Source organism: Streptomyces sp. NPDC004667 (genome assembly GCF_040609475.1).
Classification (GTDB): domain Bacteria; phylum Actinomycetota; class Actinomycetes; order Streptomycetales; family Streptomycetaceae; genus Streptomyces.
The window spans coordinates 1-56,845 of record NZ_JBEXKC010000051.1 but is presented as its reverse complement, the minus strand read 5'-3'; the positions used below and the strand labels follow the sequence as shown (position 1 = coordinate 56,845).

Here is a 56,845-nt window from a genome sequence, read left to right as displayed (position 1 = left end):
TGAGGATCGCCAGCCGCAGCATCGACCCCCAGGCGAAGAACCCGCAGCTGAGGAGCGGCAGCGCCGTGAACTGCACGCGCAGCGTCATCTCGCCCGGCGATGGTGCCGGTGCCGGTGCCGGTGCCGGTGCCGGTGCCGGTGCCGACGCCGGTGTCCGTGCCCGTATCGGTACCCGTACCGGCACCCGTATCGGTACCGGTACGCGTGACCGTGCCGGTGTCGGCGGCGGTGACGGTACCCGTGTTGGCGGCGACGGGTGCGCCGGAGGAGCCCGCCGGGTGTCCGGGAGCCGTGGCGTTCGCCGAGGGGACGAACCAGAGGGCGGCGAGGAGGGTGGTCGCTCCGAGAGCGGTGAGCAGCGGTCGAGGTGCGGACACGGTGCGATCCCCCTTGCGGAAGCAGCGAATTGGCCGTGTGGGCAGATGCTAGTGAAAGGGGCGGGTCGTGGGAAAGTCGAGGCTGTCACGGGCTTACTCTCCGTCGTATGAACCCTTCTGAGACATCACGATACGTACGGCTTCGGGTGGATTTGGTCCTCGAAGTGTCCGACTCGGACGCCCTGATCGGCGCCGCCCTCACCCACATCAAGGCCGACGAGTTCATGCCGGACGAGGAGCGGGGCCACGCCGAGTCGGCCGTGCGCGAGGACGAATGCGAGGCGCTGGCCTACCTGGTGGACCCCACCGACCTGGTCGCGGAACTGGCAGGAGTCGAGCTGGCGCAGGCATCTTGGAGCAGCGAACCGGTCGAATACGACCCCGAGTCGCTGGAGTGGGACCTGGACGAGGAAGATGGTGACTTCGAGGAAGAGGCCGACAACGTCTGACCGTGGGGTTGCACACATCCGAACGGAATGTGGAACCGTTCCACGTCGTAACGCGTTGTCAGGACGAGCAGGGGGTTGATCCCCCCTGCCCGGCCCGATCCCGGGAATGCAGCCTCGGGGTTTCCGGCAACGATGGAGTGACGTGTGAGGACGTACAGCAAGCGGCGGCGAAGGTCCCTGGTGGCCGTGTCCGCCGTGCTCGGTGGCGTACTGATGCTTTCGGCCTGCAACGACGGGGGCAGCGAGAAGGCAACGGACGGCTCGGGAACGGGCAAGTCGCAGGCGGACGTGGACGCCGCGGCGGCCAAGGACACCTCCAAGGCCCGAATAGCCATCACGCCCAAGGACGGCGCGACCAACGTCGGACTGAACGACGCCACGAACGTCACCGTCAGCGACGGGAAGCTCACCAAGGTCGAGCTCAAGTCCACGGAGGGCGGCGCGGTCGCGGGCAAGATCTCCGCCGACGGCAAGAGCTGGAAGCCGGACGGCGCGCTGAAGCGCTCGACGAAGTACAGCCTCGCGGCGACCGCGAAGGACGAGGCCGGGCGCGAGGCGCACGAGAACACCTCCTTCACGACGGTCTCCCCGGAGAACAGCTTCGTCGGCTCGTTCATCCCGGACGAGGGCGAGACGGTCGGCGTGGGCATGCCGGTGTCGATCACCTTCAACAAGCCGATCAAGGACATGAAGGCCGTGCAGGCGGCCATCACGGTCTCCTCCACCAGCGGCCAGGAAGTCGTCGGCCACTGGTTCGGCAACCAGCGTCTGGACTTCCGCCCGGAGCAGTACTGGCAGGCCAACTCCACCGTCACGCTGAAGCTGGCGCTGGAAGGCGTCCAGGGTGCTCCCGGCATCCAGGGCGTGCAGAACAAGACCGTCACCTTCAAGATCGGCCGGAGCCAGGTCTCCACGGTCGACACGAAGACCAAGAAGATGACGGTCACCCGGGACGGGCAGGTCCTCAAGACCATCCCGATCTCGGCGGGCTCCCCGGACAACCCGACCTACAACGGTCAGATGGTGATCTCCGAGAAGTTCAAGGAGACCCGGATGGACGGCTCCACTGTCGGCTTCAAGAACAGTGAGGGCAAGGGCGAGTACGACATCAAGGACGTCCCGCACGCGATGCGGCTGTCCACGTCGGGCACCTTCATCCACGGCAACTACTGGGGATCGGACTCGATCTTCGGCAGCGTGAACACCAGCCACGGCTGTGTCGGTCTGAACGACACCAAGGGTGCCAACGACCCCGACACCGCCGGTTCCTGGTTCTTCGAGAACTCGCTCATCGGCGACGTGGTCACCGTGACCAACTCCCCGGACAAGACCATCAAGCCCGACAACGGCCTCAACGGCTGGAACATGAGCTGGGCGGAGTGGAAGGCCGGTCCCTCGGCCTGAGCCGAACCGACCTGACCGACGGCGTGAGACGGACGGCGGGGAGCCCCACACGGGCTCCCCGCCGTCCGTCTTTTCTTCTCATGGGACTCTTACCCGGGACTTATCCGGCCATCAGAGCACCCACCTACTTTCGGCCGCATGTTCTTCACCTACCTCCGGCGCGAGTTGCGCCGCCGCCGGAAGGCCGCGCTCGTCGTCGCCTCCGGGCTCGCCCTCGGCATCGCCCTCGTCATCGTGGTCACCTCCGTCTCGGCCGGCATGAACGCCGCCCAGGACAAGGTCCTCCAGTCGCTCTACGGCCTCGGCACGGACATGACCGTCACCAAGGCCCAGACCCCGCCGGGCGAGAACGGACAACCCTCCAGGCCCCGCTTCCAGTTCGACGCCAAGGGCGAGGGCGACGCGAACGCGGACGCCGAGCAGAGCCACGACATCGTGATGCCGCAGGGCTTCCAGACCCTCGACGCGGCCACCGTCGGCAAGGTGTCCGGCCAGGACGGGGTCGCGCAGGCCGTGGGCGGCCTCAGCCTCCAGGTGATGAAGGTCAACGGCCAGTTCAAGCGCGGCGAGTTCCGGGGCGCCCAGGGCGGCAAGGGCACCGGCGGCGGCCGGGGCGGCGCCGGCGGCCAGGGCGGCGCGGGTGGCGGCCAGGGCGGGACGGTCGAGGGCGGCGGCGCCAACTTCGACGTCAACTCCTTCTCCGTCTACGGCGCGGACGTGGCGCACCCCGCGCTCGGCCCGCTCACCACCTCCAAGATCACCTCGGGTCGCACCTTCCAGGCCGGTGAGACCGACACCGCCGTCGCCGTCGTGGACAGCGCCTACGCCTCCCAGAACAAGCTCGCCGTGGACTCCACGCTGACCATCAAGAACACCCCGTTCAAGGTCATCGGCATCGCCACCGCCGACAGCGGCGACGCCACCGCCAACGTCTACGTCCCGCTCAAGCAGGCCCAGACCCTCGCCGGAGCCGCCGACAAGATCACCACGGTCTACGTCCAGGCCAAGGACTCCCAGGCCATCGGCTCCGTCAAGCAGGCCATCCAGAAGAACGTCCCCGACACCACCGTCACCACCTCCGCCGACCTCGCGGACACCGTCTCCGGCTCCCTCTCCACGGCCTCCTCGCTGGCCTCCACCGTCGGCAAGTGGCTCTCGTACACCGTCCTCGCCGCGGCCTTCCTCGTCGCCGGCCTGCTCACCTCCTCCGCCGTCTCCCGCCGCGTCAGGGAGTTCGGCACCCTCAAGGCACTCGGCTGGAAGAGCAGCCGCGTCACCCGCCAGGTCGCCGGAGAAGCCCTGGTCAACGGCCTGATCGGCGGAGTGCTCGGGATCGGCGTCGGACTCGCCGCCGCCTACGCCATCACCGCGATCAGCCCCAGCCTCACCGCACAGCTCGCGGGCGGAGGCGGCGGCCGCGGGGCGGGCGGCTTCGGCGGCGGGGGCCGGATGTTCGGCGCCGCCCGCCACACGGCCGGCAAGGCCGTGGACGTGGCGCTCACCGCTCCCGTCTCGCTCGCCACCATCGGCCTGGCCGTCGCCCTCGCGGTGGCCGGAGGCCTCGTCGCGGGCGGCTTCGGCGGCTGGCGCGCCTCCCGGCTGCGGCCCGCGGACGCCCTGCGCCGCGTCGAGTAGCCCGCACGGCGGCCCGCGCCGGCGACCGGAGCCGGCGCGCCCGCTCCCGTCCGCGCCCGCCCGCGCCCTGCCGGGTCCGCGCCCTGCCGGGTCCGCGCCCTGCCGGGTCCGCGCCCGTCCGTACGGGCCACGCACGTGGCCGCGTACCTCCACAGCAACCGAGGGAACCAGATGTACCAGCTCACCGGAGTCACCAAGCGCTACCGGCGCGGCAAGGAAACCATCGACGCGCTCGCCGGCGTCGACCTGACCATCGAGGACGGCGGCCGGCTCGTCATCCAGGGCCCCACCGGCGGCGGCAAGTCCACCCTGCTCCAGATGCTCGGCGCGCTCGACCGGCCCACGGCGGGACAGGTCGTCCTCGACGGACTCGACCTGGCCGCCGTCTCCGAGGCCCGCCTGACCCGGGTCCGCGCCGAGAACATCGGCTTCGTCTTCCAGTCCTTCAACCTCATCCCGACCCTCACCGCCCAGGAGAACGTCGAGACGGCCCTCGTCCCCCTCGGCCTCAAGGCCGGCGAGCGGCGCGCACGGGCCGCCGAGGCCCTGGAGTCGGTGGGGCTGGGCGAACGCATGGGCCACCTGCCCAGCGAGATGTCCGGCGGCCAGCAGCAGCGCGTCGCCATCGCACGGGCCCTCGTCAAGAAGCCCAAGGTGCTCCTCGCCGACGAGCCCACCGGCAACCTCGACGAATCCATGCGCGACGAGATCATGGACCTGCTCGAAGGGCTCTGGAAGGAGCACGGCCTGACCTTCGTGATGGTCACCCACGACAGCGCGCTCGCCCGCCGGGCGCCCCGCCTGGCGACCATCCGGCACGGCCGGGTGACCATCACCGAAAACCCCTGAACCGGCCGGTGGGGCACGGCTTAGGGTCCGGGTATGACGAAGATCCACACGCTGTCCGTGCCCCCGACCGACGCCGAGGTGGACGCCTGGTGGGCGGTCCAGGTCGCCGCCCACGCCGCCGACGCCACGGCCCTGCCCGGTCTGCCCCCGCCCGCCCGGGTGGAGGCCGCCGGGCGGTTGCGCGTACCGCCCGTCCGCGGCCGGCTGTGCCACTGGGTCACCGAGGACGGCGACGGGCACGCGTCCCTGCTGCTCTTCACCGAACCGGGCAACACGCACACCGCGTTCCTGGAGGAGCTGACCGTACGGCCCGACGCGCGCCGGCGGGGGGTGGGCACGGCCCTGTGGCAGCGGATCCGCGAGGAACTGCGGGAGCAGGGCCGCACCTCGATCGCCACCGTCGCCGACACCGGCGGCCCCGGCCGGGCCTTCGCCGAGTCCCTCGGCTTCGAGAACGTGCTGCCGATCGGCTGGTACGTCCAGGAGCTCCCGCAGACCGCCCCCGAAGTCCCGGCCACCCCCGGCTACGAACTCCTGACCTGGTCCGGCGTGGTCCCCGACGCCTGGGCCCCGGCCACCGCCGTCGCCCACGCGGCGATGGAGGACGCCCCGAGCGGGGACAGCGACGAGCAGTTCCAGAGCTGGACGCCCGAGCGGGTGCGGGCCGCGCAGCAGCTGGTCCTGGACCGGGGCGGGGACATCACCGTCGTCGCGGCCGTCACCCCGGCCGGGGAGGTCGCCGCGTACACCGTGCTCGTCCTGCCGGACCCGCACGGCCCGCGCGCCCTCCAGTACGACACCGTCGTCGTCCCGGCGCACCGGGGACACGGCCTGGGACGGGCGGTCAAGCTGCGGATGCTCGCCGAGGCCGCCGCCCGCCACCCGGGGCTGCGCCGCATCGGCACCACCGTGGCCGACGGGAACGCCCCGATGCTCGCCGTGAACGCTGCCCTCGGCTACCGGCACGAGCGGGACGTGGGGCTCTTCCAGCTCAAGCTCTGACGCTCGGGGCGGGTCCGGTCGGCCCGGCCCCGCCCCTCGGCCCCCTCAGCCCCGCCCCTCGGGCCCCTCAGCCCTGCTGCTCGGCCGCCGCCGACGTGGCCGCCGACGTGGCCGCCGACGCGGCGGCGCTCCGCGACGGCGCCGTCCACGACGACAGCATCCGCAACGCGTCCGCCGAGGGCGAGCCCGGCTCGGCGTGGTACGTCACCAGGAACTGCGCCGGGTCGTCGGGCAGCGTCAGCGTCTCGAACGACAGCGACAGCTCACCCACCAGCGGGTGCCGCAGCCGCTTCACCCCGTGCGTCTTGTTGTCCGCCACCGTGTGCGCCGCCCACAGCCGCCGGAACTCCTCGTTCTTCACCGACAGCTCACCCACCAGCGCGGAGAGCTGCTCGTCGTCCGGGAACTGGCCGGCGTACATGCGCAGGTTGCTGACCACCTCGCACGCCCTGCACTCCCACTCCGAGTACAGCTCGGCCGTGGCCGGATCCAGGAACACCAGCCGCACCAGGTTCCGCTCGGCCGGCGGCAGCGCCCCGAAGTCCCCGAAGACGGCCGCGGCGAGCGGGTTCCAGCCGATGACGTCCTGCCGCCGCCCCACCAGGTACGCCGGCACCCCCTCCATCGCCTCCAGCAGCGAACGCAGCCCCGGCCGGACCTGCTGCGGGCGCCGGGCCCGGCTGCGCCGGTTGCGGGTGCGCGGACTCGCCAGGTGGCTCAGGTGCGCCGACTCCGCGCCGTCCAGGCGCAGCGCCCGCCCGATGGCGTCCAGCACCTCGGCGGACACGTTCTGGCCGTGCCCCTGCTCCAGGCGCGTGTAGTACGCCACCGACACCCCGGCCAGCTGGGCCAGCTCCTCACGGCGCAGCCCCGGCACCCGGCGGTGACGCCCGTAGTCGGGCAGACCCACGTCCTCGGGGCGCAGGCGGGCACGGCGGGTCCGCAGGAACTCTCCCAGTTCGGCACGCTGATCAAGGTGGTCCATACCGAAAGTATCCCCGCCGGGGGGTCCGGACGCGGGGCCGAGCCTGACCCCGCCAGGGGTAGGTTCAGCAGTCCTAGGTTCGGCAGGGGGCTGGGTCGCCCGCCCCCGGTGCGGCATCGTGGCGTCCATCGCAGCACGGACGCCACGGCCCGCCCCGATCGGGCCGGCCGGGCGTCCTCGTCCCAGGAAAGAGCCCCCTCATGTCCGTCACCCAGGTCGCCGCCTACGCCGCCCCCGCCCCCAAGGCCCCGCTGGAGCGCACCACCGTGCCGCGCCGCCCGGTGGGCGAGCACGACGTCCTCATCGACATCAAGTACGCCGGCATCTGCCACTCCGACATCCACCAGGCCCGCGACGGCTGGGGCGAGGGCATCTTCCCGATGGTCCCGGGCCACGAGATAGCCGGCGTCGTCGCCGAGGTCGGCCCGGGCGTCACCCGGTTCGCGGTCGGGGACCGGGTGGGCGTCGGCTGCATCGTCGACAGCTGCCGCGCGTGCGAGCAGTGCCTGGCCGGCCAGGAGCAGTACTGCGCCGAGGGCATCACCGGCACGTACAACGCCATCGGCCGGGACGGCGAGCCCACGTACGGCGGTTACTCCACCCACGTCGTCGTCGACGAGAACTACACCGTCCGCATCCCCGACGGCCTCGCCCTCGACATCGCCGCCCCGCTGCTGTGCGCCGGCATCACCCTCTACTCCCCGCTGCGCCACTGGCAGGCGGGCCCCGGCAAGAAGGTCGCCGTCGTCGGCCTCGGCGGCCTCGGCCACATGGGCGTGAAGATCGCGAACGCGCTCGGCGCGGAGGTCACCGTCCTGTCGCAGAGCCTGCGCAAGCAGGAGGACGGCCTGCGGCTGGGCGCCTCCCACTACTACGCGACGAGCGACGAGACCACCTTCGAGAAGCTCGCCGGCAGCTTCGACCTGATCCTCTCCACCGTCTCGGCGCCGCTCCCGCTGGACGCGTACCTGCGCCTGCTGAAGGTCGACGGCGCGTTCGTGAACGTCGGCGCCCCGGAGGAGCCGGTCTCGCTGAACCTGTTCTCCGTCATCGGCGGCCGCAAGACCCTCGCCGGATCGATGATCGGCGGCATCGCCGAGACCCAGGAGATGCTGGACTTCTGCGCCGAGCACGGGCTGGGCGCGGAGATCGAGGTGATCGCCGCCGAGCAGGTCAACGAGGCGTACGAGCGGGTGCTGGCCAGCGACGTCCGCTACCGCTTCGTCATCGACACCGCGACGATCTGACACGCGGTCCGTAAGGTGACACCGGCCCCCGCCACGCGGCGGGGGCCGGTGTCACATGTTCTTCATGCCCCGTGCATGGCCCTCACGGCTCCCGGCTGCCGATGATCTGGTCACCGACCGTCCGAAGACCGGGAGTTCGAGATGCCCAGCCGCCGTCACTTCCTCGCCGGGTCCGCGGCCACCGTCGGCCTCGCCACCCTGCCCCGGCTCCCGGCAGCGGCAGCGGCACCGGCTGCCGCCGCGGCCACCGCGCAGCCGCTCCCGAACCTCGTGGTGGTCCTGGCCGACGACCTCGGCTACGGCGACCTCGGCGCGTACGGCCAGAAGCTGATCACCACCCCGCGCATCGACCGCCTCGCCGCCGAAGGCCTGCGCTTCACCGACGCCTACGCCGCGGCCGCCGTCTGCGCCCCCTCCCGCGCCGCACTCCTGACCGGCCTGCACACCGGCCACGCACCCGTGCGGGCCAATCCCGACAGCGGCGGCCAGGGCGCCCTGCGCGACGGGGACACCACCGTCGCGGAAGTGCTGCGCGCCCGCGGCTACCGCACGGGCCTGTTCGGCAAGTGGGGCTTCGGCCCCGAGGCCGCCGACCAGCCCAGCCACCCGGGCGCACGCGGCTTCGAGGAGTTCTACGGGTACATCGACCACGGGCACGCCCACGAGTACCGCCCCGCCTACCTCTGGCACAACGCCGCCAAGGAACCGCTGGCGGCGGGCACCTACGCCCCCGAGGCCATCGCCGCCCGCGCCCTGGACTTCATCGACGCGCACGCCGCGGGCCCCGACCCTTTCCTCCTCTTCCTCACCCCGAACCTCCCGCACGCGCCCAGCGACATCCCCGACGTCGGCCCGTACGCCTCCCGGAGCTGGTCGCAGTCCAACAAGGCGCACGCGGCGCAGATCAGCCTCCTCGACGCGCAGGTCGGCGCGGTCGTGGACCGGCTGCGGGCGCACGGCATCGCGGAACGCACGGTGGTGCTGGTCGCCTCCGACAACGGCCCGCACGAGGAGGGCGGGGTGGACCCCGACCTGTTCGACGCAAACGGCCCGCTGCGCGGCTACAAGCGCAACCTCTACGAGGGCGGCGTACGGGTCCCGCTGATCGCCTGGGGTCCCGGGCGGATCGCGGCGGGCACCACCAGCTCCCGCCCCACCCCCCTGTACGACCTCCTGCCCACCCTCGCCGACCTGGCGGGCGCCCCCGCCCCCTCGGACACCGACGGCCTCTCCGCGGCCCCCGTCCTCGCCGGCACGCCCGCGCTCGCCCCGCTCCACGGGCACCTGTACTGGTACCGGGACGAGCAGGGCGTCACCGCCCGCGCCAACGCGCAGGACGCGGGCCGGGCGAAACGGGTGGCGGAGGCGGTCCGCCAGGGCCGCTGGAAGGGCGTACGGTTCGCCCCCGCGCGGGACCGCTCCGCCCCCGACGCACAGTGGCAGTTCGAGCTCTACGACCTCGCGGCGGACCCCGGGGAGCAGCGCGACGTGGCGGCGGCGAACCCGTCGGTGGTGGCCTCCCTGACCACCCTGCTGCGCTCCTCCTGGGCCGATTCCCACCCGCGCCGCGCATGGGGCCTGACGCTCACCTCGGACGGGGTCAACCTCACCACCCGGCTGGCCAACGGCACCGCCCGCGCCTGGACGGACGTACGGGTGGAACCGGCGCTCCCGGCGGGCTGGACGGCGGTCCCCGCCGGCCCGGCCACGGCGGCCTCCCTGGCCCCGGGGGCCACGCTGACCACGCTCTGGACGGTCACCGCCCCCGGGACGGCGTCCGGCCCGGTGACGGCGACCGCGACCACCTCGGAGTTCCGCTTCACGGCCTCGACCCGCTTCACCCCCCTCCCGGCCCCGCCCACGGCCGACGCCTACCTCAGCGACCTGCCCTGGGTCTCGGCCGCCAACGGCTGGGGCCCGGTCGAACGGGACCGCTCCAACGGCCGCAAGGAGGCGGGCGACGGCACCCCGATCGCCTTCGGCGGCGTCACGCACGCCAAGGGCCTGGGCGTGCACGCCCCCTCGGAGGTCGTCTACCACCTCGGCGGCCGCGCGGACCGCTTCACGGCGCTGGTCGGCATCGACGACTTCTCGAAGAACCAGTCGGCGGCCGGAGCCACCCGCGCACTCGTCCGCGCCGACGGCCGCACCCTCCACACGACCGGCACGCTGACCGCGGCCACGGGCCCGGTGGCCCTGGACGTGGACGTCCGCGACGTCCGCCTCCTCCACCTGGTGGTCGAGGACGCCAACGGCAACTCCGCCTTCGACCACACCTCCTGGGCCCGCGCCCACATCACGGTCCGCTGACGGGCGGGGTCACTCGGCGGAGGCCACGCCGATCGGGCAGGAGACGCCCGTGCCGCCGATGCCGCAGTAGCCCGCCAGATTCTTGTCGAGGTACTGCTAGTGGTGTCACTTCTCTTTGCGTAGAATTAGTGACTCTTCGTAAAGGGGTGGGAAGTGAACGAAGCAGCACCGGTGATCCCGGTTGTCTCGTACGCGCGTATCTCCGCCGACACGGCCAGGGACGGCCATGGCGTCGAGGACCAGCACAAGGTGAACGGGGAGACGGCGGCCCGTCTCGGCTGGACGATCGTGCACCGCTACACCGACAACGACCTGTCGGCGGCGAAGGCGGGTGTGGTGCGCCCGGATTTCGAGGCCATGGTGAAGGCGCTCAAGTCAGGGCACATGCCGGACGGGCAGCCCGTACGCGGCGTCATCGTCGTCGCGGACGACCGGCTCACTCGCAGAGCCGGAGACTACGAGCGGTTCGTGGACGCGCTCACGTACGAGGAAGGGCGCGTCTACGCCGACGCCAAGGGGTCGAAGAACCTCTACAGCGAGGATGTGGAGTCCATGGGCCTCTTGGGCGTCGTCATCTCCAAGATGGAGGTGCGCAAGATGCAGCGGCGTGCACGCCGCTCGCACCGCGCCCGCGCCGAGCTGGGCATCCCGGTGGGCGGGAAACGCCCCTTCGGCTGGCAGGACGACAAGCTCACGCTGGAGCCCGAGGAAGCGGCGTGGCTGGCGAAGGGCGCCCGTGAGGTGATCGCGGGCAAGTCCCTGCACTCGATCCTCCGGGAGTGGCGGGAGGCCGGCGTCCGCACGATCAACGACAAGGAGTGGGCGAGCCGTTCGCTGAAGCTCGCACTCTGGAACCCGCGGCTGTGTGGCTGGCGGAAGCACAACGGAGAGCTGGTCCGCGACGCCAACGGCGTTCCGGTGATGGGCCGTTGGGAGCCCGTCATCACGCCGAAGGAGTGGATGGCCATCGACGCCGTCTTCTCGGCCCGCGTCGGCCCCAACCTGAAGTCCGACGGAACGGTCACGGACTACCGCACCCCGTCGTACCTGCTGACCGGAATCCTCCGATGCGGAAAGCCCGGTGGGGACGGCCAGATCTGTAACTCGCCCCTCCGCGCAACCGCGCGGCCGGATCTCTCCGGCGGCTATCTCTACCAGTGTCCCAGCAAGGAAATGGGCGGTTGCGGTGGCACAGGACGCAATGGTGCCAAGATTGACGAATTCATCACGGAGGCGGTTCTGGCGAAGCTGGAGGAACGGGCAGCCAGGACGGCGCATGTGGATGAGAAATGGGCGGGGGAAGACGAACTGGACCGCTTGACACGGAAGCAGCGCAAGCTGTTCCAGGCTTGGCAGGAGGACCAGATCTCGGATGAGTTGTTCTTCCCTGAGAACCAGAGGATGGAATCTCGGGTCAAGGAACTACGTGCGGACCGCACGCGCCACGTTCTCAACCAGCAGCGTGCAGCCGAGGTCACCGGCGACGTACGCGAGCGCTGGAGCTCCGGCAGGCTGGACCTGGCGCAGAGGCGCACCTTGATCAGGGAGGCACTGCACGCGGTGATCGTCCTGCCGGTGGGCGGCGGAGGTCGACGCCCCTTCAACCCTGACCTGCTGGTCCCGAAGTGGCGCGACTGGCAGTGAGCTGAAACGGAAAGGGGCATGGCCATCCGTCTGGTGCCCCTTCGTTCGTCTGATGACAAACTCGCCGTAGCCGGTGCCCGGCACGCCAAGGGCGACAGCGTCGCAGCCATTGCAAAGGCCCTGGGGATCGGTCGTACCACGTTGACCGCCACCTGGGAGAGAGCGCCTGAGACAGGCGCACACGGACGCAGGCAGGCCCTCGGCGTACGCCGGGGGCCGCTGTCATGCACTGGCCTACTGGGAGGGACAGGCCAGGTCCGGAGCAGAGCGGTTCGGCGAGCACGTCACAAGAGCGACGGAGTGGAAGACGGTGCCCTGCAGGTAGTGGCCGAGGGACACGTCTCCTCCCCAGGTGAGCCGCTCGACCGCACTCTTCACCAGGAGAACCAGCCTGGTCACTTCCCGATCCTGCTCAGAGGCGAACCGGGGTGCGAACTCTGCGAGCTGAAGGCCCAGCCACTCGCCGGCCTCCTTGGGCTCCTCCCACGTCCCTCGGATCATCAAGGGCGGTTTCACCAGCCAGTTCGCCGTCTGGATCGGAGGGAGTTCGGTAGTCGGAAAGACTGCCACGGCTTCCCGGTACCGGTCGTGCACCTCTTGCTCACTGGTCGCCGCCGGAGCCCGGCCGGGCGGTCTGCGGACGCTCTCCCTGTCGAACGTCTTCTTCTCCCCCACCCATGCGTAACCGTGGTGGTGCACCGCTGCTCCGTTCCGAGAGATGACGACGGCCCCGCCCGTCGGCGTGAGGGCAGGGCCGTCAGTTCAGGTGGTGCTGTGGATCAGGCGGAGAGGTCGAACCGCGCGGGGTCGATACCCGCCGCGTCCAGCTCCGCCGTAGTGAAGCGCAGCGGCTCGGCGTCCAGGCGTTTGCTGTCGCCCATTGCCCACGCGTCCGGCCCGATCTTCGCGAGGGTCACGCACGCCTCGCCGTCCGGGTGGGTGTTGCCTCCGCACGCCTTGTTGAAGTGGGCTCCGGAGATGTCGAGTCCGTACAGGTCGGTCATCTGGTCCTCCTTGATTCAGGTGGAAAGGGCACCGCTGTCTTGCTCGCGGTGTGTCCGGGTGCTTCGCAGTGCCGCTGCGATCTGCTCGACGTGAGCAGCGGGGATCGAGCCCAGGTGCACGGGCGGCTCGCCTCGGGGAGTCACCTGCGGGCGTATCACCGCGTAGGCGCTCTCCGGTAGGCACAGGGAGGCGAGCACCTCGCGCATGGCATCGGAGGCGTTTAGGGCCGCTGTGCGTCCGTCTCTCCAGGTCTGCATGTCCACTACCGCACCCCGAAGTGCTTCTTGGGGTGCGCGGTCAGCTCGACGTTGCAGTCCGAGATGGCAGACAGGTCCCCGGCGCCGTACGCCTCTGTGCGCTGCTTCGTGAGGGCGGCGCAAACATCGCAGCCCGGCGCAGGTGCAGGGGGTGTGCGGGGGAGGGACAGTTGAACCGGCGGGTCCATCGTGGTGCTGGGGCTGCTCACTGGGATTCCCTCCCTCGGGGATGTCGGCACCGCTGATGCTTCACCCGCTGAGCAGCCCGTTCTAGGGTCTTTCCTGTTGGGGCAAGAATCCGTCCCGGATGCCCTCGACCAGGGTTCTCATGACGTCGCCATAGACCGCCACCGCGGCAAACCGTTCGAAGGTTTCGAGGTAGAGCCGGACGTCCTTCGGGTCGCGGGTGGTGACCTCGGAGTGGAACGTTTCCACGATGACGAGACGGTCGTCGTGGAGGCTGAAGCAGGTCATCGGGAAGTCGGGCATCCGGCGGTCGGACGGCACGACACCCAGCGAGACGTTCGGCAGGCGGGACACAGACACGAGCCGGTCCAACTGAAGAGCCATGACGACGGGCTCGCTGATGCGCCACCGGAGTACGTGCTCGCAGATCAGGAAGCGGAAGGACCTGCCCGGTTCGTACAGGACGGATTGCCGTTCGAGGCGGGCCGCCACGGTCTTGGCCCTGGTCTCCTCCGGAAGCGCCGGAGGCAGGGAGAAGACGGCAGAGGCGTACTCGGGTGTCTGGAGGAGTCCAGGGACGAGCTGGCCCTGGAAGAGCCTGAGTGTGGTGGTGCCGGCCTCGATGGCCCGGATGGTCTTCTGGTGCTTCCACGGGCCCATACGGCGCAGCAGGCGCCATGCGGTGGCCTCGGTGGCTTCAGCGCGGGCGGCTGCCAGGAACTCTTCCTTGACCTCCTGGCTCACGCCTATGGCGGTGAGGACCAGGTCCACATCCTGGACGGTCGGTCGTACCTTGCTCGTCTCGATCTTCGAGAGCTTCCCGGCAGACATGGAAGCCCTACGGGCCACGGCGTCACCCGTGAATCCGGATGCATCGCGCAGCGCCCGCAGGGCTTTCCCGATCGAGTCGGCGGTCAGTGGTGCCGCTCCCAGTAGTCCGCGAACGGCACCGCTTCGGCCAGGGCGCGGTCTCGGTAGACCTGATACTCGGCAAGGCAGTGGGCAGGAAGCAGGTCGGCGCCGATGAACGCACCTTCGGGCGTGTAGTGCATCCGGTACACGTCCTGGTCATCGAACAACCAGAAGTCGTGATCGGGCAGATCGGCAACCTCCTGGTCGGCCTGGTCGATGATGCCGATGGTCTCGCCGGCCGTGATGTTGCCCGGGTAGGCGGCCAGTTCGTACCGCAGGTAGTCGGTCAACGGAGACCTGAACACGTGGACGCGCGAGACCTCCTTGCCCTTGTCGGTCATCGACCGTACCCACGGGTTGTCGTCCCAGTCAGGGCCCATGTCCCCGCCTGCCAGGAAGCGTTCGAACTCCTCGCGCTCCTCCTCCACGCTGTAGACGGTGAGCGTCTCCAGTCGAAAGGCGCTTCGCTCGAAGGTCTCGAAGAGCCGGCTGAACTCGTCACTTGCGAGCACGGAAGTACTCCTCCAGCACCGCGGCCGGGACCACGACGGCGGTCTCACCCTCGGGCAGGTCGAGCTGCGCCAGCCGCTCGGGGTCAGTGATGACGTAGCCCTGCACTACATAGTCCTTGGCGTCCTCAGTACCCCACAGCGTCGGGCACGTTCCGTTCCTGCACTCCGGGCCACCGGACAGCTTCCGCAGCATCCTCGCCCCCACATGTCGGCGTACGCCTGTCGTGTTCGATGTTCCCGAGTGAGGCGCAGCGAGGTCAACGGCTGATCTTTTCCATAACAGGAAAGCCCGTCCCTCGACTTCGGCGCTTCGTAGCGATGGGTTGTCACTCTGAAGCTTCAGGGTGTCCAGGTGGGTAGTAGTACCTGTTGCGGTCGCGTGGGGGCTGGTCAGGCCGCCACTGCCAGATGGACCGGCGATGGCGGCGGTGAAGATCACGGTGAAGACGCAGTCGTGTGAGCCACCGCATTGGCTTCTTTGAGGTGTCCTGGACGTATAGCGGCGTTGCCACGATGAGCCGCGGGACGAATTGCGACTCCGGGATGTGGAGATCTACCCGGGCCAACCCTTGCACCCGCGCACGATGCTGCGGTGCGTGGTGGCCTTCAATCACGTTGAACACCCATCGCGCCACCTGCTCAGGACGATTGACGCGTGATACGGCCAGGGCTTCCGCCGTAAGCGCTTCGGGGATGTCAGTTCGCCCGCGTCCATCTGCATCGTTGATCTTGAGGATCAGGTCATGCAGCCACGCGGTACCTGATCCCATCCTTCCTGCCGTTGCGGTTTTCTTGAGCAGGTGCTCGGTGGAACCGCACAACATCAGGTCAACGGGAGTTCCATCTGGACTTCGATCACTTCGCAAGGAGCCGAAGAAGAGCACAACGTCGTCCAGGTCGGGGAGATCGCTGTCCCCATGGGAGGTGCTCCATCCCATCTCAACGTCGAAAACGATCCACTCACCAGTCGTGAGCCCCGGAGCGTAGAAGTGGGCTGCCTCACGCTCAAGCTGGCGCCGCACCTGGCGAAGCCTGTGGAGCTCGGTGTCGGTCGGAGTCCGTGGTGGCGCGGATGAGACTGCCACTGTTGCAACCTGTAGATCGACTTCGGCGTTCACCGTCGGTAGGCGGCGTGCGGGACGTTCGGGGAAGAACGCCTCCAGCCTGCGCCGCGAGAAGTAGATGATGTTGTTCAACCGCATTACATGCCCCACAGGCTTAGCGGGCTCCCCGTGAGCCACGGTGCTCAAGTACCCACCGACCAGTCACGGTCAATCGTCGGGGAGCCAGCCTGCTCATGCTCACATCACGTGGCTGTCAGTCTCCGGCTGGAGCGATGCCGATCGGGCAGGCCACGCCCGTGCCGCCGATGCCGCAGTAGCCGTTAATGTTGCGGTCGAGGTACTGCTGGTGGTACGGCTCCGCCGGCCAGAAGGGGCGGTCCGACGCAGGGAGGACGGCCGTGGTGATCTCGCCGTAGCCCGAGGCGGTGAGGACGCGCTGGTAGGCGTCGCGGGAGGCCTCCGCCGTGGCCTGCTGGGCGGGGGAGTGGGTGTAGAGCGCCGAGCGGTACTGGGTGCCGACGTCGTTGCCCTGGCGGAAGCCCTGCGTGGGGTCGTGGGACTCCCAGAACAGCTTCAGGAGCGTCTCGTAGGAGACCAGGGCCGGGTCGAAGACCACCCGGACGACCTCGGTGTGGCCGGTCTGGCCCGAGCACACCTCCTCGTACTCCGGGTTCTCGGTGAAGCCGCCCTGGTAGCCGACGAGGGTGGTCCACACCCCCGGGGTCTGCCAGAACTTGCGCTCCGCGCCCCAGAAACAGCCGAGGGCGAAGTCGGCGACCTCCAGGTGCGCCGGGTAGGGGCCGGCGAGCGGGTTGCCGAGGACCGTGTGGCGCTCGGGCAGGGAGAACTGCGCGTGGGCGCGGCCCTTCAGGGCCTCCTCGCGGGTGGGCAGCTCGGGCGTGCGGCGGTACGAGAACATGGGGATTCCCTCCTTGTACGTCCCTCAACGGTCCGGGGCCGGGAGGGATTCCCGGCCCCGGACCCCGCACGAACCCGTCAGTGGGGGAGGGTCGCCGGGGAGCCGCCGTTGGCCTCGTAGCCGGCCACCGCCATGGCCCGGCACACCGCGTACGAGGCCGCCGGGTCCGGCGAGGCCGACCACGGCAGGGCGCCCACGCAGCCGTCCACGTGCCGGACCTGCTCCATCGCCTCCGCCCACCGCTCCATGTTCACCAGGAACAGCAGCAGCAGGTGCCGTACGTGCGCCAGCATCGGGTCGTCGGGCCGCGCCGTGTGCACCGCGTACAGCGCGCCCTCCACCGCCCGCGTGACGACCGCGCTCTGCCAGAAACTGCCGACCAGGACCACGTCGGGCAGGTGCTCGTACACCGCGAAGAGCGGGAGCGCCGCCAGCAGCGAGCCCTGCGGCGCGCGGGCCGCCGCCGCGTGCGAGAAGGCGTCGGCCTTCTCCCGCGAACCGTGCCACTTCTCGCACCAGTAGTGCAGGGCCGCCAGGTGCGCGCCCATGTGCGTCGGGGCCACGTCCATCACCTTGGCCCACAGCGCGTCGAACTCGGCCTCCGAGTACCCCAGCGCCCGTGCGACCGCCAGCTCCGTGATGAAGGGGACCGGGTCGCCCGGGGCCAGCAGGGCCGCCTTGCGGCAGGCGTCGCGGGCCTCCTCCACGATGATCCGGTGGTCGTCGGAGCCCACCCCGCCCGAGTGCCGCCACGCCTGCTGCACCAGCAGCTCCGCGTGCACCTGCGCGCCGCCCGCGTCCTTCTCCTGCTCCAGCCGCCACCCCTTGAGCCAGACCGCGCCGGTCCCGGGCTGCCGTACGAGTTCCAGCGCGGCCGCCCCGCCGAAGGCCTGCACCCGCTGCCAGCGCCGTTCGCCGTCCTTCGGGGTGCCGGAGAGCAGCGCGGACGCCGCCTTCCAGCTGCCGGTGCGCTGGACGTTCTCCAGCGCGTCCATCAGGTCCCGGTCCGGCCCCGGCACCCGGATGTCCAGGTCCTCCTGGCGCGCGAAGCCGTAGTCCGCCGGGTCGGCGGCGTCGGGGCTGCCGGGCGCGACCATCCGCGGGCCGCCACCGCCGCGCCTGGCCCGTACGAACTGGAACGTCATGGCCGCGGCCAGGGCGAGCCCCATCAGGACCCAGATCATCTGCATGCCCTCCAGCGAACCAGACGGGGCGGGGGAAACGCGAATGTCCCCGGGGGCGACACCGGGCAGCGTCCCGTCAGCGTCCCGTCGGCGCACGGTCAGGCCGGAAGAGGACCGCGGCCCGGCCGGGGCATAGCATCTGCCCCATGAGCGACGACAGCCACGAGCACCAGAGCTTCGAGACCCGCGCGATCCACGCGGGCAACACGGCGGACCCGCGGACCGGCGCGGTCGTGCCCCCGATCTACCAGGTGTCCACGTACAAGCAGGACGGTGTGGGCGGACTGCGCGAAGGCTACGAGTACAGCCGCAGCGGCAATCCCACCCGCACGGCGCTGGAGGAGAACCTCGCGGCGCTGGAGGGCGGCCGGCGCGGCCTCGCCTTCGCGTCCGGGCTCGCCGCCGAGGACTGCCTGCTGCGCACGCTGCTCTCCCCGGGCGACCACGTGGTCATCCCCAACGACGCCTACGGCGGCACCTTCCGCCTCTTCGCGAAGGTCGTCTCCCGCTGGGGCGTGGAGTGGTCGGTGGCCGACACCTCCGACGCGGACTCCGTGCGGGCGGCCCTGACCCCCAAGACCAAGCTCATCTGGGTCGAGACCCCCTCGAACCCGCTGCTCGGCATCACCGACATCGCGATGATCGCCGGCATCGCGCGCTCGGCCGGCGCGAAGCTGGTCGTGGACAACACCTTCGCCTCCCCCTACCTCCAGCAGCCCCTCGCGCTCGGCGCCGACGTGGTCGTGCACTCGCTGACCAAGTACATGGGCGGCCACTCCGACGTCGTCGGCGGCGCGCTCGTCACCGCCGACGAGGCCCTCGGCGAGGAACTCGCCTACCACCAGAACGCGATGGGCGCGGTCGCCGGGCCCTTCGACTCCTGGGTCGTGCTGCGCGGCATCAAGACCCTCGCGGTGCGCATGGACCGGCACGCGGAGAACGCCGCGAAGATCGTCGAGGTGCTCAAGCGCCACCCGAAGGTCACCAAGGTCCTCTACCCGGGCCTGCCCGAGCACCCGGGCCACGAGATCGCCGCCAAGCAGATGCGCAACTTCGGCGGCATGGTCTCCTTCCAGGTCGCCGGCGGCGAGGAGGAGGCCGTCGCGGTCTGCGGCCGGACCAGGATCTTCACCCTGGCCGAGTCCCTCGGCGGCGTCGAGTCCCTGATCGAGCACCCGGGCCGGATGACCCACGCCTCGGTGGCCGGCTCGGCCCTGGAGGTCCCGGCGGACCTGATCCGCGTCTCCGTCGGCATCGAGAACGCCGACGACCTCATCGCGGACCTCACCCAGGCCCTGGGCTAGGTCCTACGGGGCCCCGGCCCCCGGTGCCGTCGTTGCCCGCCGCCCCCGGAGGCCTACCAGCCCTCCAGGGGCGGCGACACGTCGGCGGGCGGGGTGACCCAGGGGTGCGTGAGCGCCGCCCACACCGTGAAGGCCAGCGCCGCCGCGCAGAGCACCGCCCAGCCGAACCGGCGCAGCGCCCGGCGGCGGCGCAGCATCCGCCGGCCGTGGGCCGCCGCGGCCGCCGCCAGACCGGCCGGGACCGCCGGGTGCGGCCCCTCCAACAATGCCCTGACCTGGGCTTCCTTACGGTCGAGGGGGCTCATGCGGCGGCTCCCGGCGCGGGGGCCCGCATGGTGGCCACCGCCCGGTTGCAGATGGCCTCGACCCGCTCCGGCGTCAGCCCCAGCTGCGCGGCCGTGACCTCCTCGGCGACCCCCTCGTAGACCCGCATCACCAGGACGAGCCGCTCCAGCGGGGCCAGCCGGGCGAGCACCCCCGTGCCCGGGGGCAGCCGCCGGGCGGTGCGGGCGTAGGCCGCGCAGAGCTCCTGGCGGGTGTGGTCGTACGGGTCGTCGCCGCGCAGCCGCTCCCAGTGCGCGTACGTACGGGCCAGCGCCCCGGCCAGGATGCGGCGTGCGGCGGGCGCTGCCGTGGCGGCAGGCGTCCCGGAGGACTCCCCGCCGTACGCCCCGGCCGGTGCTCCCGACAGGGGCTCGGCCGTCAGCAGGACCGCGACGTGCAGGAGCCGCCCCGCCGCGCCCGCGACGAAGGCCTCGAACTCCGGGTCGCGCCCCGAACGCCGGTCCACGGCACCCATGGTGGGGCCGGTGCCACCACCCCGGTCAAGGGGTCGGACGCCGCCGGATCGGGGAGTGTGCCGCGGGGGCGGCCCCGCCGGTGCGCGGGCGTCGGCTCAGGAGGCCGGGCCGCCCTCGGCCGCCGCGGCCATCAGCTCCGACAGCGACAGGTTGAAGCGGGTCAGCAGCGTCGTGAACGCCTCGCGCTCCTCCTCCGCCCACCCCTCGGTCACCCGCGCCATCAGCTCGCGCCGCGACGAGCGGACCTCCTCCAGCCGCGTCAGGCCCCGCGCAGACAGCGCGAGCACCACGGCCCGGCCGTCCTCGGGGTGCGAGGTCCGCTTGACCAGGCCGGTGTCGACGAGCGGGGCGACCTGCCGGGTCACGGTGGACGAGTCGATGCCCATCCCGCCGGCCAGCGCCTTCACGCCCATCGGCCCCTCCAGGTCGAGCCGGTTCAGCAGCAGGTACGCGGCCCGGTCCATCGAATTGCGGGCCTGGCCGACACCGCCCAGGCGGGTCTGCTCGGCCCGCCGGGCGAAGACGGCGACCTGGTGCTGGAGCGCGTCGAGGAGACCGGATCCGGCGGGCGCTTCGGCCGCCGCGGGCAGGTCGGAACTGGCCGGGATGGAGGGCATGGCCGTGGGCTCTCTTCGCTGGGTCCGACAAGGCTGGGGGACAGAGTAACCGGCTGTACGGCGGCTCGTACGCCGCGTACGAGAACTGGTACGGCCCACGGCTCCGGGTGCCCCGCGGTCGTCCCGGATGGCGAGATTTCGCCCATGCGCCGGGAGGGCCGCGGGCTGCGAGACTGGCCGCATGAACTACCGCGTGCCCCAGCCCGTCCCGCAGGTCATCCTCGACGACGTCAGGGGAGCCCAGAAGATGCTCTCGGGCGTCTCCCGGGTGACGGCGATGGAGGGCAGCCGGCACCTGTCGGCCCTCACCGGCTCCCCGGTCCACCTCAAGTGCGAGAACCTCCAGCGGACCGGCTCCTTCAAACTGCGCGGGGCCTACGTGCGCATCGCGGGCCTGCGCCCCGAACAGCGCGCGGCGGGCGTCGTCGCCGCCAGCGCGGGCAACCACGCGCAGGGCGTGGCCCTCGCCTCCTCCCTGCTCGGGGTCCGCTCCACGGTGTTCATGCCGGTCGGCGCCCCGCTGCCGAAGGTGGCCGCGACCGAGGAGTACGGCGCGGAGGTGCGCCTGTACGGCCAGGTCGTCGACGAGACCCTCGCCGCGGCGCAGGAGTACGCGGACCGCACCGGGGCGGTGTTCATCCACCCCTTCGACCACCACGACATCATCGCGGGCCAGGGCACGGTGGGCCTGGAGATCCTGGAGCAGTGCCCCGAGGTGCGCACCATCCTCGTCGGCATCGGCGGCGGCGGGCTCGCCGCGGGCGTCGCCGTCGCGGTCAAGGCCCTGCGCCCGGACGTGAAGGTCATCGGGGTGCAGGCGGCGGGCGCGGCGGCCTACCCGCCCTCGCTCCGGGCCGGGCACCCGGTGTCCATCGACAACCCGACGACGATGGCGGACGGCATCAAGGTCGGCCGCCCCGGCGACGTGCCCTTCGCCATCATCGGGGAACTGCTGGACGACGTGCGGACGGTGTCGGAGGACGCCCTGTCCTCCGCCCTGCTGCTCTGCCTGGAACGGGCGAAGCTGGTCGTCGAGCCGGCCGGCTGCAGCCCGGTGGCCGCCCTGCTGAGCGAGCCCGAGCGCTACGGGGGCGGCCCGGTCGTCGCCGTCCTGTCCGGCGGCAACATCGACCCGCTCCTCCTCCAGCGGATCCTGCAGTTCGGGATGGCGGCGGCCGGGCGGTACCTGTCGCTGCGGCTGCGCGTGAGCGACCGGCCGGGCGCCCTGGCGGGCCTGCTGGGGGTGCTGACCACGGTGGACGCCAACGTCCTGGACGTCAGCCACGTACGCACCGACCCGCGCCTGGGGCTCACCGAGGTCGAGGTGGAACTGCACCTGGAGACCAAGGGGCCCGAGCACTGCACGCAGGTCGCCCGCACCCTGCACGGCGCGGGCTACACGGTCGTCGGCTGACCGGCTGACCGGCTGACCGGCTGACCGGCTGACCGGCTGACCGGCTGACCGGCGGGCCCGGGTAGCGGCCGTACCCATGGCGCAACGCGATATGACGCGATATGGTGCGCTCGTGTCGGACGACGCCTGCCCGGCACACCTAGGATTTGCGTAGGAACGCCCCGATTCTGCCGCGCCCAACGGCCCCACGGCCCAACGGCCCGATTCGCTCTGGGAGCATCCATATGCCAGGTGCCATCTACGCCGAAGGTCTGGTCAAGACCTTCGGCGACGTACGGGCTCTGGACGGCGTGGACCTCGATGTCCCCGAAGGCACCGTGCTGGGGCTCCTCGGCCCCAACGGCGCCGGCAAGACCACGACCGTCCGTGTCCTGACCACCCTCCTCCGGCCCGACCGCGGCCGGGCCCTCGTCGCGGGGATCGACGTCCTCAAGCACCCCGACGAGGTCCGCCGATCCATAGGCCTCTCCGGCCAGTTCGCCGCCGTCGACGAGTACCTCACCGGCCGCGAGAACCTCCAGATGGTCGGCCGGCTCTACCAGATGACGGGCAAGGCGGCGAAGGCCCGTGCCGCCGAACTCCTGGAGCGCTTCAACCTCGCCGACGCCGCCGACCGCACCGCCAAGACCTACTCCGGCGGCATGCGCAGGCGCCTCGACCTCGCCGCCGCCCTCGTCGTGCGACCGCCCGTGATGTTCATGGACGAGCCGACCACCGGCCTCGACCCCCGCAACCGGCAGGCCCTGTGGGACGTCATCGAGGAACTCGTCGCCGGCGGCACCACCCTGCTGCTCACCACCCAGTACCTGGAAGAGGCCGACCGCCTCGCCCACGACATCGCCGTGGTCGACAGCGGCAAGGTCATCGCCCGGGGCACCTCCGACCAGCTCAAGGCCCAGACGGGCGGTGAGCGGGTGGAGGTCGTCGTCCACGAACGCGACCACATCGCCACCGCGCGCGCCGTCCTCGCCGGCTTCGGCAAGGGCGAGGCCACGGTCGAGGAGCACACGCGCAAACTCACCGTCCCGGTCTCCGGCGGCGCCAAACTGCTCGCCGAGGTCATCCGCGAGCTGGACACCCGGGGCATCGAGATCGACGACATCGGTCTGCGCCGCCCCACCCTGGACGACGTCTTCATCTCCCTCACCGGCCACGCGGCCGAGCGGGCCGCGGACGAGGAAGCCACCACCCGCGGCGACGCCACCACCCGCGGCGACGCCGGGGCCGAGGGCGCCCGCGAGGAGGCAGCGAAGTGACCATCACCGCCCGGCCCGCGGAACCCGCGGCCCCCCGACCCCGCGGCGGCGCCGCCCGCAGCGTGCGCGACTCCCTGGTGATCGCCCAGCGGAACCTCATCCGGATGTCCCGCATCCCCGAGGTGGTCATCTTCGGCCTCATCCAGCCGGTGATGTTCGTCGTCCTGTTCAGCTACGTCTTCGGCGGCTCCATCGCCGTCGGCGGCAGCACCTCACCGGCCGCCTACCGCGAGTTCCTGATGGCCGGCATCTTCGCCCAGACCGTCACCTTCGCCACCGCCGGCGCGGGCGCCGGCATCGCGGACGACATGCACAAGGGCCTCATCGACCGCTTCCGCTCCCTGCCCATGGCCCGAGGCGCGGTGCTCACCGGCCGCACCCTCGCCGACCTCGTCCAGACCTCCCTCACCCTGGTCGTCCTGGCGGTCGTGGCCCTGCTCGTCGGCTGGCGCACCCACACCTCCTTCGGCGAGGTGATCTCCGGCTTCGCCCTGCTGCTCCTGCTCGGCTACGCCTTCTCCTGGATCGGCGCCCTGATCGGCCTGTCGGTGCGCACCCCGGAGGCGGCCACCTCGGGCGGGCTGATCTGGCTGTTCCCGCTCACGTTCATCTCGAACGCCTTCGTCCCCTCCGACAACATGCCGCCGTTCCTGCGGACCATCGCGGAGTGGAACCCCTTCAGCGCGACCGTCCAGGCGGCCCGCGAACTGTTCGGCAACCTTCCCGAGGGCTACCCGGTCCCCGACGCCTGGCCGATGCAGCACCCGGTCATCGCGTCGATCCTGTGGTCGGTACTGATCGTCGTGGTGTTCCGCACCCTCGCGGTCCGCAAGTACCGCTCGGCAACCGCCTGAGGCGCGGCGACGGGCAGCCGGCCGGCCCCGTGCACGCGTGAGCCCCCCGCGGACCAGGTCCGCGGGGGGCTCGTATGCGCACGGGGGCGGGATCAGCCGGTGAAGGGCTTCACGGCCAGGATCCTGACCGCGGCCTTCTTGCCGTTCGGGAGCTCGTACTCGGCGTCCTCGCCGACCGTCTTGCCCATCACGCCGCTGCCCAGCGGGGACTGCGGGGAGTAGGTCTCGAAGTCCGAGGACGCGTACTCGCGGGAGGCCAGGAGGAACTCCAGCGTGTCGTCCTCGTCGCCGTCGAACGCGATCGTCACGAGCGTGCCGGGGGCGACCACGCCCTCCGCGGCGGGCGCGGTGCCGACCTTCGCGTTCTCCAGGAGCTGGGTGAGCTGCCGGACGCGCAGCTCCTGCTTGCCCTGCTCCTCCTTGGCCGCGTGGTAACCGCCGTTCTCGCGGAGGTCCCCCTCTTCCCGGGCGGCCGCGATCTTCATCGCGATCTCCGTGCGGGCAGGACCAGAGAGGTAGTCCAGCTCGGCCTTCAGCTGGTCGTACGCCGCCTGGGTCAGCCAGGTGACGCTCTCGCTCGTCTGGGTCACGGGTGCTCCTCGTCGGTACAGGGGACTACAAAGCCGCCAGCGGCGGGCGAAACCACGAGCCTAACAATTCGGGAAGAAAAGGGGGAGGACGCCCTGTGTATGAAGTGTGTCATTGCGTCCGGTGAGCGCGTGCGGAATTCCGGGCCCCAGCACCGGCGCGGCACGGGTCGCACACCCCCTGCACGTCCCGCGGGCCGTGCTCCCCCCGGGCGCGGCGCACGCGCCCCGGACCCGCCGCCCGTGCGAGCCCGCGCCGCCGTCGGGCCGGGCGCGGGACCGGTTCAGCCGGCGGAGGCAGTCGCCTGGCAGCCGACGAGCTCGATCATCGTGGCCCGGCCGGTGGTCTTCAGCGTGACGAGCTCGTCCACCCGGCTGTCGCGCTGCGCGAAGGTGAAGTCCGCCCGGCCCACCTCGCCGTGATCCTTGTCCTGGGAGACGAGGGTGCAGACGCCGGTGACCGAGGCCTCCTTGCGGACCTCCAGGTGCACCTTGACCTCGGAGTCCGACACGATCTGGAACTTGATCACCTCGGCGCTGACGGACTGCCCGCCGACGTAGTCCCAGCCGATCCACCCGACGACGGCCAGCAGCCCGACACCGAGCACCGACCCGACGACCTTGAGCTTGCGGTCGGCACGCTCGTCCGCCGACCGGCCGTACCGGCCCTCGGGGAGTCCTTCGCGCACCGCGCTCATGATCGTTCCTCTCGCTGGGGAGGGCTGAGGCACCCTGGAATTTTCCGTCCCCCGATTCGGTCACTATAGAAGTTGTCCGCCGCGCCGAATCACAGAGGATCCTGTCTTGACCGAGCAGCTTCGACTGATGGCCGTCCACGCCCACCCCGACGACGAGTCGAGCAAGGGCGCGGCCACGATGGCCAAGTACGTGTCCGAGGGCGTCCCCGTACTGGTGGTGACCTGCACCGGCGGTGAGCGCGGCTCCGTGCTGAACCCCAAGCTCCAGGGGGACAAGTACATCGAGGAGAACATCCACGAGGTCCGCGCCAAGGAGATGGACGAGGCCCGCGAGATCCTCGGCATCGAGCAGGAGTGGCTCGGCTACGTCGACTCCGGCCTGCCCGAGGGCGACCCGCTGCCGCCGCTGCCCGAGGGCTGCTTCGCGCTCGCGGACGTCGAGGAGGCCGCCGGCGAGCTGGTGAAGAAGATCCGCGCCTTCAAGCCGCAGGTCATCACCACGTACGACGAGAACGGCGGCTACCCGCACCCCGACCACATCATGACCCACAAGGTCACGATGGTCGCCTTCGACGGCGCGGCCGACACCGAGAAGTTCCCGGAGGCCGAGTACGGCGCCGCCCACCAGCCGCAGAAGCTCTACTACAACCAGGGCTTCAACAAGCCGCGCACCATCGCCCTGCACGAGGCCCTCCTCTCGCGCGGCCTGGAATCCCCCTACGGCGAGTGGCTGGAGCGGTGGAAGGAGTTCGAGCGCAAGGAGCGGACCCTGACCACCCACGTGCCCTGCGCCGACTTCTTCGAGATCCGCGACAAGGCGCTCATCGCGCACGCCACGCAGATCGACCCCGACGGCGGCTGGTTCCGCGTTCCCATGGAGATCCAGAAGGAGGTCTGGCCCACCGAGGAGTACGAGCTGGCGAAGTCGCTCGTCGACACTTCCCTCCCCGAGTCCGACCTCTTCGCGGGCATCCGGGAGAATGCGTAGCTATGAGCGCTACGCAGGCAGCAGTCACCCAGCTCCTTCCGCTGGCCGCCGACACCTTCGACAAGAACAAGGTGACCCCCGGACTCCTGGGCTTCATCGTGTTCGCCGCCCTCGCCCTCGGCGTGTGGGGCCTGATGAAGTCCATGAGCCGGCACATGGGCCGGGTCGACTTCCAGGAGGCCCCCGAGCCGGCCGCGGCCACCGCCTCCGGGGCCACCGAGGGCACGAAGGCACCGTAGCCCTGCGGGCCTGCTTCGGGCCTTGTGGTCTCCGGGCCCTGAGGGTCTCCGTGCCCTGCGGCCTCCGGCCGTGAGGGTTTCCGGGCCTGAGGGTCTCCGGCCCTGAGGGTTTCCGGGTCCTGTGGTTTCCGGGCCCGGGGGCTACCGGGCCGGGCAGCCCCCGGCCCCGTCAGGCCCCCGGCACCGCAGGTGCTGCCGTGCTGCCGCGCGTACGCCGTCTCGTCCGCACGTCGGAGGGGCGGCTTCCGCACGGGCCGGAGCCCCCGCCGTCACTCCGCCGCGCGGGGCGGCTTCCGCACGGGCCGGAGCCCCCGCCGTCACTCCGCCGCGCGGGCCGGCGCTGGCACGCCCATGACCTCCCGCGCCCGCAGGTCCGGGACCATGCCCAGACGCCACGCCTGCCAGCCCTCCGCCGGGTCCACACCCCGCGCCAGGACCACCGCGTACGTCTCCAGACAGTCCGCCAGCCGCGCGTCCCGCAGCGGATGCGGAGCCGCCGCCAGCCGGGCCAGCTCGGCCTCCGCCTCCTCCGCGGCGGCCGGCACCGCGTACGGCAGCAGCGTGCAGCGCAGGAACCGCGCCCAGTCCTCACCCCGCCGGTCCCCGTACGAGACGAACAGCCCCGCCGCCTCCTCGCACAGGCCCACCGCCTGCGGCACCCGCCCGTTCCCCGCGTCGATCACCGCGAGCTCCAGGCAGGTCCACCCCTCCCCGTGGGCCAGCCCGATCCGCCGGAAATCCGCCCGCGCGTCCACCAGCAACTGACGGGCGAAACCCGAATTGCGCAGGTTCCCCGTCTGCGCCGCCCGCTGGTCGCGCGTGACCCGCCCCGACTGGTAGCGGGCGTGCGCCAGCCCGTACACGTCCCGCATCCGCGAGAACATCGTCCGCGCCCGCTCCAGCTCCCGCACCGCCCGGTCCCGCTCCCCGTCCTCCTCCAGCGCCTGCCCCAGGTAGTACAGCGTCCACGCCTCACCGCGGGCGTCCTCCGCCAGCCGGTGCCGCGCCAGCGCGTCCCGCAGCCGCTCCAGCGCGGGCTCCGGATCCCCGTCCACCACCCGCGCCCGGCCCAGCTGCGTCAGCGCCCACGCCTGGCCGCGGTCGTCCCGCGTGCGCCCGTACAGCTCCAGCGCCAGCCCCAGCTCCGCCTCCGCCCCCGGCACGTCCCCCAGCCGCAGGTGGACCTGCCCCAGCTGGAAGTGCGCCCACGCCTCACCGTGCACGCTCTCGCTCTCCCGGTGCAGCGCCAACGACTCCTCCAGCAGCACCAGCGCCTCCGCCAGCCGCGCCCGGTCCCGCTCCACCGCCGCCAGCGCGTGCAGCCCCCACGCCCGGTCGCCCGCCAGCTCCGGCGACTCCTGGAGCGCCAGCGCCTCCCGGATCCGCGCCGCCGCCTCCGGCAGGTTCCCCTGGTGGTGCAGCGTGATGCCCAGCGAGACCAGCGCCATGCCCGCCCCCGCCTCCTGCTCCGCCTCCTTGTACTGGTCCACCAGCGAGGTCAGCGTCGTACGCGACTTGTCCAGCTCACCGAGCTGGCGCGCCGCGATGCCCGTACGCCACTGCACCGAACGGTTCAGCCGCCCCTGGTCCACCGCCCGCGTCAGCTCGTTGATCTCACCCAGCCGGTACAGGTCCCCGCGCAGCAGACAGAAGTCGCACAGCGCCCCCAGCAGGTCCAGCACCGCCTGCTGGTCCACCCCCTCCGAATGCCGCAGCGCCGCCGTGATGAAGCTCGACTCCTCGTCCAGCCACCGCAGCGCCGCGTCGAGCGAGGCGAAGCCGTGCCCGCCGAAGTGGTTCGCGCGCGTTGACATCTTCCCGTCGACCATCCGGATCACCGAGTCCGCGAGCTGCGCGTAGTCACGGACCAGCCGCTCGTGCGCGGCCGCCACCTCCGCCCGGTCCTCGTCCGCCGCCAGCCGCGCCGCCGCGTACGCCCGCACCGCGTCGTGCATCCGGTACCGCTCCCCGCGTACGAGGTCCAGCAGCCCCGCCCCGGCCAGCTCGCGCAGCATCCGCCCGGCCTCCGCCCGGTCCGCGCCCGCCAGCGCCGCCGCCGCGGCGGCGCCCAGCGAGGCCCGCCCGGCCAGCGGCAGCCGCCGCAGCAGCCGGCGCCGGTCCTCCGGGAGGCGTACGTACGCCAGGTCCAGGGCGTGCTCCAGCGAGCCGTCCCCCGCGTCCGAGGCCCGCGCCGAGCCCAGCGGCGCCAGCACCCGCAGCGCCAGCGGCAGCCCCGCGCCGAGCTCCAGCAGCCCCGCCGCGGCCCCCGTGGCCGGCGCCACCCCGCCCGCCGCCCGCGCCCCGGCGGCCAGCACCTCGGCCGCCTCCGCACCGGCCAGCCGCACCACCGGCAGCTGGTGCACCCACGCCTGCAGGTCGTCCGGCAGCTCCAGCGGCTCCCGGGCCGTCACCAGCACCAGGCTCTCGGTCCGCTCCGGCACCACGGCCCGCACCTGCGCCACGTCCACCGCGTCGTCCAGCACCACCGTCACCGGGAACCCCTGGAGGTGCTGGTGGTACAGCTCGCCGAGCCGGCGCACCTGCTGCTCCGCCGTGGCCCCCTCCCGGAAGAGCAGCTGCTCGCGCGGGGCACCCAGCCGGTTCAGCAGGTGCAGCAGCGCCTCCCGCGTCGACAGCGGGGGCTCACCGGGAGCGGAACCACCGCGCAGGTCGACCAGGCAGGCCCCGCGGAACTGGTCGCGCAGCGCGTGCGCCGCCCGCAGCGCCAGCGCGGTACGGCCCACCCCCGGCTCCCCGTGCAGCACCACCACGACGGGACGCGTCTCGGTACTGGCCCGACCGGCCTGCACCCACTGGGCGATCCGGGTCAGCTCCGCCCGCCGGCCCGTGAACAGGTCCCCGGCATCCGGCAGTTGCGCGTACGACTGCTCCAGCATGCTGCGCCTGCGGGCCTCCGCACTGCGGTCCGCCCCGCGCAGCGGCTGCGCCGCCCCGGCCCCGGCCCCGACACCGCCCCCGGCGCCCGGGGCCCCGCCGGCCGTACCGTTGCGGAGGCCGCGCGGCGGGGTGCGCACCGCACGCTGCTGCTCCAGGAAGGGCCGTATCCCCCGTACCTCCAGCGCCGTCAGCCACTGGAGCCTCAGCTGCTCCGGCCCGCCCGGACGTCCCGCGGCCCCGGCCCGGCGGTTCGCGGCGGGCAGGTGGACGGCGGTCACCTTGGCCACCGTCGTCGCCGCCCCCGCGACGCCGACGACGATGCCCGCGCTGAGCGCCGTACCGGCGGAGACGCCGAAGGCCAGGTCCGCACCGGCTGCGGCGGCCGCCGCGACCGCCGTCACCAGCAGGGCCGTCGAGGTGTTCCCGCGCCGGAACGCCTCGCCGAGCGACTCCTCCCCGGCCGCGGCCTCGTCCAGGGCCGCCACGTACGCCCCGTACTCCTCGGCCGCCGCCGAGGCGAGCCCCTCCAGCGCCTCCCGCCCGCGCGCCAGCAGGGCCTCGCGGCCGACCGGGGCGTCCGCCCGCCGGACCTCCTCCTCGACGGCCCGCACCAGCAGCCGTTCGGCCTCGACACGATGGCTGTCCCGCATCGGCGTCCTCCTCGGAGCGTTCCGTGCAACGTGGCCCAAGTGTGCGGCGGGACCACCGCGAGCGCGAGGAATCTGAGCTATTTCAGAGGGAGTTGACGCCTCTTCGGTCACCCGCGTGCATATGTGCACCCCCGCCCCGGCCTGCCAACAGGCCCCGCCCGCAAGGGGGTTCGCGATCCGCTACGAGGAACCCGCCCCGTCCGACGCGGCGGACGCGGCACTCCTGCGCACCCGGAAACCGGCCGAACGGGCCGTCGCCGCCCTCAACGCCTACCTCGACCTCCCGCAACGGGTCACCGTCGTGGCCCGCTCCTGCGCCGGCGAGGGCACGGGCTACGACCCGGACACCCGCCGCATCGAGCTCTGCTACGACGACGTCGCCGAGGAACGCGAACTCCTCACGGACGAGGCGGCCGTCACCGGTGCCGTGCACTCGCAGACGGAGTGGTCCACGGCCTCAGACCTCTTTGATGATCACGCGACTCCCACAGAGTTTCGACCAGTCGTCGCGGTCGGAGGTCAGGACGATCACGGGGGCCGGGACGCGGAGCGCGAGCGCGGCGATGAGGGCGTCGATGGCGTACTTGTGCCCGTGCAGCCCCCCGGCGTCCCGAAGCAGCGTCACTGCGGTGAGGGAGTCTTCCTGGCTGACCGGTTCCACCTGCAGCCGGGAGAGCAGCCACTTCAAGCGCGCCAGATCGGTCTTGCCCTGGGCTGCTTCGACGATGGTCACCACGGACACGAGGACGGGGACCCCGATCTGCCGGGACGCCTCGATGCGGGCCGCCATCCTGCGGTCATTGCGCAGGAGCAGGGAGAGCGCCTCGGAGTCGAGCACCAGAGAGCGTGCCGACTGCTCCTTCACGCGGCGCCCCGCTCGACGTCCCCGGCATCCGCTTCTCCGAACAGTTAGCGACGAACGGCTTTGATCTCCTGCTCCGTGAGCGCGCCGTGCTCCTCTTCGTGCGACGCGACGATCTCGGCGAGCCCGTCCATGGCGAGCTGGTGCCTGACAGCCTCGGTGATGTAGCTGGAAAGGCCTCGGCGACCGGTCCGGGAGCGGAGCTCACTGACCAGCTCACTGGGCATGGACACGGAGATCTTCTCGGTGGTCCCGGCTCTGGTCGGCCTCATGGCCCCAGTGCAAGACAGCCTCTATTACAGGGGGAGAGGGCTTCGTTGCCGCACCGGGGCCTTTCGGCGCTCCGCGGGCGCCCGCGGAGCGGGCGGTCCGTGTCGGGGCGATCACCCGGCCGAGGCCAGGCAATCGCCCCGCCTCAGCTGCCGTGCTCGCGCAGAAGTTCGATCATGTTGCGGAGCATCGGTATCGCCGAGTCGCCGGCCTTGTCCTTGTCGTTGAAGTGCATCAGCTCGTTGCGGATCTCGCGCAGTTCATCGAGACAGTCGATGAAGGACCTGCGGTCCAACGGCCAGCCCAGCTTGTTCCACTGCTCCTGATTGCCCAGGACTTGCTGGTAATCCCCGTAGGACAACTGATCGAAGGCAGCGAGCTTCCGGCGTCCGTCCGGATCGCAGAGTGCGATCACCTCCGCAAGGTCCAGACCCTCCGAGATGACCCGTCGCAGTTGCCGGTCGAGGTCGCCGATGAGTAGGAACGGCCGGGCCGTGGCGCCGTACTCCGCGGCCACGTCGGCGACGGTGATGATGCCGGCGATCTGGTTCGTCTGGTCCTTGACCAGGAGGAAGCCGAACCGTTCCAGATCGGGCAGGACGTCGATCAGGTGATCGGCATAGCTGACCGCGTGAGCGCCGACGATGGCCTCGGAAAAGGGGGCCTCGGAGTCCGTGTAGCGCGCTCGTGCGATGGATTCCCAGGTGACGGCCCCCCGCAGGTTCCGAGGTCCGTTCAGCACCGGTAGTTGCGAGTACCCATTGAGCCGCATCTTGGTGAACACCTCTTCGAAGCTTGCCGAGGAGGACACCGACACCACTCCCTTGAGCGCTGAGGGCAGGTTGCCGACCGTCTGGCCCTGGATTGGCTCCCCCTTGTCCTCCCCGTCGACGGAGGTGGTGGCGGGTCCCGTCGTGCCGGTTTCCCTCGGCTCCTCCTGCCCCGCCACGGGCCCCTGCTCGGTCGCCTTCTCTTCCTCGTCCTCGGTATCCCCGGAAGGACCGGTCAAGGTGACCCGGTCGTCGATCCCCACGGCTGCGAAGTCCGGCACGGTGGACAGGCCGTGGTTGGCCAGCTCGGAGGCTACCTGCTCGGTGACCAGGTAGCCGCGCCGTGATGCCCCCCACCAGCCCAGGAGATCACGGACGGTGACGGTGATCGGCGCGTCGGCGTCCGCCTGCCTCCGGGCGTCCTTCAACCGCGCGTGCCGAGCGGCGGAGCCGTCCGCCCCGGCGTCGCCGGAGGGCGGCAGCTCTGCCACCGTGTCCAGGAGCTTCTGCCGCAAAGCGTCCAGCAGGGTTCCCCCCTCCAGTGCCCAGGCAGTCCACCCGTCGTAGGGGCCGCGCCCCGTAGCGGCGGCTGCTGCCGCCGAAGGAGACTTGAACCGCTGGCCGTCACTCAGCTCGATCCTGCCGTCCGCAGTCACCTGAGCGAGGTGCTCCTGCCCGGACCGCCGCTGCCGGAAAGTGAGGCGCGTTCCCGCGCTCAGCAGGCCGGCGTGGACGAGGTCGGAAACCAGTACCCGCCGCCCCTCGATCAGATAGGAGGCTCGCCCCAGAGGCTCGTCCGCGCTGCCGCCTAATGCGTAATCAGTCATTACTTCCCCCCGGTCGGCCTGCCTCGGAACGCTGTGATCATCGCAGAGCCGTGTCCGGCAGCGGTGTGGATTTCAGGCAATTGCTTCGCCAGGGGGTGGTCAGGGGCGGCTGGTACGGGCTGGCCATGTGGCGCATGGGCGGGGCACAGGCGGGTGCAGCAGGATGCGCGTTTGCCGAACCGCCTCGCGAACGAGACCCCCTTTCTCCTCCAGCACGCGGACAATCCCGTCGACTGGTGGCCCTGGTCTTCGGAGGCCTTCGCCGAAGCGCGGGAGCGAGAGGTGCCGGTACTGCTCAGCGTGGGGTGCTCGAGTTGCCACTGGTGCCAATGACTCAACACAACCCGGTAGCCGTGAACTGGGATGTTTCCGGAGAGCACCGAGCCGGATGCGCATGGTGCGCGACTGGGGGAAGACGTCAACGCCTGGACCGAAGACCAGCGCATCCCCACTGCTCCTGCTGAGTCGGCACTCTCGTGGCGGGCCCCGCGCGGGACCGTGACCCATATCCTGGAAAGCGGCAGGAAGGAGCCGTTGATGAGCGTCAACGCGGTCATGTACACCGAGTTCCCCGCTGGGCACGTGATTCTCTTCGGCACCGACGGGAAGGTGATCATGACTCCGCAGAGCTTTGAACACTCCAGCACGATCAAGTCGATGCAGATCGACTCGCTCTCGCTCGGCCGACACGCGAAGACCGCCTCCGATGTGTACCTGGATTTCCCGGCCGACGAGAACTCGGCCCCGGATTTCGCGATCCTGCGGGAGGACGCGCAGCGACAGGGCAAGCGCTACGGCTTCGAGGACGTGCTGTTGATCGCCGAGGTGGTCTCGGTCTCCTCCGCGCGCAAGGACTACGACGACTGCACTGCGAAGTACGGCCGCTACGGCATCCCGGTTTACGTGGTGGTGGACCCGTACGCCGGGGAGGTCGTCGTCCACACCCAGCCCACCGGCTCCGGCTACATCGCGGCTCACACGCACAAGTACGGCTCGGGCAAGCTGCCCATTGAGCTGGCCGACGGACGTACCTACACCCTCGACCTGGACGAGCTTCCCCGGCCCGAGCCGGATGCTTGCTGACCATACGGTGGAGCCCCGCTCGCGCCTCCACGCAGTGGAGGCGTCGTACGCGTGCGCGGAGAGGGGCCGGTGCTACCGCTCAGTACGGCGCAGGAACTGCCAGCCCAGTACGGCCAGGGCGAGCGTCTGAACGAGAGAAGTGATCACGAGCAGGGGATGAACGGCGCGAGAGCACCAGAACGCGGTCGTGCAGACCATGGGTAGGGCCAGGTACGTGAACAGGTCCACCGCAGTTTGAAGCCGTTTGCGCGCAGTACGGCCCGCCACGTTGCGGTGGTAGACCTCCCAGCCGAACACCGTGCCATGGGCGGAGGTGAGTTCCACCAGGCGCGGTCCCAGCCGGTCGCGGACGTAGTAGCCGATCGTCGAGATCTTCTCGTCGTTGACCAGGTAGGTCCAGCCCAGGATCAGGCAGATCGCGGGGACGGAGAGCAGTAGTCGGGACTGTCCGCTCTGGACGGTGATCGCCACAACCGCAGTGGCTGCGGCGAGCGTGAAGTAGAGCAGGTTGTCGCGGAACCCTATGCGGGTCTTCTGTTCCTCCTTGAGGCAGTCGTACTCGGCCAGCAGGATTTTGCTCTCGGTGACGTCATCCGTGGAGGTCACAGGCATTCCTATGCTCGAGTCCGGGATCAGCCGACAACCTGGAAGGGTGTCAGGTTGTCGGGGCCGTGCCGTTCGATCCAGCTCTTCCCGTCCGCCGCTATCCCCTCCAGGAGACGGAAGGTGTGAGTGGAGCCGGCCGCGCTGAGGTTGATCTCGGCGATTTCCCGGGAGTCCTCGGTCGGAGCCAGTTGGTGGGCGTCGGCGTCCTTGACGCGGATCTTCCTGGTCGGTCCGTTGGTGAGGACGAGTTCCAGGTCATAACCGATGTCGGCGTTCTCCGTCACCTGCACGGAGGTCAGTGCGTCGAACCGGTAGTTGCTCCGCTGCTCGTTCCTGCGCGTCGCGTCGGAGAAGTCGAACTCGGAGCTGATCTCGCGGATGCCGTCCTGCGTGAACAGGAACAGGCGGAAGACGTAGTGCGAGTAGCGCCACGGACCGCCTCGGACCCGGCCCCGTTTATAGGAGGGACCAGGTGCCACCAGGATGGTGTGGGTGATCAGGTCGCGCCAAGTGAGCCGGTGGTGCTGGAGTGCTTCATCCACGAACGAAGTCTTGTCGCAGGTGAGCCAGGTCTCCATCTCCAGTTCGCTGGGGCGCGCATTGTCCAGGAACGACTTCCAGCTCTGGTGGGCGATCTGTCGTGCGGTTAGCTGTTCGCTGTACTCCTGAGTCTCGCGGGCCAGCCGGTGCTCTTCGCGCCGGACCTCCAGCCACCCCGAAGCGGTAGCTTGCCCGGACCAGGCCGCACCGAGTACGGCCAGGAACGCCCACAGCGGCCGTGGTTGGTCGGCACCTGAGACCACCGTGCCGAACGCGGCCAGAGCCGTGCCGACGAGAACGGCGAGGGCTGCCACGGTCAGGACCTTTGTCCTGCCCGGAGTCCGGTTCTGGCGGTGCTGATCGAGCAGGGTGCCGTTGTTGTGGCGACTTCGGGCATCCTCGGCGAGGTACCGAATCAGCCACTCGACCCGCTCCACACCGATCCGGCTCTCCCGGTAGAGGTCCGCGGTCTCGATGGCCAGGCTGCTGCGGATCTGAACGGTGTGAGCGAGCCAGGCGTCCGAGGTGAACCCGGAGGGCCTGCGAACGCTGAAGTAGTGATCGAATGAATGACGGACGCGCTTGGTGAACCCGTCCTCGGCGGAGGTGGGATCGCGAGGATGAGGAACGCGGGGCCCGGGCGTGAGGCCCGGCCTGGGCTCCCGGCCCCACCACCGGACGCCGAAGCGGGCCGCGGTCAGGCCCGCGCCGAGTGCAACCGGTAGTTCGACGATCGCCCGGGCCGGATCCGCGATCAGTGCCAGGACCCAGAGGAGTGAACTGCTGACGACGAACAGGACAGCCCGGACCGGGAGGGACGCCCGGGCGGCGGCAGCGGTGCTGGGGCGGGGCGGAACGGCCCGCGCGCCGATGGGGGCGGGGGCGAAGTAGGCCCAGACCCGCCGCGCCCGGTCGTTACCGAAGCGCTCCGCCCTCGCCCGTCCGTGGGTCTCCGCCCACAGGTCGTCCTTCAGCCTTCCGGTGAGCATGAGGTCGAGGTGGCGCAGGATCGCGTCGTACTGAAGGAGCGGCAGGTCATGCAGCTCCTTCAGGACGGGGCCGGTCTCGCTGCCGGTGGTGCTGACCACCGCCAACAGGTCGAAAGTGACGCGCAGTGCCTCCTTCCACTCGTCGTCGACGTAGGTTCGTACGAGCCCGGAGGTGTAACGCAGCCGTTGGACTTCTTCGGTGCTCAGGTCGTGGTAGGTGCGGGCGCTGACCATGGCGAGCACCCAGTGGAAACGAACTTCCGTGCCGTCGTACCCGTGGACGATCGCATCAGTGATCATCTCGCGGGCCCGGCTGGGGACGCCGTCCTCCAGAAGCCGTACGCCCACCCGGTACTTCTCCTGCGGCGATGCGTCTGGGTGGACGAAGTAGATGGTGGAGTCGTGTACGGTCTCGGCCTGGATCCCGATGGTGGAGTTGTACGCGGCCGAGCTGTACCGAGCGTCTTCGTGGCTCATGTCAGGTCACCCGCCGCGGCGACCATGGGAGCCAACGCGGCCACCAGCGCAGGGCACTCCGCGACAAGTCCGCGCAGCCTCCTGAGCGTCATGGCCGTCCGTTTCGACGATTCAGGGGTGCGCCCCCCGGCCGACCGGAGGGCGGAGTCCAGATCGGTCAGGGCCTCCCGGTAGCTGTCCTCGTCCAGGGCTCCCTCGTCGAGGTGTCGCCTCAGCTGATGGCGGAAACCGTTCAGCTCCGTGATCAGGTCCGTCGGGCTGGATGCCTTTGGGGCCGCGCTCATGTGGACGCTGCTGCCCGTGACCGAGCCGGCCATGATGCCGACGGTGCTGTTGTGGGCGGTGTTGCTGACGTGCTGGTCGAACCAGTCGGCCGAACGGGTCCTGTCGTCCCGGGGCATCGCGGCTTCCTCCTGCTCACCCACCAATTCCACCGCCAGCCGGATGGCGAACGCCGCCGCGTTCGCCGCGGCCCGCGGCTGCCAGTTGCGGTCCTCCGCACTGTTCTTCGTGCCGTCCGCCCGGTCGCTGATCCCCCGGATGATGGCCACCGGCGCCCCACTGAGGTGACCCGCCTGGGCTACACCGGCCGCCTCCATTTCGATGGCGAGCGCGTCGTTGTAGTGCTGTCGGATCCATTTGGCCTCGGCCGAGATCCTCGAGTTCTGGACGATCTCGCCGGCGGCCACCGCCCCGAAACGCACCTGCGGCCGGTCCTCGGGTGCGGCTGTCGGGTCCGCCCAGTCGTCCAGACGGGCCAGGTGCGAGGCGAGCTGGCTGATGCCGTGCGGCGCCTCCCATGCCCGGGGACGGGCTTTGAGTCCGTCGTCCTCGCTGGTCCCGCCGTGATAGGCGTACACGTGTGACGCCATCACCACGTCGCCCAGCCTGGTGGCGTCCCACAGGGCACCCGCGACCCCGACGAACAGCACGGCCACCGGAGAGAACTCCTGGATCGCCCGTTCGGCGATCACTGCGGCGGAGTGGTTTCCCTTGCTCGTCAGGCCAAGTGCGACAGGGCACGGTGTGTCCCGCACGGTTCCCACCTCGAACCGGGTGCCACGGTCATGGCGATGTAACTGAGGATCCAGCAGCCTCTGGCGCACTGCCTGGTATTCAAGATTGAGGGCGGTGAGAATCACCACCGGGCCTTTCGACATCTACTCGTCTAACCCTCTCGTGTCGTCTTCCGTCGCGGACGGTGCGGGTCGGATCAGCGGTGGGAACAGCACGGCTATCGGTCCGGCCCGGTACAGCCGTGCCGGACGTCCTCCCGTGGTCTTGCGGTCCGTGCCGGTGGGGACGATGAATCCCTTCGCGGCTTGGACCTTCCGGTAGAAGTTGCGGGTGTCGAGTGCGGTCCCCCAGACGGCTTCGTACACCTGTTGCAGCTCTGCGATGGTGAAGGTTTCCTGGCAGAACGCGGTGGCCAGTGCCGAGAACTCGATCTTTGTGCGCGCGCGTTCGATTCCGTCCGCAGCTATTCGGCGGTGATCGAACGCGAGCTCCACCTCGCCGGACAGGACGGCTTCTGTGGGAATCCACGCGGCGTCGGCGGCATCCGTCCCCGCGACCGGGTCGGGCAGCCCCGGTGCGATCGCCAGGTGGGCCACGGAGAGGACGCGACCCCGCGGGTCGCGGCCCGAGTCCCCGTACAAGGCCAGCTGTTCAAGGTGCACCCAGCCGGAGCTCAGGGCTGTTTCCTCGATCAGTTCGCGGTGGGCGGCGTCCAGGATCTCCTCGCCATCGTGGTTCAGGAATCCTCCGGGCAGCGCGAGCATGCCCCGGAAGGGATCTTCGCCCCGCTCCACCAGGAGCAGGTGCAGGCGGCCCTCCCGCAGCGTCAGGATCACAAGATCGACCGTCAGGAGTACGGAAGGTGGTGACCATGCGTCATCTTGCATGCCATGCAAGCTACTTCAGTTACTGTCACTTACACAAGAAGCAGGGTCGGAACTCTGTACCGTTCGACTCCATGGCCGTGGTGGGTGAGGTGGGGCGCGCGGGCCGACCGGCTGATACCGCCCCCACCGGTCCGCTCCGGCTTCGGGGTTCCCGAGTTCGGTGCTGCGATACTGCGGGCATGGTGAACCGCCTGGCCGATGCCACCTCCCCGTACCTGCTGCAGCACGCCGAGAACCCCGTGGACTGGTGGCAGTGGGTCCCCGAGGCCTTCGAGGAGGCGCGGCGGCGCAACGTGCCCGTTCTGCTGTCGGTCGGTTACTCTGCGTGTCATTGGTGTCATGTCATGGCGCACGAGTCCTTCGAGGACGAATCGACCGCCGCGTTCATGAACGAGCACTTCGTCAACGTCAAGGTGGACCGCGAGGAGCGGCCCGACATCGACGCCGTCTACATGGAGGCCGTGCAGGCCGCGACCGGGCAGGGCGGCTGGCCCATGACCGTGTTCCTGACCCCGGACGCCGAGCCCTTCTACTTCGGCACCTACTTCCCGCCCGAGCCCCGCCACGGGATGCCCTCCTTCGCGCAGGTGCTCGAAGGAGTGCGGACCGCCTGGGTCGGGCGGCCCGAGGAGGTCGCCGAGGTCGCGCAGCGGATCGTGCGGGACCTGGCCGGGCGGCAGTTGGACTACGGCAAGGCCGGCGTGCCCGGTCCCGAGGAGCTGGCCGGGGCGCTGCTCGGGCTGACGCGGGAGTACGACGCCGTGCGCGGGGGCTTCGGCGGCGCGCCGAAGTTCCCGCCGTCCATGGTGCTGGAGTTCCTGCTGCGCCACCACGCCCGTACCGGCTCCGAGGGCGCCCTCCAGATGGCCGTCGACACCTGCGAGGCGATGGCCCGGGGCGGGATCTACGACCAGCTGGGCGGCGGGTTCGCCCGGTACTCCGTGGACCGCGACTGGGTGGTGCCGCACTTCGAGAAGATGCTCTACGACAACGCGCTGCTCTGCCGCGTGTACGCCCACCTCTGGCGGGCCACCGGATCGGAGCTCGCGCGGCGGGTCGCGCTGGAGACCGCCGACTTCATGGTGCGGGAACTGCGCACGGAGCAGGGCGGGTTCGCCTCCGCCCTCGATGCCGACAGTGAGGACCCGGCCAGCGGGAAGCACGTCGAGGGGGCCTACTACGCGTGGACCCCGGAGCAGTTCGCCGAGGTGCTCGGCGAGGACGACGGGGCCCTGGCGCAGGCGTACTTCGGGGTGACGCAGGAGGGCACCTTCGAGCACGGCGCCTCGGTGCTGCAGCTGCACCGGGACGGCCCCGCCCTCGACGCGGAGCGCCTCGCCGGGATCAAGGAGCGGCTGCTCGCCTCCCGCGCGCAGCGCCCCGCGCCCGGCCGGGACGACAAGGTCGTCGCCGCCTGGAACGGGCTGGCCATCGCGGCGCTCGCCGAGTGCGGGGCGTACTTCGAGCGCCCGGACCTGGTCGAGCGGGCCACCGAGGCCGCCGACCTGCTCGTGCGGGTCCACATGGACGGTTCCGCCCGCCTGGCCCGCACCAGCCGTGACGGCCGGGTCGGTACCAACGCCGGGGTGCTGGAGGACTACGGCGACGTCGCCGAGGGCTTCCTGGCGCTGGCCTCCGTCACCGGTGAGGGGGTGTGGCTGGAGTTCGCCGGATTCCTCGTGGACCTGGTGATGGCCCGCTTCACCGCCGAGGACGGCTCGCTCTACGACACCGCGCACGACGCCGAGCGGCTGATCAGGCGGCCGCAGGACCCCACCGACACGGCCGCCCCCTCCGGCTGGACGGCCGCCGCCGGGGCGCTGCTCTCGTACGCCGCGCACACCGGTTCGCAGCCGCACCGCACGGCGGCCGAGCGGGCGCTGGCTGTGGTGCACGCCCTCGGGCCGCGCGCCCCGCGCTTCATCGGGCACGGTCTGGCGGTGGCGGAGGCGCTCGTGGACGGGCCGCGCGAGGTGGCCGTCGTGGGGCATCCGGACGATCCGGCGCGGGCCGCGCTGCACCGGACGGCGTTGCTGGGTACGGCTCCCGGGGCGGTGGTGGCGGTGGGTCCGCCGCGTGCGGCGGACGGGAGCGGCGGGGAGTTCCCCCTCCTGGCCGAGCGCACACTTGTTCGCGACCTTCCGACGGCGTACGTGTGCCGGCACTTCGTCTGCGCGCGTCCTACGACAGAACTGGTCGAATTGGCGGACCAGTTGGGCGCGGTTCGTCCCTGAAGTACCCGGAGTACCGTCAATTCCGGTTGTTGTACATCAACTCCGAAACGTGGTTTTTATCTGGGCGGCGCCTCCGCTTCACGTTCCCTGCCTAATCTCATGGCTTCGGGATTCGCCGATCCGCGCACTGGGGGGTGCGCACGAGGGGGAAGCGGAGGCGGAGGGCCGGGGGGCCCGTGGTCCGCCTCCGGGGGGTTTTCGATCGCCGCCTGGGGTTGCGGCATGTCTGTGGGGGACAGTTTGTACACTTCTGTGTTCATTGCTGCCATTTCGCTGGCACTCTTCTGGATGGCCGCCTTCACCCTGTGGTGGCAGATGCACGCGTGGCGCACGCCGGAGACGCTCGCGTCGACCCGGTTCGACCGCCCCGACGGCGACGGCCGGCTGGCGTTCTCGCTGCTCCTGCCCGCCCGCCACGAGCAGGCCGTCCTGGAGCACACGATCGACCGGCTCCTCGAATCGAGCCACACCGACTACGAGATCATCGTGATCGTCGGCCACGACGACCCGGGGACGGCGGCCGTCGCCGAACGCGCCGCCGCCCGTGCGCCCGAGCGCGTCCGCGTCGTCACCGACCACCACGAGGCGAAGAACAAGCCGAAGGCCCTCAACACCGCGCTCCCGCACTGCCGGGGCGACATCGTGGGCGTCTTCGACGCCGAGGACCAGGTCCATCCCGAGCTCCTCGCCCACGTCGACCACGCCTTCCGGGCCACCGGGGCGGACGTGGTGCAGGGCGGCGTACAGCTGATCAACTTCCACTCCAGCTGGTACAGCCTGCGCAACTGCCTGGAGTACTTCTTCTGGTTCCGCTCCCGGCTCCACCTGCACGCCGAGAAGGGCTTCATCCCGCTCGGGGGCAACACGGTCTTCGTGCGCACCGAGGTGCTGCGCGAGGCGGGCGGCTGGGACCAGAACTGCCTCGCCGAGGACTGTGACCTGGGGGTGCGGCTCTCCTCCGTGGGCAAGAAGGTGGTCGTCGCCTACGACTCCGACATGGTCACCCGCGAGGAGACGCCGGGCTCGCTGATGAGCCTGCTCAAGCAGCGCACCCGCTGGAACCAGGGCTTCCTCCAGGTCTACCGGAAGAAGGACTGGCGCCGGCTGCCCGGCCGCGGCCAGCGCTGGCTGGCCCGCTACACGCTGATGACCCCCTTCATGCAGGCGGCCTCCGGGGTGATCATCCCGGTGAACTTCGCCGTCGCGGTCTTCCTCGACGTGCCGGTCGGCATCGCGATCATCACCTTCCTGCCCATGATCACCGCGCTCGTGACCTTCGTCTTCGAGATCGTCGGCCTCCACGACTTCGGCCGCCAGTACGGGCTGCGGGTCCGTTTCGTGCACTACGTCAAGCTCGTCGTCGGCGGCCCCTTCTACCAGGTGATGCTGGCGGGCGCCGCGATCCGCGCGGTCTGGCGCGAGCAGCGCGGCCGCAACGAGTGGGAACTGACCAGCCACACCGGCGCCCACCTGACCGGGGCGACGGCCTCCACCGCTTCCACCGCGATCCGAGAGGACAGCCACCGGTGACCGCCACCCTGCCCACGGCCACTGATCCCCAGCCTCAGCCCGGACCGGACGAAGCCGAAGCCGGAGCCCCGGCCGCCGAAGCCTCCGCCGCCACCCTGCCCGTCCGCCCCCGAGCCGGAGCGGACACCGCCACCGCCACCGCCACCGACACCACCACCGAGCCCAGAGTCCCCGCCCAGCGCCGCCCCGCCGGCCCCGGCCCCGGCCCCGGCCCCGGCCCCGGCCCCGCACCCGGCACCGGACGCCCCACCGGCGGCCTCGGCGTCCGGCCGCCCGCGCCCGCCCGGCCCCTGGTCCGCTTCCGTTCCTCCCGCCCCGACCTGCTGCTCTGCGCGACCCTGCTGCTGGCGATCCTCCTCGTCCAGGGCTGGAACATCACCCACTTCCCCACCCTGAGCGACGACGAGGGCACGTACCTCGCGCAGGCCTGGGCCGTCCAGCAGGGCAAGGGCCTCGCCCACTACACCTACTGGTACGACCACCCGCCGCTCGGCTGGATCCAGGTGGCCGGGCTGACGTACCTGCCCTCCCTCTTCGTGCCCGACTGGATGACGGTCGCGCCGATGCGGTTCTCGATGCTCGCCGTCTCCGGGGTCAGCTCGGTGCTGATCTACGTCCTCGCCCGCCGGCTCTGGCTGCCGCGCTGGGCGGCCGGACTCGCGATGGCCCTCTTCGGGCTCTCCCCGCTCTCCGTCGTGCTCCAGCGGGAGATCTTCCTCGACAACCTCGCCGTGATGTGGATGCTGCTGGCCTTCTGCCTCGCCGCGTCCCCCAGCCGCCACCTCTGGCACCACTTCGCCTCGGGTCTGGCCGCCGCCACCGCCGTCCTGACCAAAGAGACGATGCTGGTGGTGCTCCCGGCGCTGCTGGTGACGATGTGGCGCCACAGCCACCGCGACACCCGCAAGTTCGCCGTCACCGGAGCCGTCACCGCCTGCGCCCTGATCGGGCTCTCGTACCCGCTGTACGCCCTGCTCAACGGCGAACTGCTGCCCGGCGCCGGACACGTCTCCCTCATCGACGGCATCACCTACCAGATGGGCCGCCCCGGCTCCGGATTCATCCTCGACCCCGGCTCCGGCTCGTACGGCGTGTTCCGGTCCTGGCTCTACTACGACACCGTCCTGCCGCTCGGCGGGCTCGCCGGCGCCGTCCTGCTGCTGGCCACCACCCGCTGGTCGGTCACCGCGCGGGCCCTGGCCGGACCGGCCCTGGCCGCCGTGATCCTCGCGCTCGTCGCGCTGCGGCCCTCCGGCTACCTGCCCGCCATGTACGTCATCCAGGCCCTGCCCTTCCTCGCCCTGGTCCTCGCCGCCGCGGCGGCGAGCGTCACCCACGCCGTCCTGCGCCGGCGCCGCACCCCGGGAGAGCGCCGCGCCCTGGTGTGCGCACGCTGGGCGCTGACCGTCGTGCTCGCCGCCTGCGCCGCCGTCTACGTCCTGCCGCGCTGGTACGACGGCAACCGCACCGCCCTCACCGCCGACGCGAACGCCCCCTACCGGCAGGCCGCCGCCTGGCTCGGCACGGTCCCCGAACCGGCGAACACCCGCGTCCTCGTGGACGACGCCCTGTGGCTCGACGCTGTTCACCACGGTTTTGCACCCGGAACGGGCGCCATCTGGTTCTACAAGGCGGACCTCGACCCGGCCGTCACCAAGACCCTGCCGCGCGGGTGGCGGGACATCGACTACGTCGTCTCCTCGCCCACCGTGCGTCGTGATGCGGCGGACCTGCCCAACGTGAAGGCTGCACTGGAGCATTCGACCGCGGTCGCCGTCTTCGGTACGGGCGAGGACCGTGTCGAGATCCGCCGCACCGACCGCGAGAGTGGGAGCTGAACCACCATGAGCGAGGACCTGTGGCCCCCGCGCGCCCTGGACGCGCCGGAGGCCGCCGCGGGGCGGGCGCCGGCCCCCGGCAGCGTCACCGTGATCATCCCGACCTTCAACGAGGCCGCGAACGTGGGGGAGTTGCTCAGCAGACTGCGCGCCTCACTGCCCGTCGGCGCGCCCTGCGAGGTGCTCTTCGTCGACGACTCCACCGACGACACCCCGGCCGTTATCGAGAAGGCCGCCGCGGACTGCCCCTTCCCGGTGGCCGTCCTGCACCGGCAGGTCGCCGAGGGCGGCCTCGGCGGGGCCGTCGTCGAGGGGGTCAAGCGGGCCGGCTCCGAGTGGATCGTCGTCATGGACGCCGACCTCCAGCACCCGCCCCACCTCGTCCCCGAACTGGTCGGCGAGGGCACCCGCACCGGCGCCGACCTGGTCGTCGCCTCCCGCTACATCGCCGGCGGCAGCCGGGCGGGCCTCGCCGGGAGCTACCGCGTCGCCGTCTCGCGCGGCGCGACCTGGCTGGCCAAAGGCCTCTTCCCGCGCGCCCTGCGCGGGATCAGCGACCCGATGAGCGGCTTCTTCGCGATGCGCCGCTCCGCCGTGAGCGCCGACGCCCTCAAACCCCTCGGCTACAAGATCCTGCTGGAACTGGCCGTCCGCTGCCGCCCCGCGAAGACCGCCGAGGTCCCCTTCGTCTTCCAGGACCGCTTCGCCGGGGAGTCCAAGTCCGGAGCCCGCGAGGGGCTCCGCTTCCTCGCGCACCTGGCCGCCCTGCGCTCCGCGAGCCCGCTCGCCCGGATGATCGGCTTCGGCCTGATCGGCCTCTCCGGCTTCGCCCCGAACCTGCTGGCGCTGTGGCTCCTGACCCACGCCGGGGTGCAGTACCTGGCCGCCGAGGTCCTCGCCAACCAGGCCGGGGTGCTGTGGAACTTCCTCCTCATCGAGACCCTGCTCTTCCGCGACCGCCGCCGCCACCGCCACTGGGCGGACCGGATCGGCCGCTTCGCCCTCCTCGCCAACGCCGACCTGCTCCTGCGGATCCCGCTCATCGCGCTGTTCGTCGCCCGGCTCGGCCTCGGCGTCCTGCCCGCGACGGCCCTCGCGCTCGTGACCACCTTCGTCCTGCGCTTCGCCGCCACCGAAGCCCTCGTCTACCTGCCGCGCGGGCCACGTGCGGCGACCTCACGCAGGAGTTGAGCCGCACCGAAAGGACACCCCGCATGCAGAGGAAGATCCGACGGAGGGCAGGGCGCCGGGCCGCCCTCCTCGCCGTCGGGGCGATGACCGCCGGCCTGCTGCTCACCGCACCGCAGCAGGCCACGGCCGGACCGCCCAACCTGCTCACCAACCCCGGTTTCGAGACCGCCGGACCGGCCGGCGCCGACATGCCCGCCTGCTGGGAGAAGTCCGGCTGGGGCGACAACGACTTCACCTTCGCCACCGTCGCCGACGCGCACGGCGGCACCAAGGCCATGAAGGTCTCCCTCACCCGCCGCGTCGACGGCGACCGCAAGGCCCTGGTCACCGAGAACGCCACCTGCGCCCCCACCGTCACACCGGGCCGGCAGTACGACCTGTCCGCCTGGTACAAGTCGAACACCCCCGACGTCTCCGTGACCGTCTTCCGCCACGACACCACCGCCGGCTGGCAGTACTGGACCGACCTGCAGAACCCGCCGGTCAGCGCCGCGTGGGCGCGCACGGAGGTCCGTACGCCCGCCGTCCCGCCGAACACCGACAAGATCACCTGGGGGCTGTCGGTCTACGGCGTCGGCACCCTCACCACCGACGACTACGCGGTGGAGGAGGTCGGGGCCGTCCCGCCCCAGCCCGTCTGCACGGGCACGCCCGACCAGTGCGCCAAGGGCAAGTGGGAGGTGATGGCCGCCCAGAACCCGGTCCGCTCGATGCACGCCGTGGTCCTCAAGAACGGCAAGGTGCTGCTGATCGCGGGATCGGGCAACGACATATCCCAGTTCAACGCCGGGACCTTCACCTCCGCCGTCTACGACCCGGTGGCCGGCTCGGTCAGGACGATCCCGACGCCGGTCGACATGTTCTGCTCCGGCCACGTGCAACTGGCAGACGGCCGGGTGCTGGTGATGAGCGGCAACAAGGGCTACCCGTCCGCCGACGGCAAGATCGGCTACCAGGGGCTGAAGGACTCGTACGTCTTCGACCCGGCGACCGAGACGTACACGAAGACCAACGACATGAACGGCGGCCACTGGTACCCGTCCGCCACCGTCCTCGGCAACGGCGACGTGATCTCCTTCGGCGGTCTGAAGGAGGACTCCACCGGCAACGTCACGGCCGAGAAGTTCTCGGCGGCGCAGAACAAGTGGCTGCCGATGAACCAGGTCAACCAGACCTGGTCGTACTGGGGCCTGTACCCCTCGATGATCCTCATGCAGGACGGCCGGCTCTTCTACTCCGGCAGCCACACCTTCGGCAACGGCACGGCCGGATCCGGCTCCTCGATCTACGACTACGACGCCAACACCGTCACCGACGTGCCCGGACTGCGCGGGAAGGACGCGCGTGACGAGTCGGCGAGCGTGTTGCTGCCCCCGGCCCAGGACCAGCGGGTGCTGACCATCGGCGGCGGCAACAACGAGACCAACCCGCCCGCGAACCGCCTCACCGACATCATCGACCTGAAGAAGCCGAGCCCCGGATACACCGCGGGCCCCGACCTCCCGCAGGGCCTCGTCGACGTCGGCGCCGGCAAGCGCCCGCAGACCGGCGCCGAGGGCAAGATGTACGTGTCCGCCGTGCTGCTGCCCGACGGCAAGGTCCTGGAGACCGGCGGCGGGCTGCACGACCGGGCCGACCCGGTCTTCGAGGCCTCCTTCTTCGACCCCGCGAACAACACCTACCAGCCGGGCCTGGCCACCGACCCGATCCCGCGCACCTACCACTCGGGCGCCTTCCTGCTGCCCGACGGCCGCGTCATGTCGGTCGGGGACAACCCGGGCAACGGCACGTACAACCACGCGGTGTCGATCTACACCCCGCCGTACCTCTTCAAGGGCCCGCGCCCCCGGCTCACCTCGGTGATCGACACCGAGTGGGTCTACGGAGACACGCAGCGGATCACCGTCGACCGGCCGATCGCCAAGGCGGAACTGATCCGCCCGGCGGCCGTCACCCACTCCTCCGACCCCAACCAGCGGTTCGTGGACCTGCCCATGACCGTCGTCAACAACACCACCATCGACCTCAACGTCACCAGCAACCCCAACCTGGCGCCGCCCGGCTGGTACATGCTCTTCGGCGTCGACGCGAACGGCGTCCCCTCGGTCGCCACCTGGGTCCACCTCGGCGGAGCGCCGGCGCTCGTGGCCGCACAGGGGCAGCAGCCGACCGCCCACGAACACTCCTTCGCGGACGCACTGGCCGCCCCGAAGCCCAATCCGCAGCAGCGCGACGCGGCCCCGGTCGCCCCGACCGTGGCCGGCTGCGACCGCCACTACGGGACGGCGAGCCTGTGCGTCCCGGCGAACTTCCCGGCGGAGGTCGAGAAGACCACCCGGGCGCGCTGCGACTGGCTGGCCGCCCACCGGTTCCCGAAGGGGATGAAGGTCAACGGCAGCGACCCGCTGCGCCTGGACCCGGACGGCGACGGTCGCGCCTGCTAGCCGTTCCCGCCACCCGGCCCCGCCCGCCCCGCGCCCGTACCCGCCCGGTACGGGGGCGGTGCGGGCCCGTCGCCCGGAATGCGGGTGCCCGTCCGCCGTGCGATAACGGCACCATGAAGCAGCTCCCGACGGCCACGGCCGCAGAGATCAAGATCAGCTTCGTCGGCGCGGAGGCCGGGACCGCGTTCGACGCGCTGGAGCTCGACCGCGAGGAGGGCCGCTCGCGGGCCGTCCACTTCTGGGACCGGCCGGAGAAGTCGGCCGGCGGCGCGGTCGCGCTGCCCCTGCTGGACCGGGGGCTCATCCTGCGCCTGCGCCGGGACGAGGCCGGACCGGACTCCAAACACAAGGCGGACCTGACCGTCAAACTGCGCCCGTGCCACCCGCTGCCGCAGTCCTGGCAGGAGGAGCGCGAGGAGGATCACTGGGAGTACCGGATCGAGCAGGACCGGGCCGGGCCCGATTTCGGCCCCGTCCTGGCGGCCTCGCTGGAGGCCGACCGGGAGTTCGACGATGCCCTCGACGCCGAACGCGGCTCCCTCGGCGATCTGGTCACCAAGCCGCAACTGGAACTGCTGGAGGCGGCCGACGCGGACGGGGAGGACCTCGACGCCCTGACGGCGCTGGGCCCGGTGCACGCCGTCAAGTGGAAGCAGGACTGGGACGGGCTGCCCGGATCCGTGGCGATCGAGGAGTGGACCACCGACGGCGGACTGCGGTTCCTGGAGGTGTCGGTCCGCGCCGACGTCGACGACGCGCCCCGGGTCCAGGACCTGCTCGGGGAGGGCCTGCGCGACCGCGGCCTCACCCCGCCGCGGACGGGGGAGACGAAGACCCGGGCCGTACTGACCGCCCTCGCCCGCGAGCTGCCGCGCTGACCCTCCGCCCGCGGCTGCCGCGCCGCCCCTCCGCGCCGTCAGCCCCGGTGCGAGTAGGCGGCCAGGGAGATGCCGACGTAGTGGGCCACGAAGGCCGCCAGCGTCAGCGAGTGGAAGACCTCGTGGAAACCGAAGAAGCGCGGGGACGGGTTGGGCCGCTTGATGCCGTAGATCACACCGCCCACGCTGTAGAGCAGACCGCCCACGATCACCAGCACCAGGACCGTGATGCCGCCGGTGCGCAGGAAGTCGGGCAGGAAGAAGACCGCGGCCCAGCCCATCGCGATGTAGCAGGGGGTGTAGAGCCAGCGCGGGGCGCCGACCCAGAAGACGCGGAAGGCGATGCCGGCCGCCGCCGCGATCCACACCGCCCACAGCAGGGTGCGCCCGGTGGAGGCCGGCAGGAGCAGGACCGTGAGCGGGGTGTAGGTGCCCGCGATGATCAGGAAGATGTTGGCGTGGTCGAGGCGGCGCAGAATCGCTTCGCCGCGCGGCCCCCAGGTGCCGCGGTGGTAGACGGCACTGACGCCGAAGAGCAGGCACGCCGTGAGGACGTACACGCCGCAGGCCACGCGCGCCCGGGTGGAGTCGGTGAAGGCCATCAGCGCCAGGCCCGCGATCACCACGGCGGGGAACATTCCGGTGTGCAGCCAGCCGCGCATCAGCGGCTTGGCCTCGGTCTCCACCCCCGGCGCTGCCGGTGAGGCCGCTACGGCGGCGGCGTCAGAAGTCATGACCCACATGCTACCTACGGGTCCGTAGGTTTCCGTCAGGGCTCTTTACGGAAGATTGACGGACGTGTCGATGCTCACGTGAGAGGCCCTCTGGACATATGCGCACATCCACCGGATGATCAGATGAGTGCGGTCGACACCGGATGAGCGGAGCGCGAAGCGTCCGGGTCGCAGCCCCCACGGGGCCAACACCAAACAAACCCCTCAACAAGGAGCAATCGTGGCGCGCGACAACGCGGCTCCCACTTCCGTCCCGACGACCCACTCGGAGCTGGTCTCCTGGGTGGACGAGATCGCAGCCCTCACCCAGCCGGACCGCGTGGTCTGGTGCGACGGCTCCGAGGCCGAGTACGAGCGCCTGTGCGAGGAGCTCGTCTCCAAGGGAACGTTCAAGAAGCTGGACGAGGCCAAGCGCCCGAACTCCTACTACGCCGCCTCCGACCCCTCCGACGTCGCGCGCGTCGAGGACCGGACCTTCATCTGCTCCGAGAAGGCCGAGGACGCGGGCCCCACGAACCACTGGAAGGCTCCTTCCGAGATGAAGGAGATCTTCTCGGGCGAGCAGGGCATATTCCGCGGCTCCATGAAGGGCCGCACGATGTACGTCGTCCCCTTCTGCATGGGCCCCCTCGGCTCCGAGCTCTCCGCGATCGGCGTCGAGATCACCGACTCCGCCTACGTCGCGGTCGCCATGCGCACCATGACCCGCATGGGCAAGGCCGTCCTCGACGAGCTCGGCACCGACGGATTCTTCGTCAAGGCCGTCCACACCCTCGGCGCCCCGCTCGCCGAGGGCCAGGAGGACGTGCCGTGGCCGTGCAACACCACCAAGTACATCTCGCACTTCCCCGAGACCCGCGAGATCTGGTCCTTCGGATCCGGCTACGGCGGCAACGCCCTGCTCGGCAAGAAGTGCTACGCGCTGCGCATCGCCTCCGTCATGGCGCGTGACGAGGGCTGGCTCGCCGAGCACATGCTGGTGCTCAAGCTCACCCCGCCGCAGGGCGAGGGCGAAGCGAAGTACGTCGCCGCCGCGTTCCCGTCGGCCTGTGGCAAGACCAACCTCGCCATGCTGGAGCCGACCATCCCCGGCTGGACGGTCGAGACCATCGGCGACGACATCGCCTGGATGCGCTTCGGCGAGGACGGCCGCCTCTACGCGATCAACCCCGAGGCCGGCTTCTTCGGCGTCGCCCCCGGCACCGGCGAGCACACCAACGCCAACGCCATGAAGACCATGTACGCCAACACCGTCTTCACCAACGTCGCGCTCACCCCCGACGGCTCCGACGTCTGGTGGGAGGGCATGACCGAAGAGGCGCCCGCGCACCTGATCGACTGGAAGGGCAACGCCTGGACCCCGGAGTCCGGGACCCCGGCCGCGCACCCCAACGCCCGCTTCGCCGTCCCGGCGTCGCAGTGCCCGACGATCGCCCCCGAGTGGGAGGACCCCAAGGGCGTCCCGATCTCCGCGATCCTCTTCGGCGGCCGCCGCGCCTCCGCGGTCCCGCTGGTCACCGAGTCCTTCGACTGGAACCACGGCGTCTTCATCGGTTCGAACATCGCCTCCGAGAAGACCGCCGCCGCCGAGGGCAAGGTCGGCGAACTGCGCCGCGACCCCTTCGCCATGCTGCCGTTCTGCGGCTACAACATGGGCGACTACATGGCCCACTGGGTCAAGGTCGCGGCCGACAAGGACCAGGCCAAGCTCCCGAAGATCTACTACGTGAACTGGTTCCGCAAGAACGACGCGGGCAAGTTCGTGTGGCCCGGCTTCGGCGAGAACAGCCGCGTCCTGAAGTGGATCGTCGGCCGCCTCGACGGCACCGCCGAGGGCGTGGAGACCCCCATCGGCGTCCTGCCGACCAAGGACTCCCTCGACCTGGACGGCCTCGACCTCCCGGCCGAGGACCTGGACTTCCTCCTCACGGTCGACAAGGAGGTCTGGCGCGAGGAGGCCGCCCTGGTCCCCGAGCACCTGAACACCTACGGCGACCACACCCCCAAGGAGCTGTGGGACCAGTACCACGCGCTCGTCGAGCGCCTGGGCTAGTCCCCGGCCCCACCCCCAAGAACCGAGGCTGGCTGTCCCCGGCCGAGGGCTGACGCGGGATTCCCCGACCTAGGGCTCCCTGCGACCTTCCAAATAGGTCGTGTGCGTCTGCTGACGGCGGGCCTCCACATCGTGGAGGCCCGCCGTCACGCGTTCCGCCTCCTCGAACAGCACCGACAGCTGCCGCTCCAGGTGCCGCTCCGGAGATTCCCCGCCCGGCGTCAGCCGGGTCCACCAGCGGGTCCGGTTGTACGTGTCCACGCACTCCGGCACGTCCAGCCGGATCGCCCGCGACAGCGTGTGCACCGCCTCCGGCTCCGTGGCCAGCACGTCCGCCACCCAGCCCGGATCGAGCAGCGCCGCGTACAGGTCCAGCAGCTCGCTCAGCTTGCCCTCGGCCGCCGGCGGCAGCTCCACCTCCGCCACGTACTCCCGCAGCCGGCCCAGGTCCTCCCGTACGACGCCCAACTGCTCCGCCGGATCCGGGAAGTACGGGGTGTCGATCCGGGCCGGCGGGGCGATCAGCGCGCCCGCCGCGTACAGGCCCGCGACCACCACGGGCCAGTACGCACCCGCCACCCCGGCCAGCGTCAGCCCCAGCCCGATCAGCCCGCCGACGCCGCCCGCCAGGTTCTTGCCCGACTCCAGGTACCCGAGCACCCGGGCTCCGGCGGTCGCGCCGCCGGACGTCCTACTGGTAGCCACGGATCTCCTCGAAGGCGCCGTCCAGCGAACCGTTCCCGTCGGTGGCGTCGAAGAGACGGCCGCCGGTCAGCTCCGTGATGTGCGTGAGCTCCTTGCGGTCCGAGTCCCCGAACAGCACCGCGAAGACCGGAGTGTGCTTCTGCCCTTCCGGCAGCCCCGCGTAGAAGGAGTCGAAGTCCTGCACCTTGTCCCCGCTCTGCCCGTCCGTCATGAGCACGATCGAGGTGAACGCGTCGGCGTTCCCCTGCCCCAGGTGCTGGTACGCGGCCTTCAGACTCCCGTACACGGCCGTGCCCCCCTCCGGTCGGAGGGACCCCACGTCACCCCGGATCGCCTCCAGGGCCGGCCCGGGATTCCCCGGTTCGACGACGTGCGTCAGCACCTGCTTCACCTTGTCACCGAAGGGCAGCAGAGTCACCTCCTCGCGGTCCCTGAACCGCTCGCCGGTTCCCGAACTCCCGCTCCCCGTAAGGTCGGTGAGCGCCGACTTCAGCCGGCCGATCCGGTCCTGCTCCGCCATGGAACCCGAGGTGTCCAGCACGTACACCGTGCGCGACGGCCGGCGCAGCTCGTTCTCGTACGAGGCCAGCAGGCCGTCCGCCACCGACCGCGAGCCCGGGAACGGCAGCTCGCGCCGCCGCTCCCCGTCCAGCCCGGCGGCCGGGGTCACCCCGGCCGCCACCGGCCGCCGGAAGGTCTTCTCCGTGATGGCCTTCTGCGCGGCCTCGCCCCGCAGGTACTCCGTCAGCAGCCGCCCCGACTCGCGCGCACCGGCCGGGGCCGAGGTCAGCAGCGTCAGCGGATAGTGCGCCGTCACCACCCCGTCCTTCGGCCGGATCACCGTCAGCGGCTCCTTCGCCCGGTCGTTCATCGACAGCAGCACCGACTCGTAGTTGACCAGCGCGTCCACGTCACCGCGCTTCGCGTACGCCGTCACCAGCCAGCCCGAGGAACCCGAGGTCAGCTTCTGCCCCTTGAAGAACTCCCGCAGCCGCGGCTGCGCCGTGCGCACGTCGGCGTCGGTCAGCGCCGACTGCGCGCCCGACAACCCCGAGGCCACCGACACCAGCGCGGAGAAACCGGAGTTGGAGTGCACCGGATCCGTCATCCCGTACGTCAGCTTCCCGGCGGCGACGGCCTCCTCGACCGCCGACCAGGTCACCTCCTGCGGCTTCCAGCCCAGCCGGGCCAGCGCCTGCGGCTTCACCCCGACCGCCACCGGCGAGGACATCACCGGCGTCTCGTTGGCCAGCTTCGACGCCGCCTCCGGCCGCAGCCGCAGGTAGTCGTTGGACGACAGCCAGATCGCGTCGTACTTGCCGTCCGCCTTGCCGGAGGCCACCTGCTCCGCCGCGTCCAGCGTCCCCGACCAGGTGAAGTCGACCGAGACACCGGTCGCGGCCTTCGCCGCCTTGAGCACCGGCTCCATGTCGGTGAGCTCGCTGGAGGCCAGCACCCGCAGCCTGCCCTCCTTGTACTCCTGCTGCTTCGGCCCGCCACCGGAGGACCCCGACGACCCCGTAGAGCCCGAGGACCCGGAACCGCCGGAAGCCGCCGACGGGCCGTCGGAGGTGCAGCCGGCCGCCCCCAGCAGCGTCGCGGCCAGGGCCACCGCCGCCATCAGCCGCGCGCGCGTGCGCGCCGTACGGGCACTCATCGCTCCCCGCCTTCCAGGGCGCCCGCGGTCCGCGTCCGGGCCAGGTGGGCCGAAGCCGACCGGAGCTCACCCGTCAGGGACTCCACCGTCGCCGCCATGTTCTCCGTGGCCTGCACCTTGAAGGAGTCGATCGCGTCGAGGGTCTCGTAGATCTGCGCGAACGCCGTCCGCAGCGTCTCCGCCCCCACCGCCGGGTCCGCCGCGATCCGCTGGATCTCCCCGCTCTGGGTGGCCAGCATCTCCGCGTTCCCCCGGATCAGCTCCTCCGTCGTCCCCTTCAACGCGTTGACCTGCTCGACCACCTTGCGCTGGTGGTCCAGCGCCGAGGCCAGCATCACCGCGATCCGCAGCGCCGACACCGTGGTCGTCGCGGCCCGGTCGACGCCCTTGATCAGCTCGTCGTTGTTGCGGCGCACCACGTCCATCGCCAGATAGCCCTGGGCGCAGACCGCCAACTGCGTCAGCAGGTCCTGGTGCTTCTGCCGCACCGGGAACAGCACGTCCGCGCGGATCGCGTCCGCCGCCTGCGGATCCGCCCGCTCCGTCTCGGCGATCCGCTGCTCGACGGCGCCGTCCAGCGCCTCCGTGAGCACCGCGTGCTCCTGGAGCCTGCCCATGGTCTCCCACAGCCGGGCCCGTTCGGTGTGCAGGGCCGCGTTGTCGCGGCGCAGCTCGTCCTGACCGCCGCGCAGCGCGCCGACGATCCGGTTGAGGGTGGCCTGCGAGGAGGCGTACTTGGCCACGTGGTCGCGCATCCGGTTCCCGCCGGGCAGCTTCGCGAGCAGCCGGCGCGCCCCCTTGGCGGGCGCGTCCCGAGGGTCGAGGTCCTCGACGGTGCGCCGCAGCTCGACGAGCGAGCCGGCGACACTGCCCTGCGCGTCGCCGCCCTCGGTGCCGAGCGAGCGCACGGCCCGGTCCAGCATCCGGTTCGACTGCTGGGCGGCCTCGCGCATGTCGGCCGACCCCAGCGCGGCGATCTCGCCGATCCGGGTGGCGAACTCGGGGGAGCGGACGTCGATCGCGGCGAGCTGGCCGACGTACTCCCCGGCCCGGCGGTTCATCTCCTCCCGCACCCCGTCCTCCAGCGGGACCAGCCCGGAGGCCTGCTCGCGGCGGACGGGGGCGACGGGCTCCGGTGCGGTGAGGACGAGCGGGGCGTCCTCGGGCGGTGTCAGTGTCATGGCGTGTCCCCCTGCCCCTTGGCGCGTGCGGCCAGCGCCATCAGGACCTTGACGGTCGGTGCGCCGACCTGGCGGATCCCGGTCAGCCCCGGATTGAGGTAGCCCGGGTACGGCGCGGTCGCGGCGGTGAACTCGGCGACGCCCTCCTGCGGGCGGAAGCCGTGGCGTACGGCCAGCTGGCGCAGCTTCGGATCGGTGGCGAGGAGCGTGCCGAGCTCCTTGGCCTTCTCGCTGATCGGTACGAAGGTGTGCGGGGAGTTGACGGTGGTGTCCGGGTACAGCACCACCATGTCGGCGGCCTCCCCGGTGGCCTGCTTCTGGATCAGGAGCGAGGCCACCTGGGACTCGTAGGCGAGGATCAGCGGCTCGCCGCTGCCGCTGATGAACGCCCGGAAGGGGTCGTCGGTGCTGGGCTCCAGCGCTCCCTGGACCGAGATCAGCTTGCGGAGCAGGGGCGCGGTACGGGTGATCCCGGCGTCGTCGGAGACGACGGTGCCGTTGTTGGCGACGTTGGAGGTGGCGGCGATGAACAGGGCGCCGGAATTGGAGGTGGCGGGGTCGGTGGTCTTGATGAAGACCCGTCCGGCCAGCTCGGTGAAGGCGCCGGCCCCCGTCAGCTGCTGCCAGTTGCGGTCCTCCTCGGTGGCCTTGAGGTAGGGCCCCATCAGCAGGGTGCCGGAGTTCTTCCCCGACATCTTCGCGAGCCCGTTGTCGGCGAGCACCTTGGCCGCGTTGGCGCGGGCGATCACCACGAGGGGGGAGAAGAAGGGCTTGGTGGTCTGCGCGCCCTTGATCCCGGCCGCGGCCTCGATCTCCTGTGCCGGCTCACTGCTGCTGGGGAAGGCGAAGTCGTACTCCTTGAGGGCGAGCTGGTCCATGGCCCAGGAGCCCGATGTCTCGGTCTTGACGGTGTAACCCTTGGCCGCGAGGGCCTTGGTGACGTCGGGGTCGCGGAAGAACTCGGACTTCTCCGACCCGATGACGCCGCGCACGCTCTTCGTTGGCGTGCGGTCTGGTCCTTGGCCCCCGATGACGATGACGGCGATCACGCCGCCGATCAGGAGGACCGCCAGAGCGATTCCCAGGATGCGTCTCACGGGTGCAGCGTGCTCGCGGAAACCCACATTCCGCGGCGTGTCCGGTGAACGCCGGGTGGCCAGGCGGTCCCACTTCGAAATGCTGTGTGGGCCCGCGGGTGCTGGTGGGCCGGGCGGGGGCCGAGGAGGATCGTGCCATGGGCGTGAGCGCGTTGAAGTGGCAGGGCTGGCTCGTCGGCCTGGTGGGACTGGCGGGCCTGCTGGTGTTCGCCCCCCTGGGCCTCTACGTGTGGGCCAGCGGCGGCGACGGCCCCGCCGCGGCCCCGCCCCCGCCGGACGTACGGGTCACCGCCTGCCGCGTCGACCCGGCGAGCCGGCGCGTGGTGGCGACGGTGGAGGCGCGGGGCACGGGCTCCTACGTCGTCACGGTCGAGTTCCGTGACCGTCAGCCTCCCGCCCCCGACGCCCGCACGGCCCGCGCGCTGATCGGCATGCCGGGCCTCAGCGCGGCCGCCCCGGCCCAGTCCGAGGCCATCGGCCCGGTCTGGCCCCCGTCCACGGCCCCGTGGTGCGGGATCGCCGGCGTGGCGCCGGCGCCGCCCGCGGCGCCGTCGCGCTGAGGCCGCGGGCGGGCCTCCCGGGCGGAGTCGCGGTACGAGCGGCGGCGGGAGCGCCCGCGTCGAGGGAAGGCCGAACGAACGAGCGGGCCCGGGGGGCGGCTTCTGCGCGGGGGCGGCGGGGCGGCGGGGGGCCGGGCCCGGGGGCGGGGGGGGGCGGGGCCGGGACGGC

At 71.2% G+C, this 56,845-nt stretch carries 50 protein-coding genes and 4 pseudogenes; 25 read left to right on the top strand and 29 right to left on the bottom strand.

What is annotated here, in order from left to right; translation table 11 throughout:
- A pseudogene (locus ABZW32_RS25710) lies at positions 1-377 on the bottom strand (hypothetical protein); the annotation flags it as partial.
- A gap of 164 nt (positions 378-541) precedes the next feature.
- Here ABZW32_RS25710 and ABZW32_RS25705 point away from each other — a divergent pair.
- From ABZW32_RS25705 to ABZW32_RS25685, 5 genes are all read left to right on the top strand, one after another.
- The gene (locus tag ABZW32_RS25705) at positions 542-826 is read left to right on the top strand and encodes a hypothetical protein (RefSeq protein ID WP_356219823.1); all 285 of its coding nucleotides are present in this window, start codon (positions 542-544) and stop codon (positions 824-826) included.
- A gap of 144 nt (positions 827-970) precedes the next feature.
- Complete coding sequence (locus ABZW32_RS25700) at positions 971-2,230, top strand: Ig-like domain-containing protein (protein WP_356219820.1); 1,260 nt, start codon at positions 971-973, stop codon at positions 2,228-2,230.
- A 138-nt stretch (positions 2,231-2,368) separates the two neighbouring features.
- Positions 2,369-3,865 carry an ABC transporter permease gene (locus ABZW32_RS25695; RefSeq protein ID WP_356219817.1) on the top strand — a complete coding sequence of 499 codons (1,497 nt, stop codon included), beginning with the start codon at positions 2,369-2,371 and terminating at the stop codon, positions 3,863-3,865.
- A 171-nt stretch (positions 3,866-4,036) separates the two neighbouring features.
- Positions 4,037-4,714: an ABC transporter ATP-binding protein gene (locus ABZW32_RS25690; protein WP_356219814.1), complete on the top strand. Its 678-nt coding sequence runs from the start codon at positions 4,037-4,039 to the stop codon at positions 4,712-4,714.
- Between the two features lie 33 nt (positions 4,715-4,747).
- The gene (locus ABZW32_RS25685; protein ID WP_356219811.1) at positions 4,748-5,716 is read left to right on the top strand and encodes a GNAT family N-acetyltransferase; all 969 of its coding nucleotides are present in this window, start codon (positions 4,748-4,750) and stop codon (positions 5,714-5,716) included.
- A 67-nt stretch (positions 5,717-5,783) separates the two neighbouring features.
- Here ABZW32_RS25685 and ABZW32_RS25680 read toward each other — a convergent pair whose 3' ends face one another.
- Complete coding sequence (locus tag ABZW32_RS25680; RefSeq protein ID WP_356219808.1) at positions 5,784-6,701, bottom strand: helix-turn-helix transcriptional regulator; 918 nt, start codon at positions 6,699-6,701, stop codon at positions 5,784-5,786.
- A 200-nt stretch (positions 6,702-6,901) separates the two neighbouring features.
- Here ABZW32_RS25680 and ABZW32_RS25675 point away from each other — a divergent pair, with 200 nt between their 5' ends.
- Together ABZW32_RS25675 and ABZW32_RS25670 are read left to right on the top strand one after the other, a co-directional pair.
- Positions 6,902-7,948, top strand: coding sequence for an NAD(P)-dependent alcohol dehydrogenase (locus ABZW32_RS25675; protein ID WP_356219805.1), 1,047 nt, complete (start codon positions 6,902-6,904; stop codon positions 7,946-7,948).
- Between the two features lie 141 nt (positions 7,949-8,089).
- Positions 8,090-10,258: a sulfatase-like hydrolase/transferase gene (locus ABZW32_RS25670; protein WP_356219803.1), complete on the top strand. Its 2,169-nt coding sequence runs from the start codon at positions 8,090-8,092 to the stop codon at positions 10,256-10,258.
- A 9-nt stretch (positions 10,259-10,267) separates the two neighbouring features.
- Here the strand turns inward: ABZW32_RS25670 and ABZW32_RS25665 are convergent.
- Positions 10,268-10,363 (bottom strand): annotated as a pseudogene (locus ABZW32_RS25665) (peptide-methionine (S)-S-oxide reductase); the annotation flags it as partial.
- 48 nt (positions 10,364-10,411) lie between these two features.
- On the opposite strand from ABZW32_RS25665, the gene ABZW32_RS25660 reads away from it, so the two are divergent.
- Entirely contained in the window at positions 10,412-11,902 is a 1,491-nt protein-coding gene (locus tag ABZW32_RS25660) for a recombinase family protein (protein WP_356219800.1), read from the top strand.
- Positions 11,903-12,136: 234 nt separating this feature from the next.
- Here the strand turns inward: ABZW32_RS25660 and ABZW32_RS25655 are convergent, their stop codons facing one another.
- The 8 genes from ABZW32_RS25655 to ABZW32_RS25620 form a co-directional block, all read right to left on the bottom strand.
- The gene (locus tag ABZW32_RS25655; RefSeq protein WP_356219797.1) at positions 12,137-12,601 is read right to left on the bottom strand and encodes a hypothetical protein; all 465 of its coding nucleotides are present in this window, start codon (positions 12,599-12,601) and stop codon (positions 12,137-12,139) included.
- An 80-nt stretch (positions 12,602-12,681) separates the two neighbouring features.
- On the bottom strand, positions 12,682-12,906 hold the full coding sequence (locus ABZW32_RS25650; protein ID WP_356219794.1) for a DUF397 domain-containing protein: 225 nt from the start codon (positions 12,904-12,906) through the stop codon (positions 12,682-12,684).
- 263 nt (positions 12,907-13,169) lie between these two features.
- Positions 13,170-13,373, bottom strand: a complete 204-nt coding sequence (locus ABZW32_RS25645; protein WP_356219792.1) for a hypothetical protein — start codon at positions 13,371-13,373, stop codon at positions 13,170-13,172.
- 61 nt (positions 13,374-13,434) lie between these two features.
- Positions 13,435-14,241: a helix-turn-helix transcriptional regulator gene (locus ABZW32_RS25640; RefSeq protein WP_356219832.1), complete on the bottom strand. Its 807-nt coding sequence runs from the start codon at positions 14,239-14,241 to the stop codon at positions 13,435-13,437.
- 23 nt (positions 14,242-14,264) lie between these two features.
- Complete coding sequence (locus tag ABZW32_RS25635) at positions 14,265-14,774, bottom strand: DUF6879 family protein (protein WP_356219789.1); 510 nt, start codon at positions 14,772-14,774, stop codon at positions 14,265-14,267.
- A 326-nt stretch (positions 14,775-15,100) separates the two neighbouring features.
- Entirely contained in the window at positions 15,101-15,970 is an 870-nt protein-coding gene (locus ABZW32_RS25630) for an SAVMC3_10250 family protein (protein ID WP_356219786.1), read from the bottom strand.
- Between the two features lie 121 nt (positions 15,971-16,091).
- Complete coding sequence (msrA, locus tag ABZW32_RS25625) at positions 16,092-16,757, bottom strand: peptide-methionine (S)-S-oxide reductase MsrA (protein WP_356219784.1); 666 nt, start codon at positions 16,755-16,757, stop codon at positions 16,092-16,094.
- Positions 16,758-16,834: 77 nt separating this feature from the next.
- The gene (locus tag ABZW32_RS25620) at positions 16,835-17,947 is read right to left on the bottom strand and encodes a hypothetical protein (RefSeq protein ID WP_356219781.1); all 1,113 of its coding nucleotides are present in this window, start codon (positions 17,945-17,947) and stop codon (positions 16,835-16,837) included.
- 140 nt (positions 17,948-18,087) lie between these two features.
- On the opposite strand from ABZW32_RS25620, the gene ABZW32_RS25615 reads away from it, so the two are divergent.
- Positions 18,088-19,245, top strand: a complete 1,158-nt coding sequence (locus ABZW32_RS25615) for a cystathionine gamma-synthase (protein ID WP_280919626.1) — start codon at positions 18,088-18,090, stop codon at positions 19,243-19,245.
- Between the two features lie 53 nt (positions 19,246-19,298).
- Here the strand turns inward: ABZW32_RS25615 and ABZW32_RS25610 are convergent, their stop codons facing one another.
- The 3 genes from ABZW32_RS25610 to ABZW32_RS25600 all read right to left on the bottom strand — a co-directional run bounded on the left by ABZW32_RS25610 (position 19,299) and on the right by ABZW32_RS25600 (position 20,662).
- The gene (locus tag ABZW32_RS25610; protein WP_356219778.1) at positions 19,299-19,550 is read right to left on the bottom strand and encodes a hypothetical protein; all 252 of its coding nucleotides are present in this window, start codon (positions 19,548-19,550) and stop codon (positions 19,299-19,301) included.
- Positions 19,547-20,044, bottom strand: a complete 498-nt coding sequence (locus ABZW32_RS25605) for a sigma factor-like helix-turn-helix DNA-binding protein (RefSeq protein WP_356219776.1) — start codon at positions 20,042-20,044, stop codon at positions 19,547-19,549. The genes ABZW32_RS25610 and ABZW32_RS25605 overlap by 4 nt, the downstream gene beginning before the upstream one ends.
- 96 nt (positions 20,045-20,140) lie before the next feature.
- On the bottom strand, positions 20,141-20,662 hold the full coding sequence (locus tag ABZW32_RS25600; RefSeq protein WP_356219773.1) for a MarR family transcriptional regulator: 522 nt from the start codon (positions 20,660-20,662) through the stop codon (positions 20,141-20,143).
- 181 nt (positions 20,663-20,843) lie between these two features.
- Between ABZW32_RS25600 and ilvA the strand changes: the two genes are divergently transcribed.
- The 3 genes from ilvA to ABZW32_RS25585 all read left to right on the top strand — a co-directional run bounded on the left by ilvA (position 20,844) and on the right by ABZW32_RS25585 (position 24,186).
- Positions 20,844-22,076, top strand: a complete 1,233-nt coding sequence (gene ilvA, locus ABZW32_RS25595) for a threonine ammonia-lyase (protein ID WP_356219770.1) — start codon at positions 20,844-20,846, stop codon at positions 22,074-22,076.
- 224 nt (positions 22,077-22,300) lie between these two features.
- Positions 22,301-23,332, top strand: coding sequence for an ATP-binding cassette domain-containing protein (locus ABZW32_RS25590; protein WP_356219768.1), 1,032 nt, complete (start codon positions 22,301-22,303; stop codon positions 23,330-23,332).
- A complete protein-coding gene (locus ABZW32_RS25585) occupies positions 23,329-24,186 on the top strand; it encodes an ABC transporter permease (protein ID WP_356219765.1) in 858 nt (285 codons plus the stop codon). Before ABZW32_RS25590 ends, ABZW32_RS25585 begins: the two co-directional genes overlap by 4 nt.
- Positions 24,187-24,278: 92 nt before the next feature.
- Here the strand turns inward: ABZW32_RS25585 and greA are convergent, their stop codons facing one another.
- Entirely contained in the window at positions 24,279-24,776 is a 498-nt protein-coding gene (gene greA / locus ABZW32_RS25580; protein WP_356219762.1) for a transcription elongation factor GreA, read from the bottom strand.
- 281 nt (positions 24,777-25,057) lie between these two features.
- The gene (locus tag ABZW32_RS25575) at positions 25,058-25,471 is read right to left on the bottom strand and encodes a DUF4307 domain-containing protein (protein WP_356219760.1); all 414 of its coding nucleotides are present in this window, start codon (positions 25,469-25,471) and stop codon (positions 25,058-25,060) included.
- 106 nt (positions 25,472-25,577) lie between these two features.
- On the opposite strand from ABZW32_RS25575, the gene mca reads away from it, so the two are divergent.
- Both mca and ABZW32_RS25565 read left to right on the top strand, forming a co-directional pair.
- Entirely contained in the window at positions 25,578-26,459 is an 882-nt protein-coding gene (gene mca, locus ABZW32_RS25570; RefSeq protein WP_356219757.1) for a mycothiol conjugate amidase Mca, read from the top strand.
- 2 nt (positions 26,460-26,461) lie between these two features.
- A complete protein-coding gene (locus ABZW32_RS25565; RefSeq protein WP_356219754.1) occupies positions 26,462-26,698 on the top strand; it encodes a hypothetical protein in 237 nt (78 codons plus the stop codon).
- A 317-nt stretch (positions 26,699-27,015) separates the two neighbouring features.
- Here ABZW32_RS25565 and ABZW32_RS25560 read toward each other — a convergent pair whose 3' ends face one another.
- On the bottom strand, positions 27,016-30,246 hold the full coding sequence (locus tag ABZW32_RS25560; protein ID WP_356219752.1) for a tetratricopeptide repeat protein: 3,231 nt from the start codon (positions 30,244-30,246) through the stop codon (positions 27,016-27,018).
- 121 nt (positions 30,247-30,367) lie between these two features.
- Here ABZW32_RS25560 and ABZW32_RS25555 point away from each other — a divergent pair.
- Positions 30,368-30,655, top strand: a pseudogene (locus ABZW32_RS25555) (DUF4344 domain-containing metallopeptidase); the annotation flags it as partial.
- Between the two features lie 48 nt (positions 30,656-30,703).
- Here ABZW32_RS25555 and ABZW32_RS25550 read toward each other — a convergent pair.
- The 3 genes from ABZW32_RS25550 to ABZW32_RS25540 form a co-directional block, all read right to left on the bottom strand.
- Positions 30,704-31,111, bottom strand: coding sequence for a PIN domain-containing protein (locus tag ABZW32_RS25550; protein WP_356219749.1), 408 nt, complete (start codon positions 31,109-31,111; stop codon positions 30,704-30,706).
- A 44-nt stretch (positions 31,112-31,155) separates the two neighbouring features.
- Complete coding sequence (locus tag ABZW32_RS25545; RefSeq protein ID WP_356219746.1) at positions 31,156-31,380, bottom strand: hypothetical protein; 225 nt, start codon at positions 31,378-31,380, stop codon at positions 31,156-31,158.
- A gap of 143 nt (positions 31,381-31,523) precedes the next feature.
- On the bottom strand, positions 31,524-32,975 hold the full coding sequence (locus tag ABZW32_RS25540) for a CBS domain-containing protein (RefSeq protein WP_356219743.1): 1,452 nt from the start codon (positions 32,973-32,975) through the stop codon (positions 31,524-31,526).
- Positions 32,976-33,146: 171 nt separating this feature from the next.
- Between ABZW32_RS25540 and ABZW32_RS25535 the strand changes: the two are divergent.
- Positions 33,147-33,302, top strand: a pseudogene (locus ABZW32_RS25535) (DUF255 domain-containing protein); the annotation flags it as partial.
- Positions 33,303-33,512: 210 nt separating this feature from the next.
- On the top strand, positions 33,513-34,058 hold the full coding sequence (locus ABZW32_RS25530) for a Uma2 family endonuclease (protein ID WP_356219740.1): 546 nt from the start codon (positions 33,513-33,515) through the stop codon (positions 34,056-34,058).
- 72 nt (positions 34,059-34,130) lie between these two features.
- On the opposite strand, the gene ABZW32_RS25525 is transcribed toward ABZW32_RS25530, so the two are convergent.
- The 4 genes from ABZW32_RS25525 to ABZW32_RS25510 are packed head-to-tail and all read right to left on the bottom strand — an operon-like array spanning position 34,131 to position 38,574.
- Complete coding sequence (locus ABZW32_RS25525) at positions 34,131-34,670, bottom strand: hypothetical protein (RefSeq protein ID WP_356219737.1); 540 nt, start codon at positions 34,668-34,670, stop codon at positions 34,131-34,133.
- A 20-nt stretch (positions 34,671-34,690) separates the two neighbouring features.
- Positions 34,691-36,670 (bottom strand): hypothetical protein, encoded by a 1,980-nt coding sequence (locus ABZW32_RS25520; protein ID WP_356219734.1) that lies wholly within the window; start codon positions 36,668-36,670, stop codon positions 34,691-34,693.
- Positions 36,667-37,830: a 5'-methylthioadenosine/S-adenosylhomocysteine nucleosidase gene (locus ABZW32_RS25515; RefSeq protein ID WP_356219732.1), complete on the bottom strand. Its 1,164-nt coding sequence runs from the start codon at positions 37,828-37,830 to the stop codon at positions 36,667-36,669. Before ABZW32_RS25515 ends, ABZW32_RS25520 begins: the two co-directional genes overlap by 4 nt.
- The gene (locus ABZW32_RS25510; RefSeq protein WP_356219829.1) at positions 37,831-38,574 is read right to left on the bottom strand and encodes an NUDIX domain-containing protein; all 744 of its coding nucleotides are present in this window, start codon (positions 38,572-38,574) and stop codon (positions 37,831-37,833) included.
- 179 nt (positions 38,575-38,753) lie between these two features.
- Here ABZW32_RS25510 and ABZW32_RS25505 point away from each other — a divergent pair, with 179 nt between their 5' ends.
- From ABZW32_RS25505 to ABZW32_RS25480, 6 genes are all read left to right on the top strand, one after another.
- Positions 38,754-40,808 (top strand): thioredoxin domain-containing protein, encoded by a 2,055-nt coding sequence (locus ABZW32_RS25505; RefSeq protein ID WP_356219730.1) that lies wholly within the window; start codon positions 38,754-38,756, stop codon positions 40,806-40,808.
- A 222-nt stretch (positions 40,809-41,030) separates the two neighbouring features.
- The gene (locus ABZW32_RS25500) at positions 41,031-42,338 is read left to right on the top strand and encodes a glycosyltransferase (protein ID WP_356219728.1); all 1,308 of its coding nucleotides are present in this window, start codon (positions 41,031-41,033) and stop codon (positions 42,336-42,338) included.
- Between the two features lie 290 nt (positions 42,339-42,628).
- Positions 42,629-44,176, top strand: a complete 1,548-nt coding sequence (locus ABZW32_RS25495; RefSeq protein ID WP_356219826.1) for a phospholipid carrier-dependent glycosyltransferase — start codon at positions 42,629-42,631, stop codon at positions 44,174-44,176.
- 6 nt (positions 44,177-44,182) lie between these two features.
- On the top strand, positions 44,183-45,367 hold the full coding sequence (locus tag ABZW32_RS25490) for a glycosyltransferase family 2 protein (protein ID WP_356219725.1): 1,185 nt from the start codon (positions 44,183-44,185) through the stop codon (positions 45,365-45,367).
- Positions 45,368-45,390: 23 nt separating this feature from the next.
- Complete coding sequence (locus ABZW32_RS25485) at positions 45,391-47,811, top strand: galactose oxidase-like domain-containing protein (protein ID WP_356219722.1); 2,421 nt, start codon at positions 45,391-45,393, stop codon at positions 47,809-47,811.
- Between the two features lie 113 nt (positions 47,812-47,924).
- Positions 47,925-48,689 (top strand): hypothetical protein, encoded by a 765-nt coding sequence (locus ABZW32_RS25480; protein WP_356219720.1) that lies wholly within the window; start codon positions 47,925-47,927, stop codon positions 48,687-48,689.
- A gap of 38 nt (positions 48,690-48,727) precedes the next feature.
- Here the strand turns inward: ABZW32_RS25480 and ABZW32_RS25475 are convergent, their stop codons facing one another.
- A complete protein-coding gene (locus ABZW32_RS25475; protein ID WP_356219718.1) occupies positions 48,728-49,423 on the bottom strand; it encodes a hemolysin III family protein in 696 nt (231 codons plus the stop codon).
- 220 nt (positions 49,424-49,643) lie between these two features.
- Here ABZW32_RS25475 and ABZW32_RS25470 point away from each other — a divergent pair, with 220 nt between their 5' ends.
- Positions 49,644-51,476 carry a phosphoenolpyruvate carboxykinase (GTP) gene (locus ABZW32_RS25470; protein ID WP_356219716.1) on the top strand — a complete coding sequence of 611 codons (1,833 nt, stop codon included), beginning with the start codon at positions 49,644-49,646 and terminating at the stop codon, positions 51,474-51,476.
- Positions 51,477-51,545: 69 nt separating this feature from the next.
- Here ABZW32_RS25470 and ABZW32_RS25465 read toward each other — a convergent pair whose 3' ends face one another.
- The 4 genes from ABZW32_RS25465 to ABZW32_RS25450 are packed head-to-tail and all read right to left on the bottom strand — an operon-like array spanning position 51,546 to position 56,116.
- Positions 51,546-52,181, bottom strand: a complete 636-nt coding sequence (locus ABZW32_RS25465; protein ID WP_356219714.1) for a hypothetical protein — start codon at positions 52,179-52,181, stop codon at positions 51,546-51,548.
- Positions 52,168-53,838: a VWA domain-containing protein gene (locus tag ABZW32_RS25460; protein ID WP_356219711.1), complete on the bottom strand. Its 1,671-nt coding sequence runs from the start codon at positions 53,836-53,838 to the stop codon at positions 52,168-52,170. Before ABZW32_RS25460 ends, ABZW32_RS25465 begins: the two co-directional genes overlap by 14 nt.
- Positions 53,835-55,019 carry a toxic anion resistance protein gene (locus ABZW32_RS25455; RefSeq protein ID WP_356219708.1) on the bottom strand — a complete coding sequence of 395 codons (1,185 nt, stop codon included), beginning with the start codon at positions 55,017-55,019 and terminating at the stop codon, positions 53,835-53,837. The genes ABZW32_RS25460 and ABZW32_RS25455 overlap by 4 nt, the downstream gene beginning before the upstream one ends.
- Positions 55,016-56,116 (bottom strand): substrate-binding domain-containing protein, encoded by a 1,101-nt coding sequence (locus tag ABZW32_RS25450; protein ID WP_356219705.1) that lies wholly within the window; start codon positions 56,114-56,116, stop codon positions 55,016-55,018. The genes ABZW32_RS25455 and ABZW32_RS25450 overlap by 4 nt, the downstream gene beginning before the upstream one ends.
- Before the next feature lie 143 nt (positions 56,117-56,259).
- Here ABZW32_RS25450 and ABZW32_RS25445 point away from each other — a divergent pair, with 143 nt between their 5' ends.
- Positions 56,260-56,676: a hypothetical protein gene (locus tag ABZW32_RS25445; protein ID WP_356219702.1), complete on the top strand. Its 417-nt coding sequence runs from the start codon at positions 56,260-56,262 to the stop codon at positions 56,674-56,676.
- Positions 56,677-56,845 lie beyond the last annotated feature (169 nt).

Bases quoted from the DNA above. Each gene is read 5' to 3' on its own strand.
- ABZW32_RS25695 (WP_356219817.1), top strand. From the start codon at position 2,369: ATGTTCTTCACCTACCTCCGGCGCGAGTTGCGCCGCCGCCGGAAGGCC.
- ABZW32_RS25690 (WP_356219814.1), top strand. From the start codon at position 4,037: ATGTACCAGCTCACCGGAGTCACCAAGCGCTACCGGCGCGGCAAGGAA.
- ABZW32_RS25685 (WP_356219811.1), top strand. From the start codon at position 4,748: ATGACGAAGATCCACACGCTGTCCGTGCCCCCGACCGACGCCGAGGTG.
- ABZW32_RS25680 (WP_356219808.1), bottom strand. From the start codon at position 6,701: ATGGACCACCTTGATCAGCGTGCCGAACTGGGAGAGTTCCTGCGGACC.
- ABZW32_RS25675 (WP_356219805.1), top strand. From the start codon at position 6,902: ATGTCCGTCACCCAGGTCGCCGCCTACGCCGCCCCCGCCCCCAAGGCC.
- ABZW32_RS25670 (WP_356219803.1), top strand. From the start codon at position 8,090: ATGCCCAGCCGCCGTCACTTCCTCGCCGGGTCCGCGGCCACCGTCGGC.
- ABZW32_RS25650 (WP_356219794.1), bottom strand. From the start codon at position 12,906: ATGACCGACCTGTACGGACTCGACATCTCCGGAGCCCACTTCAACAAG.
- msrA (WP_356219784.1), bottom strand. From the start codon at position 16,757: ATGTTCTCGTACCGCCGCACGCCCGAGCTGCCCACCCGCGAGGAGGCC.
- ABZW32_RS25620 (WP_356219781.1), bottom strand. From the start codon at position 17,947: ATGCAGATGATCTGGGTCCTGATGGGGCTCGCCCTGGCCGCGGCCATG.
- ABZW32_RS25615 (WP_280919626.1), top strand. From the start codon at position 18,088: ATGAGCGACGACAGCCACGAGCACCAGAGCTTCGAGACCCGCGCGATC.
- ABZW32_RS25610 (WP_356219778.1), bottom strand. From the start codon at position 19,550: ATGAGCCCCCTCGACCGTAAGGAAGCCCAGGTCAGGGCATTGTTGGAG.
- ABZW32_RS25605 (WP_356219776.1), bottom strand. From the start codon at position 20,044: ATGGGTGCCGTGGACCGGCGTTCGGGGCGCGACCCGGAGTTCGAGGCC.
- ABZW32_RS25600 (WP_356219773.1), bottom strand. From the start codon at position 20,662: ATGCCCTCCATCCCGGCCAGTTCCGACCTGCCCGCGGCGGCCGAAGCG.
- ilvA (WP_356219770.1), top strand. From the start codon at position 20,844: ATGAACTACCGCGTGCCCCAGCCCGTCCCGCAGGTCATCCTCGACGAC.
- ABZW32_RS25590 (WP_356219768.1), top strand. From the start codon at position 22,301: ATGCCAGGTGCCATCTACGCCGAAGGTCTGGTCAAGACCTTCGGCGAC.
- ABZW32_RS25575 (WP_356219760.1), bottom strand. From the start codon at position 25,471: ATGAGCGCGGTGCGCGAAGGACTCCCCGAGGGCCGGTACGGCCGGTCG.
- ABZW32_RS25565 (WP_356219754.1), top strand. From the start codon at position 26,462: ATGAGCGCTACGCAGGCAGCAGTCACCCAGCTCCTTCCGCTGGCCGCC.
- ABZW32_RS25560 (WP_356219752.1), bottom strand. From the start codon at position 30,246: ATGCGGGACAGCCATCGTGTCGAGGCCGAACGGCTGCTGGTGCGGGCC.
- ABZW32_RS25545 (WP_356219746.1), bottom strand. From the start codon at position 31,380: ATGAGGCCGACCAGAGCCGGGACCACCGAGAAGATCTCCGTGTCCATG.
- ABZW32_RS25540 (WP_356219743.1), bottom strand. From the start codon at position 32,975: ATGACTGATTACGCATTAGGCGGCAGCGCGGACGAGCCTCTGGGGCGA.
- ABZW32_RS25530 (WP_356219740.1), top strand. From the start codon at position 33,513: ATGAGCGTCAACGCGGTCATGTACACCGAGTTCCCCGCTGGGCACGTG.
- ABZW32_RS25525 (WP_356219737.1), bottom strand. From the start codon at position 34,670: ATGCCTGTGACCTCCACGGATGACGTCACCGAGAGCAAAATCCTGCTG.
- ABZW32_RS25520 (WP_356219734.1), bottom strand. From the start codon at position 36,670: ATGAGCCACGAAGACGCTCGGTACAGCTCGGCCGCGTACAACTCCACC.
- ABZW32_RS25515 (WP_356219732.1), bottom strand. From the start codon at position 37,830: ATGTCGAAAGGCCCGGTGGTGATTCTCACCGCCCTCAATCTTGAATAC.
- ABZW32_RS25510 (WP_356219829.1), bottom strand. From the start codon at position 38,574: ATGCAAGATGACGCATGGTCACCACCTTCCGTACTCCTGACGGTCGAT.
- ABZW32_RS25505 (WP_356219730.1), top strand. From the start codon at position 38,754: ATGGTGAACCGCCTGGCCGATGCCACCTCCCCGTACCTGCTGCAGCAC.
- ABZW32_RS25500 (WP_356219728.1), top strand. From the start codon at position 41,031: ATGTCTGTGGGGGACAGTTTGTACACTTCTGTGTTCATTGCTGCCATT.
- ABZW32_RS25490 (WP_356219725.1), top strand. From the start codon at position 44,183: ATGAGCGAGGACCTGTGGCCCCCGCGCGCCCTGGACGCGCCGGAGGCC.
- ABZW32_RS25485 (WP_356219722.1), top strand. From the start codon at position 45,391: ATGCAGAGGAAGATCCGACGGAGGGCAGGGCGCCGGGCCGCCCTCCTC.
- ABZW32_RS25480 (WP_356219720.1), top strand. From the start codon at position 47,925: ATGAAGCAGCTCCCGACGGCCACGGCCGCAGAGATCAAGATCAGCTTC.
- ABZW32_RS25475 (WP_356219718.1), bottom strand. From the start codon at position 49,423: ATGACTTCTGACGCCGCCGCCGTAGCGGCCTCACCGGCAGCGCCGGGG.
- ABZW32_RS25460 (WP_356219711.1), bottom strand. From the start codon at position 53,838: ATGAGTGCCCGTACGGCGCGCACGCGCGCGCGGCTGATGGCGGCGGTG.
- ABZW32_RS25455 (WP_356219708.1), bottom strand. From the start codon at position 55,019: ATGACACTGACACCGCCCGAGGACGCCCCGCTCGTCCTCACCGCACCG.